The organism is Neorhizobium sp. USDA 3394 (genome assembly GCF_056280385.1).
In genome coordinates this window covers 290,425-345,837 of record NZ_JBWCDU010000001.1, presented here as the reverse complement: position 1 = coordinate 345,837, position 55,413 = coordinate 290,425, and the positions used below count along the sequence as shown (strand labels likewise).

Below are 55,413 nucleotides of genomic sequence, written 5' to 3'. Positions count from 1 at the left end.
GCTCGAGATTGAAAGCCAAAAGGGGAAGGGCACGACTGTTTCGCTCTATCTCCCTGCGGCAGATGCAAACGATTGTCCGCAGTCTTCGGAGAAGATCATGCCTTCGCCAGTCGCAACTCCCCGAGGACGCCTCACCATACTCGCCGTCGACGACGACGCGCTGGTCCTGATGAACACGACCCTGATGCTGGAGGATCTCGGCCACACCGTGATCGAGGCCTATAGCGGTGCCGATGCCCTGAAGGAGCTGAGGAGTGGCAGCCATCACATCGATATCGTCATCACCGATCATTCCATGCCGCGCATGACCGGCTCGGAACTGGCGGCCGTCATACGCGAAGAGAGGCCGGGCCTCCCGGTGGTGCTGGCGACCGGTTATGCGGAATTGCCCACCGGCGGCGACAACCGCCTGCCGCGATTGCCGAAGCCCTTCTCGCAGAACCAGCTTGAGGAGATCATCGCCACGGTTCTGAGCGGCGGGCGCTGAACCAATCGCCCTCGCCGCGCGTTGTCGCGCCGTGTCACAACGGAGAACGACAATGGTCTTCAAGCATCAGCATTTTCACGAGACGCCCCCTGAGGTCGAGGCGGAGTTTCCCCCGAGCGCGACGCTCGAAGGGGCGGTCTCTGATGCACTGGCCTCCGCCGGCGGCGTCGATGCAAGCGACGTCACCGTGACTGCCAGCGGATCCGAGGTCACCCTGAGCGGGACCGTCCAGTTGGAGAGTGAAGTAGCACGGGCCGAAGAGGTGGCGCTGGGCGTCGCCGGAGTGGCAACCGTGCGCAACGAAATCCGTTTCACCCGCCCGCGGTAATCTGGACATACACATCGTAAGGGATAGGCTCGGGCGTCAGACGCCCGGGCCTTTTGTTCGGGGCATTGGCTATCGCGGCAGCGCGTAGGCGATCACGTAATCGCCGGGCTTGGTGCCGACCGAGCCGTGTCCGCCGGCCACCATCACCACGAACTGGCGGCCGTCGTCGACCGCATAGGTCATCGGCGTCGCCTGGCCGCCGGCCGGCAGCCGCGCCTTCCACAGTTCCCGGCCGTTGGTCAGGTTGTAGGCGCGCAGGTAGTTGTCGACAGCAGCGCCGAGGAAAGCCACGCCGCCCTTGGTGATCATCGGACCGCCGATCCCCGGCACCCCGACTTTGAAAGGCAGCGGCAGCGGCGTCATGTCATAAACCGTGCCGTTGCGGTGCTTGTAGGCGATCTGACCGGTCCTGAGGTCGACGCCCGAGACATAACCCCACGGCGGCGCCTGGCAGGGGATCTGCAGCGGTCCGAGGAACGGCCCCATAAAGACGCCGTAGGGCGCGCCCTCGTTGCGGTTGAGGCCCTGTTCGCTGGCTTTTTCGTCCTCGCCCTTCGGCGGAATGTCCGCGCGCGGCACCAGCCTCGAGGTGAAGGCGAGATAGGTCGGCATGCCGAACATCACCTGACGTTCCGGGTCGACCGCCACGCTGCCCCAGTTGAACGTGCCGAAATTCCCCGGATAAACGATCGAGCCTTTGAGCGACGGCGGGGTGTAACGGCCGAGATAGCTATACTGGTGGTACCAGATGCGGCAAACCATCTGGTCGAACATGGTAATGCCCCACATGTCCCGTTCTTCGAGCGGCCTCGGCTTGAAGGTCAGGGCCGAGGTCGGCTGCGTCGGGGCGGTACGATCTTCCGGAATGGCACCTCCTGGCGCCGGTTCCTCCGTCACAGGGATGATCGGTTCTCCGGTGCGCCGGTCGAGCACGTAGATGTCACCCTGCTTGGTCGGACCGACCAGCGCCGGCACTATAGTATTGTCGGGCTTCGTGATGTTGAGGAGGACCGGCTGGGCGGGGACGTCCATGTCCCAGAGATCGTGATGCACCGTCTGGCGCACCCAGCGGTCCGCACCGGTATTGAGATCGAGCGCGACAATCGAGGAGGAATATTTCTCGACATTCTCGCTGCGGCCCATGCCGAGCTGGTCCGGCACCTGGTTGCCGAGCGGGATATAGACAAGGCCCAGCTCCTCGTCGACGCTGAACACCGACCAGCTATTGGGAGAATTGGTCGTGTAGGTCTGGCCGGGCTGCAGCGGTTGGGTCTGAGACGGATTTCCCGAATCCCAGTTCCAGATCAGCTGGCCCGTATTGACGTCGAAGGCCCGGATGACGCCCGACTGCGACTGGGTGGAGTAGTTGTCGTTGACCGCCCCGCCGATGATAATCTTGTTGCCGGCAATCGCCGGTGGCGAGGTCGAGTAGTAATAACCGGCCGGATTGTATTGCATGCCGCTGGTGAGCTGCAGCGTTCCGTTATCGGCGAAGGAGGTGCAGACTTGGCCGTTTGCGGCATCGAGCGCGATCAGCCGCGCGTCCGAAGTCGGCAGATAGACCCGTTCCGCGCACGGACTGCCGGCTGCGGCGGCCGCGTCCTTGTAATAGCTGACGCCGCGGCAGGTCTGGTGCTGGCGATCCGGGTTCATGCCGGAATTCGGGTCGTATTTCCATTTCTCCTTGCCGGTCGTCGCATCGAGCGCGATCGCAAGATTGTGCGGTGTGCAGAGATAGAGCGAATTGCCCACTTTGAGCGGCGTCACCTGATAGGTCGTCTCGCCCACATCGTCAGGCCGTTTCACGTCGCCGGTCTGGTAACGCCATACTTCCGTGAGGTTGGCGACGTTGTCGACCTTGATCTGGTCGAGCGGCGAGTAACGCTGCCCAAAAGGCGTCCGTCCATATTGATGCCAATCGCCCGGCGGCACGTTGCCGCCCATTGGCGGAGCCGCTGCGACGGACTGTTCGGGAAGCTCGCCGCTCTGGTCCTGCGGATCGAGGAACATCGAGACGACGGCGACGACGATCGCGATCATCAGCGAAATTCCGAGCGGCAGGGCGCTGGCGCCGTAGCGCATGCCGGTCGGGCTTGAAAAGCCGAGCGGGGTGCGAACCCAGGGCGTCAGAAGCCAGAGGCCCAGCAAGATGATCAATCCGCCGCGCGGACCGAGCTGCCACCAGTCAAGCCCGACTTCCCATATCGCCCAGGCGAGCGAGGCCAGCACGATAACGGCATAGACCCTGAGTGCCACGGCGCTCCTCAGGAAAAGCAGTATCCCGGTCAGCACGAAACCGAGACTGCAGATGATGTAATAGGCGCTGCCGCCGAGCAGCAACAACTGCCCGCCGCCGACGGCCAGGGCCAAACCAATCAGAATAAAAACGACCGCGGTAATCCTGATAGCCATAATCAAAACCCTATCCGAACTGAAAAATCCCCGGGCGCGAAAACCTCGCGGCATCCCGAACCCTCAACACAAGCTCTGTGCAAAAGTTCCAGCTCGTGTTCCCGCGATGCAAATTTAAGGGAACTGTCCCGCGACCGAACGGGTTCTGGCATCGCCACAGGGAGTCGGAAGGATGCTGACATCGCCCAAAGGACCAGCCTTCGAGACGCCGGGCTCGGCGCGAGGCGCTCTATTCCTTGCCAGGAAAGCAGGCGAAAGTGACGGGCGACCGCGGTACGGTCTTGAGATCCCCGGAAGCGGAACTCAATCGGGCCCGCATCGTCGAAGATTTGAAAAGATCGCAGAACTTCTGGAGTAACGATGACCTACGAACTTTATTATTGGGACGGCCTTCAGGGCCGCGGCGAGTTTGTACGGCTGGCACTGGAAGAGGCCGGAGCCGACTATGTGGATGTCGCCCGTACCGATCGCGGCACGGGAAAGATGATGGACTATATCCACGGCAAGCATGGCTATGACATGCCCTTCGCACCACCCTTTCTCAAGGATGGCGACCTGATCGTCTCGCATGTCGCCAATATCTTGCATTATCTCGGGCCGAAGCTGGATCTGGTGCCGGAGGATGAGAGATCCCGCATCTTCGCCCATGGCCTGCAGCTGACGATCACCGATTTCATCATGGAGGTGCACGATACGCACCACCCGATCAGCACCGCCGATTATTACGAGGATCAGCGGCAGGAGGCCAAGGCTCGTTCCAAAGCCTTCCTGAAGCACCGCGTGCCGAAATTCATCGGCTATTTCGATCGCATCATCACCGCAAACCCGACAAAGAGAGGCCATTCCGTGGGCGACGCCCTGAGCTATGTAGACCTGTCGCTCTTCCAGCTCGCGGAAGGCCTCCGCTATGCCTTCCCGCGCGCCATGAAAAACTTCGACAGCGATTATCCAAAGGTCGCCAGGCTGCGCGACGCGGTCGCCGGACGCCCGAATATCGAAGCCTATCTCCAGTCGAAGCGCCGGCTCGCCTTCAACGAGTCGGGCATATTCCGGCATTACCCGGACCTCGACCAGGATCCGGCCTGATCGGCTAGATAAACGCGAAAACCGGGGCGATCGTCACCAGGACGACCGCCACCGCGATCAATGTGAACTTCATGACGACCTCCAAAGAAAAGCTGTCGCGATGCAGCAGCTCAGTTGGTTTCTTCTCCCAGTTCCTGCAGAATTTGATGCCGCGCTCGGTTTAGGCGGCTTTTCACCGTGCCCACCGCGCAATCGCAGATCTCCGCCGCCGCCTCGTAACTTTCCCCGAGAATCGCGACCAGCGTCAGCACTTCACGATAATGCGGCGGCAGTTTCTCAAGCGCGCGCTGGACCTCCCGGGCTCTCGCCGCCATCTCCTGGCTCGCCGCAACGGGCGTGTCCCCTGAGATGTTCTCCTCGATCCCCGGCGCCTCGCGGCCAAGCACCTTGGCACGCGTATAAAAGGTGTTGCGCATGATGGTGAAAAGCCAGCTTTTCAGCTTGGTGCCCGGCTCGAACTTGTCGAGATTGGCGAGCGCTTTCATCAGCGTCTCCTGCACCAGGTCGTCAGCATCGCTGGGATTGCGGCAGAAAGTACGGGCAAATGCGCGGAGAGCCGGAATAAGCCTTACTATGTCTGCACGTGCAGGATCACCATTCAACTGTGATTCAGACACCGTTGCCTACCTCTCCGAAGTCTTCATGGCTGCTGGAATGACGGGGGCAAACGCATGCCTTGCGTATTTGGTTCCCCTAAGATGAATGCCCCGTTCATCTTCGTGACGGGAACCGCGCGTCGCTTGAGGGAACAAACAGGTCGGCAGGCCTGTTGATAGGACTTTCACGGAGTTCTGATCGTGGCACCGCGTGCAAACTGGAAAGGGTACCTGAAGGTCGGAGAGCTGAGCTGCCCGGTGGCGCTTTATACCGCTGCATCGACATCCGACCGCGTCAGCTTTCACATCATCAATCGCGAGACGGGCAACCGCGTCCACCGCCAGATGGTCGACGCCGATACCGGCAAGCCAGTCGAAAGCGAGGACATCGTCAAAGGCTACGAAGTCTCAAGCGGCCAATACGTGTTCCTGGAGCCCGATGAGGTGAAGGCCGCGGTACCGGAGAGCGACAAGACGCTGGAGCTCGAAACCTTCATCCCGTGCGACGGCGTCGATACCATCTTTATCGACCGTCCCTATTATCTCGCGCCCGCCGACAAACCCTCCGCCGAGGTCTTCGAGCTGATCCGAAAGGGCCTCAAGGAGAAGAATGTCGCAGCACTCGCCCGCACCGTGCTGTTCCGGCGGCTGCGCACGCTGCTGATCCGACCAAGCGAGAAAGGGCTGATCGCCAGCACGCTGAACTACGACTACGAGGTCCGCTCGGCGACGGACGTCTTTTCCGACATCAAAAACTTCAAGATCGAAGGCGAGATGCTCGATCTCGCCGAACACATCATCGACACCAAACGCGGCGAATTCGACCCGGCCGAGTTCGACGACCGCTACGAGGCCGCACTTGCCGAACTGATCAAGGCGAAGATCGAAGGCCGCAAGCTCAGGAAGCAGCCGAAGCCGGAACCGAAGAAGGTCTCCAGCCTGCTCGACGCGTTGCGTCAGAGCGCCGGCGGCAGCAAGAAGACCGCGCCGAAGAAATCCGCCAAGAAAACCGTATCCCGTAAGACTGCCGCCCCGCAGAGAAAGGCGAGCTGACCATGGCGCTCGAAACCTATAACCAGAAGCGGGACTTCAAGGCATCTCCGGAGCCCCGCGGCCGCAAGGCCAAGGCGACCGGCAACAGTTTCGTTATCCAGAAACACGACGCCACCCGCCTGCACTACGATTTCCGGCTGGAAATGGATGGCGTGCTGAAAAGCTGGGCCGTCACCCGCGGCCCGAGCTTCGTGCCCGGCGAAAAGCGGCTTGCGGTGCATGTGGAAGACCACCCGCTCGACTATGGCGGTTTCGAAGGCATGATCCCGAAAGGCAATTACGGCGCCGGCGCCGTCCTGCTCTGGGATCGCGGCACCTGGGAACCGATCGGCGATCCTCACAAGGCCTACAAGAAAGGTCATATGGAATTCGAGCTGAAGGGCGAGAAGCTGGAAGGCCGCTGGCACCTGATCCGCATGGCCCCGAGGCCGGGAGAAAAGCGAGAGAACTGGCTCCTGGTCAAGGGCGAGGACGAATTCGCCCGCGCCGAGGGCGACAAGGACATTCTCGACGAAATGCCGCTTTCAGTGAAATCAGGCAAGACGCTGGATGAAATCTGGGGCCGCAAGGCACCGCCGGCAAAGAGTACGGCCAAACCGAAAGCGAAGACGACGGCGAAATCCGATCCAGAACCGGAAAAATCCGACATCGCAGCTTCGAAGATCAGGGGTGCCCGGAAAGCCGAACTCCCGGATTTCGTCGAGCCGCAGCTTGCGACGCTGGTAAAGAGCGCGCCCTCGGGCAAACGCTGGGTCCACGAGATCAAGCTCGACGGCTATCGCCTGCAGGCCCGTTTGGAAAATGGCAAGGTAAAGCTGTTGACGCGCACCGGGCTGGATTGGACACACAAGTTCGGAAAGGAGATCATCGCGGAATTCGCGAAGCTTGCCGCGACCGATGCGATCATCGATGGCGAAGTGGCGGTCGAAGCGGGTTCCGGCGCCACCGATTTTTCCCTGCTTCAGCAGGACCTCAGCGAAGGCCGGGACGATCGCTTCACGTTCTACGCTTTCGACATTCTTCACCTGGACGGTTACGACCTGAGCGGCGCGACGCTCCTAAAGCGCAAGGAGGCGCTGGAAACCCTGTTGGCCGGCAGCGGCCCTGCCCTGCGCTACAGCGAGCATTTCGGCGACGACGGTGGTCTGGTGTTGAAACATGCGTGCCGGCTGAGCCTCGAAGGCATCATCTCGAAGATATCGGATGCGCCCTACCGTCCGGGCCGTGGGCGCGACTGGGTGAAGTCGAAATGTTCGGCACGGCAGGAATTCGTGGTCGCCGGGTTTGTCCCCTCCTCCGTTTCGAAGACGGCGATCGGATCGCTGGTCATGGGATATTACGACAAGGGGAAGCTGCGGCACGCCGGCCGCGTCGGCACGGGTTATTCGAATGCCGTGGCGCAATCGCTCTTCAAGCGTCTCCAGGAGATCAACGCGGACGAAAGCCCGTTTGACGAAAAGCTTGCCGGGGTGGAAAAGAAGGATGTCGTTTTCGTGCGGCCCGAGCTGGTGGCGGAAGTGGAATTTCGCGGCTGGACGGCTGATGCGCATATCCGCCACGCCGCCTTCCGGGGCTTGCGTGAAGACAAGGACCCGAAGGATATCGTCCGGGAGGGCGGGCCTGTGAACGCAGCGCAACAACCAAAGCTGCCCAAACGGACGGTCAACCTCACCCATCCCGACCGGGTCTACTGGCCGGATGCCGGGGTGACCAAGGCCGGCCTTGCCGACTATTACACCGAAGTCTGGCGACTGATGGCGCCCTTTGTCGTCAACCGCCCGCTGGCGCTTCTGCGCGGCCCCGACGGCATCGGCAGCCAGCTCTTCTTCCAGAAACATGGCTGGAAGGGCATGACCAAGAATGCCGTACTGGTGAAGGATCCGGCCGATCCGGCGGAAGAGGACATTACCATCCGCGACCTCGACGGACTTCTCGGTCTGGTTCAGGGCGCGACCCTCGAGATTCACCCCTGGGGTTCCAACCTCGACGACTGGGAAAAGCCGGACATGGTCAATATCGACCTCGACCCCGGCGACGGCGTGTCCTGGACCGACATCATCGCCGCGGCACACGAGGTTAAGCGGCGGTTCGAGGACATGGGACTGGTGGCTTTCGTAAAAACCTCGGGCGGCAAGGGCCTCCATGTCGTCGCCCCCGTCAAGCAGAAGGCGGAATGGCCCGAGGTGAAGGCGGCAATGAAGGCGCTGGCCGACGGCATGGCCGGCGACGATCCCGACAAATATGTCTCGACGATCACCAAGTCGAAGCGAAGCGGCAAGATCCTCATCGACTACCTGCGCAACGGGCGGGGCAATACCGCCGTGGCGCCCTACTCGACCCGTGCCCGCGCCGGCGCGCCGGTTTCCATGCCGATCATCTGGGACGAGCTCGGGGGAGCGATCGGCCCCAACTACTTCACCGTCAACAACGCCCCGGCCCGTATCGCCCAGCAGACGAACGATCCGTGGGGAGATTTCCGCAAGGCGGAAGCGCCGATCGAGTTCAAGGGAAAGAAGAAACGGTAGGCACCCGGAAACTTACTTCCTGGGCGCCTTTCGCTCCGCCTCCAGGCTCTTCTTCAGCGCGGCAGTGATATCGATGACATTGCTGCTGCGCGCGGGCGCCTTTTCCTCGGCCTTCTTCCTTGTCTTCCGGCTCTTCTTGCGCTCGGCAATGATTTCGAGCAGCCGGTCCTGGACCGGGTCGTCCGCCATGGACGGCTTCCAGGCTTCGGTGCGCTCGTCGATGATCTTCTTCATCATCGACAGATGCTCGGCATCGATCTTTTCCTTCGGTTTTTCGACGGCGTATTCGTCGGCGTCGCGTACTTCGTCGCCGTAACGTAAGGTCCAGACCAAGATCCCCTTGTCCTTGGGCAGGAGCAGAACCGCACGCTCTCGACGATACATGACGAGCCGCGCAATGCCGCCGGTACCGGTCCTTGCCATGGCCTCCCGGATCACTGCAAACGCCTCGGCGCTCACCTCGTCGTCCGGCGCCAGGTAGTGCGGCCGGTCGTACCAGATCCAGCCGATCGAGTCCGCCGGCACGAAAGTCTCGATATCGATCGTGCGGGTACTTTCGAGCCCCACGTCCTCGATCTCTTCGTCTTCGAGGAGAACGTAATCGTCCTCGCCCTTCGGATAACCTTTGACCTGATCTTCGTCCTCGACCGCCTCCCCGGTCTCGGCATCGACATACTGGCTGAGGACGCGGTTGTTGGTCTTGCGGTTGATATTGTGGAACCGCACCTTGTCTCCTTCGGAGACGGCCGGTGTCATCGTCACCCGGCAGGTGACCAGCGAGAGCTTCAGATAACCTTTCCAGAATACGCGCGGCGCCACGGAAAACTCCTTCTTTAGCCCGATAACCCGCGCCGCCTCGGCTTGGTTCCGGAACAAAGGGGCGATCCAAACCGTTTTTGGGTTGAAACAGGCCAGGAGAAATCAGATGAGCACCAATAGCACCCCCAACTCCGTGCAGAAGGACTCGCACAAAAAAGCCGAGCAGTCGGCTCGCCAGCGTGGCGAAAAGCAGGAGCTGGACGAGCAGCTCAACGAGGGGCTGGAAGATACCTTTCCGGCAAGCGATCCCGTATCGAGCACGGTGACATCCATTCCGTCGGGCACGCCGAAACCGCCAAGGCACTGAGTTTCCCAAAAACCTCTGGAACAAATCGAGCGGCTCCCGGATAGGGAGTCGCTTTATTTCATTTGTCCTCTGTGACTTTTTCGGGATATCCGAAGTTGGCCGTAATGATGTATGGAAAGCTAATGTAGGTTATGGCGGGCGGACACTGTCCGGCAACGGATGTGCCGGCGGTGATTGCGTCAGAGGTCGGGATGACGAAACAAGACACTCCGGTTGCGGAACACGACGCCAGGATGGGACGGCGGGTTAACCGCAAGGTCTCGGTCCTTCTGACCGAAATCGAGAAGGAAGACGTTCCTGATCGACTGCTCGACCTGGCGCGTGAGCTGCAGAGGGCGCTCGCCGAAAAGATCGACGGCCGCACCGACTGATGCCGCCCGTCCTGGATAGGACCGCGTCACGCCATCAAAGCTGGGTCGAAATCAGGTTGTCGACGCGTACACGCCCGCCGATCACGCCCCGCGGCCCGTTCGGCGCGAACCGTCCGCTGCTGTCCTCGATCACCGTATAAAGCTTGTCGCTCCGGAAAGCGCTCGCCATCTCGGTCGAATTGCCCTCGCAAGGCGAAGCATCGATTTCCATGAAATCCAGTTCCGCCTGACTTGCCACGAGCCGCGCATCGCCGGCTGTCCTTGCCCGTACCACCACTTCGCCATGCGGCGGCAAGTTCTGCCAGTTCGGGTCCTTTGGCGCAGCTGTCGGCACCAGCCGATAGATCTTCAGCCTGTCCTGCATGTCTCTCTCCCGTCTTAAGCGTTTTTGTGGTTGACGATAAAAACGCGGTTCGCTGGTTCCGGTTCCATCAAGTCTTGTGGAACTTTTCCGGCAACCATGGGTTTTCCGCTGCGGGCGATCATGCCCCTGAGAAGGAGAAAGCCGATGAAGAATGAGCAGCCGAAAGCTGGCCGTCCCGGCGAGACCTCGCAATGGCCTCGATGGGAGGGCCCCGCGGAAAGCCGCCCAAGCGGTTATCTTCAGGGCGAAGCCAACATCTTTGCCGAGGGACCGGAACAGGAAAAACAGATCGGCAAGGGGCCGGACGGTTACGCACGCCCCGACGATCTGATCGCGCAGGACGTGAATGAGCAATTGACGCAGGACGCCTTTCTCGACCCGACCAACCTGACGGTATCGGTAGAGAACGGCGAAGTGAGGCTGGAGGGTTACGTTGCACACCTTGCGGACAAGGCACGCGCCGAGGACGTCGTCCTCGACATTCAGGGTGTCACTGCATGCCGCAACAATCTTCGAATTGCCCCAGAAAGGCACTGAACCGCGTGGAACCTGTAGGCAGTCCACTCGTTAGATGCCTCGCAATCCCTGCCGCAAGAATACTCAACATCAAGGAGAGAGACCCATGGCCAACAAGACCCTCGACGACCTTTTCCACGAAACCCTGAAAGACATCTATTACGCCGAGCGCCAGATCGTGAAGGCGTTGCCGAAGATGGCGCGGGGCGCCCAGGATCCGAAGCTGAAGGCGGCATTCGAAAAGCACAAGGAAGAAACCGAAGGCCAGATCGATCGCCTGAAGCAGGTCTTCGAGATCATCGGCAAACGGGCCCAGGGCAAGACCTGCCCGGCCATCGATGGCATCATCGAAGAAGGCGAGGAAATCCTTGACGAGTTCAAGGGCACCCCGGCTCTCGACGCCGGCCTGCTCGCCGCGGCGCAGGCGGTCGAACACTACGAGATCAGCCGCTATGGCACGCTGCGCGCCTGGGCACCAGCAACTCGGTCACCGGGATGCCGTAACGCTTCTCGAACAGACGCTCGCCGAGGAAACCAAGACCGACGAGTCTCTGACCACCCTTGCCAAGACCGCCGTCAACACGGCAGCCCAGAAGGCTGCGTGACATTCGAGTGATCGGAAGAAGGGCGCGGCCTCGGCCGCGTCTTTTTCGTGACCCGAACATACAAAAAAACCCGGCAGCCGCCGGGTTTTTCCCTCCTTTCCGGCCTCCTCAAGCCGGGAAAGATCGCCTCAAGATCGAAGCATCGGATTGTCCGTGCATGGTCGGAATCGGCAACATCTCGCCGTTCGGCGCCTGTCGGCGGAAAATCTCCACCCGACCGCTTCGGTCGCGCGCCACATGGGCTTTGGCGGCCTCCATGGCAAGTTCATAGGTGTGGTAATAAGACGCAGACTGCACGCCGTCTATGACATAGACCCAGCCGGTTGCGTGTGGAACGATATCGCAGTACTTTCCCATTGGATGTGTCTCCTTCCCGGCGGCCATAAGTACATTCGACAGTCAAAAGTTCCGCCTCCGGGGAAGTTTTTTTCGAGTGTTGGCCATGTCTCGGCCAGGTTGCGATTTTTCGTTTTTACCAGGGAACTTTTCTGAGCCGCGCACGTTGGGGCGCTTGGGCGAATGGAGACAAGAATGGCGGAATCCGAAGAAGTCTGGATCAGAAAGCGGGCCTACACGTTGTGGGAAGAAGAAGGCTATCCCTCGGGCAAGGATAGGGAGCATTGGGAGCGAGCCAAGCTGGAATATGCGACGCTCGGGCCGACCGCTTCAAAAAAGCCTGCGGCAGGATCGCGCGGCAAGTCCGCCACCGCCGTGAAGTCGCCGAAAGCGGCGTCGAAGGCTGCAACTTCCAAACCGGCAGCAAAAACCGCTGCAGCCAAGGCTTCTCCGGCGAAGACAACTTCCAAGGCACCGGCCGCTGCCATGCCGGAAGCCGTCCAGCCGGCCAAGAAGCGTTCCAAGAAGGTTCCGGCTGGCGCCTGACGCCGCCTGCCACCCAGCTTCATCAAGATCATTATTGGTCGCGGCGACTGTCATCGTCGCGGCTTCGGGTTCGTTTATCCTGGAAAATCGAAATGGCTTTTGCGTCTGAACGTACTCCCGGTTCCGCTCTGACGGAGGAACGCTGGCCGGGACAAAAACGTTCTGGAGGTGAGACTGGCAGATGGCAGAGGCACTCATGATGAACGCTTACCTCCCGATCGAAGAACACCGTCGAGATGAGCGCAATGCAGCGGGACAGGGGATCGATACTGGTTATGGAAAGCGGGGGCTTCCCGGCATGAGAATTCTTTCGGTCACATCCGAAATCTTCCCCCTTGTGAAGACGGGTGGCCTTGCGGACGTGACCGGGTCTCTGCCCAAGGCGCTCAGCCCTCTCGGCATCGAGACCACCTCTCTGATCCCCGGTTATCCCCAGGTCATGCAGCAGCTGAAGAGCGCCATGCCGCTGGTCACCTTCGACAACCTGCTGGGCGAAAAAGCAGCGCTCCTCCATACCCGCGTCGAAGGCCTCAGCCTTTTCATCCTGGACGCGCCGGCTCTCTACGACCGGCCCGGCGGCCCTTATGTCGATGAAGAGGGCATAGATCATCCCGACAACTGGAAACGGTTCGCCGCACTTTCCCTCGCGGCGGCAGAAATCGCCGATGGCGTACTGCCGGGCTGGGTTCCGGACCTGGTTCACACCCACGATTGGCAGTCGGCGCTGACCTCGGTCTACATGCGCGAACGCGGATGCATGACGCCCGTCGTGCTGACCATCCACAACCTTGCCTTCCAAGGTCAATATCCGGCCGGCGTACTGATGAGCGTCGGTCTGCCGCCGGAGGCCTACTCCATGAACCGCATGGAATATTTCGGCGATATCAGTTTTCTGAAGGGCGGGCTGCAGACAGCCGATGCGATCACCACTGTCAGCCCGACCTATGCCCGCGAAATCCTCACCCCGCGCTTCGGCATGGGCATGGACGGGGTTCTGAATGCCCGAGTGTCCGTCCTGCGCGGCATCGTAAACGGCATCGATCTCGATATCTGGGACCCGGCGACGGATCCGCACCTGCCACGCAACTACGATGTCGGCACGCTGCGCCGCAAGCGCGAGAACCGCACCGTGCTGCTTCAAAAATTCGGATTGAACCCGGCAAATGAAGGCCCGCTGTTTTCGGCCGTCAGCCGGCTGACCTGGCAGAAGGGTTTCGACATGTTCGCCGATACGGCGGACGAGATCATCCGCAACGGCGGCCAGGTCATTGTCTTCGGGCAGGGCGACCGGGAGATCGAACGCGCGCTCGCCGATACCGCCGCGCGTTTTCCGGGCCGGATGGCGGTGCATTTCGGGTACGACGAACCGACGGCCCATCTGGTCCATGGCGGGTCTGACGCCATCGTGCAGCCCTCCCGTTTCGAACCCTGCGGGCTGACCCAGCTTTACGCGCTGCGTTACGGCTGTGTCCCCGTCGTCTCCCGCACCGGCGGACTTTCAGAAACGATCATCGATGCCAATGATGCAGCCATGTCGGCGCGCGTCGCAACCGGCTTCCAGTTCCATCCGGTGACCACGGACGGATTGCGGCTGGCTCTTCGCCGCGCACTACATGCCTATGCCGACCCCAAAATGTGGGCACGCCTGCAGAACCAGGGCATGAAGGCGAAATTTTCCTGGGAGCGCAGTGCCCAGCAATATGCCGCCGTCTATGCCAATCTTGTGCTGAAGTCCGGCCATGTTGCCTCGACAAGCTCGGATATCCGTCGGGCAACACTCTGAGTAAACCCCAGAGTGAAGCGGGACCCGCTACCGAAGAAACGGAAGCCCTCTGAGAAGCAGGACCAGCTGGGCCTGCGTCCGCACACCGGTCTTCATCATGATGCGCTTAAGGTAGGTCCTCACGGTTTCCCGGGAAATCGCCTGGTTTTCGGCCGCTCGGTCCACGGTGCCGCCTGAGCCGATCTCCCATGCGATGCGTGCTTCACCGGGTGTGAGGTCAAAAAGACCCTGTAGGACATGGGGATCGAGCGTCTCACTCAAACCGACCTTCGTAACGAGCAGGACCGCCAGCGATCTGTTGAAAATGTCGCGCGACCGTTTCTTGATCGGAACGACGTTGATGATCAACGGCGTCTCCTCTTCGGTTCTGGCCGGGAGGGGGATGCTTTGGACGGTCGGCACTTCTGCGTTGCGCACGGCCGTGATGCATGTCCCGAGAAGCAATTCGGCGGACGCACTGGAAAGCCTGATCCGGTTGCCGGCGCCGATGAGGACTTGCGGGCCAAGGCCTTGGAATTGCGGATTTGCCTCCATGACGCCGCCATTGTCGCCGATGACGGCGGCCGGCATCCCGATCAGTTCGAGGGTTTCGACGGTATTGCGGGCCTGTTTGAAAGCCAGGCGGGATGCGAGCCAGGCGGCCCGCGTTATATCCGGCTTCAGCCGATTCATGGTGGCCATATCGTCCGGCTGGAACGGGCCGGCAGAAGTCTCGCGAAGAAGGTCCACGATCAGGAGGTGTCCTGAAGGCTCCCGCAGCACGTCACCGGCTGTCCAACCGAACCCGAGCGGCCTAAGCCGTTCCCTGTAGATCGGGTCTTCCTCGATTTCCTTTTCCGTCATCAGATCGATATCGCGCAGGAAGGCGAACTTCCTCGACTGGATATGTCTTTCCGGCCGGATATTCTCGTAGCGGATCTCGCTCGTGCTGAAATCGACCAGGGCCTTATGAATGCGAGGACTGCAGACCCATCGATACTGATGATCATTGTCGAGCGTCGCGATGGCCGCGGAATGGGCCCCGGCCAGGCGAGCCATGGTTTCGCATACGGAAGGCCAGAGCTCCGGTATGAACGCCGCCTCATAGAGTTGTTCGGGAAAATCTACTGACACCAACGAATATTTCCGCCCCACAAAAGTCGCGCCAGTTCAGTGGGATCGCTCCGTAATTGTCAATACGCATCTGGACTTGGACGAAAGCCGCAGCATGGGAGGCCGCGGCTCGAAGATAATCTTGCCGAAGGAAAAATCAGCCGTTCTACGGCCTGCGGAAGAGCGCGAGGCTACGACCTTCGAGTTCGAAATCCTTTTCCTTTGTGATCACCAGACCGCGTTTGGAAAGGTCGGAGGTGGTGAGTTCCAGCACCCAGCCGCCCTCGCCAAACTGCGGGATGCGGAACGGTACATTGCCTTCGAACGGGTTGAAAAGCAGCAGCACGTCGTGCCAGACGCCCTCCTCTTCCCGAAGATCGGTTCGGCCGATATGGAGGCCGAGCGTGGAACCCTCGTCCCACTGCTCCGGCGTCTGAAAACCGCCGCCGGCGTTGAACCATTTGATCTCCAGGCCGTCGCGCCAGTTCTCGCGACGCAGCAAGGGCTGTTCGCGTCGCAGCTTGATGATCTGGCGGGTGAACTCGCGCAGCTCCTCGCAGGTATCGGGCAGGTTCTCCCAATGAACCCAGGAAATGTCGCTGTCCTGGCAATAGCCGTTGTTGTTGCCCATCTGGCTTCGGCCGAACTCGTCGCCGGCAAGCAGCATTGGCGTGCCGTGCGAGAAGAACAGGGTGGCGAGGAAATTGCGCTTCTGGCGGTCGCGCACCGCGTTGATGCCCTCGTCCTCGGTCGGCCCCTCCGCACCGTAATTGTAGCTGCGGTTGTCGTTGTGGCCGTCGTTATTGTCCTCGCCGTTCGCCTCGTTGTGCTTCTCGTTGTAGGAGACGAGATCGTTCAGCGTGAAGCCGTCATGTGCGGCGATGAAGTTGACGCTCGCCCAGGGGCGGCGGCCGCGCTGGTCGTAGAGATCGCCGGAGCCGAGCAGGCGGGCGGCAAAATCCGTCGAGACATTGGTGCCCTTCCAGTATTCGCGCACCGTGTCGCGATATTTGTCGTTCCATTCTGCCCAGCCGGGCGGGAAACCGCCGACCTGATAACCGCCGGGGCCAATGTCCCACGGCTCGCCGATCAGCTTCACCTTGGAAAGCACCGGATCCTGGGTGATCGCGTCGAAGAAACCGCCGCGCTCGTCGAAACCCTGCGGCTCGCGGCCGAGGATCGTGCCAAGGTCGAAACGGAATCCGTCGACATGCATACTCTCGGTCCAATAGCGCAGCGAATCCATGATCAGCTGCAGCACGCGCGGATGCGAGGTATTGACGGTGTTCCCGGTGCCTGTGTCGTTGATGTAGTAGCGATGCTGGTCGGGCATGGTCCGGTAATAGGAGTAGTTATCGATACCCTTGAAGGACAGCGTCGGCCCGAGCTCGTTGCCCTCGGCGGTGTGGTTGTAGACCACGTCGAGGATGACCTCGATGCCGGCATCGTGGAACGACCGCACCATGTCGCGAAAGCCCTGGATGCCCTTCGGGCCGTAATAGCGGGAAGCAGGCGCGAAAAAGCCGAGCGTGTTGTAGCCCCAGAAATTGTGCAGTCCCTTGTCGAGCAGGTGCTGATCGTCTGGGAAATAATGGACCGGCATAAGCTCGACCGAGGTGATGCCGAGGCTCTTGATGTACTCTACCGACGCCTTGTGGCCCATGCCCTCGAATGTGCCGCGCAGGTCGTTCGGAATGCCCGGATTGAGCCGGGTGAAGCCCTTCACATGGGTTTCGTAGACGATCGTTGCCGGCCAGGGGATGTTTGGCCTGTTCTGGTCCTGCCAGTCGAATTCGTTCGGATCGATGACCCGGCATTTCGGCATGAACGGCGCGCTGTCGCGCTCGTCGAAAGTCAGATCCTTGTCCTCGTGCAGAAGGTCATAGGCGAAATGCGCCTCGTTCCAGTTGACGTCGCCGACGAATTCGCGCGCATAGGGGTCGATCAGCAGCTTGTTCGGGTTGAACCGGTGGCCGTTTTCCGGGTCGTAAGGGCCGTGGACTCGAAAGCCGTAGAGGCAGCCCGGCTTCAATCCGGGCACGTAGCCATGCCAGATTTCATGGGTGTATTCCGGGAGATCAAACCTTGCGATCTCTATCTTGCCGCTCGGGTCGTAGAGGCAAAGCTCCACCCGTTCCGCATGGGCCGAGAAAATCGCGAAGTTGACACCCTCGCCGTCAAAATTGGCTCCGAGCTGAAGCCAGGAGCCTCGCTCGATGACAAAGTGGTTTGATTTCGTATCCATGCCGCACCCAATTAAAACACTGGCGTCATAATGGTGCGGCACAGCATTTCGTTCCCTGCTCCTTGAGGAAAACTATGGATTGCCCGATCCGGACGCCGGCGGCGGATTACCCGGTGTCGTATTGGTGGTTCCGGATGGCGATGTCGCGGGGCTCTGGCCGCCCGTTCCCGTCTGCGGCGACGGGCTCCGGTCCGCAGGTGCCGTATTGTTGGATTGTTGCGGCGGCGTGTTGTTGATCGGATCGCTCTGTTTATCGCCGCTGTCGCTACAGGCGCTCAAAAGCACGACGGTCGACAGCGCAACAACGAAACTCTTCATCTCTGGCCTTCTCCATCTGACTTGCGAAACGCGGCCTGCCGGCGACGCGCGTCGAGCGCGATCACCTTCTCGACCGCAGCGACATCCTCCGCGGTTGCAGCCGGGATGGGGTCCCCTGCAATGGCTTCCAGCACTTCGGGCGCCAGCGCGCCGTTGCGAATGACGTATTCCAGCGCCTCACGGGTTTGTCGTTCGGCCTTCAACTGGGCGTAAAGGGCGAGGATCAGCCGGTCGCGCGCATCGCGCTGGCCCTGACTGCCTTTCGGTCTGACGAATTCTGCCATGGTCTTCCTCCATGTACTGCTGAAGTTGAACTTTCGGCTGGGTCGATTGTTCCCTCCGCCCGAACCTCCGCTATCTCCTTGAAGAAGCGAAGCACGGGAGAAGGAGGAAACGATGTCGACACTGACCCCGCTTGACCTGGAGGGGCGCTTGAACGCGCACCGAGAACTGCTGATCGAACTCTTGTCCGCAATGATCGGGGGCGAAGTGACCATTACGTCACTCCTCAAGCGGCTGCGCGACGACGCTACGTTCAAGGACAACGAGGAGGACCCCGGCCTTCTGCCTGAGGGCGCATTTGCGATCGAGAATTCCGCTGCGCGCGAGGTTCGGTCGATCCTGGACGCCGCGCGCGCCAGGGCTGCGGCCGACGAGAATTGATACCCCGTTAACCGTGCCAGGTCACATTTAAGGCAATCCCGCCACGTTTATGGCCATTTCGTGGAACTACAATGCGACTTTCTCGTTCATTCAAGACCGAAGCGATGGAGGCGACGATGGTCAGAGAATGGGTAGAAGCAGCAGGCTTTGTTCTGGTGATCGCCGCCTGTTACATGATGGTCATCCCCGTCTGATTTTTAAGCTCCTGGGGAGGAGAGAGGCCCTGATCTAGGGCCCATTGCTCTCGCGGCCGGCAAAGAAGGCCGCGAGAGCGGCAAAATCTTCTTCATTCAAGTTTTTTGCCACCTCGGTCATGAGGTGGCTGAAGGAAGACCCGCCTCGCACACCTGCATGGAACAGGCGGAGTTGGCGCTCAAGATAAGGGGCGTTTTGACCCGAGATGCGCGGATAGGCAGGATTGCCGCCGGGCTTTTCGTGGCAACTGAGGCAGGCGGGAATTTTGTCTGCCGCTCTTCCCCTTTCCGCGATCTCGCGGCCCCTTTCCACGAGCTGCAAGTCAACCGGCACCGAAGGCCTTTGCGGTCTCGCCTGTTTGGCATAATAAGCCGCAAGCTCCGGCAGGCCTTCCTCCGCCAAGGTACCGACCGCGACCTTCATGATACCGCTCGCCCGCTCACCATGCGCATAGGCGCGCAAGCTGTTGAGCAGGTAGGCTTCCGACTGCCCGGCGAGCCGCGGTATGACGCTGTTGCCGTTGAGCCGCTTTTCCGCATGGCAGCTTTCACAGGTGATCGGCAGCGGCGACACTTCGCCCGCGGTGCCGATACCATGCAGGCCGGATGCCTGCAGATAGGCATTGCCGTCCATGCCCGGCAGCTTGCGCAGAAACGCCACCATGTCCCAGACCTCGTCGTCGCGCACCTGCGACGGCCAGGCCGGCATGCCGGTGAAGCGCACGCCGTGCTTGACGATCTCGAAGAGCTGCGCGTCGCTCCAGCCGGGAACCACCGTCTTCAGATCCGGCGGCGGCGGCAGCATGGCGAGCACAGCGCCGGAGCGCCCCTGTGCCGGCGAGCCATGACAGATGGCGCAGCCGGTCTCGAAATGCCCGGCCGCCCCCGGCAGCAGCGCCGGGTTGTCGAGCGGCGGTACTTCGATGGAAAACGCCGCGGTACGGATGGAATTACGCATCACCCAGTGCAGGAACCAGTCGGTCACCGCCCAATGGCCGGTGCTCGCCTTGACACTCATCAGCCCGGACCAGGCGAACCCAAGCCCCAGAAGCGGCGCCACGATCACCAGGATCGCGAGATATTTCCAGCGGATCGTCATCCACTCCTCCTCCCAAAGCCGCGGCCCGGCGCTGTTCGGCAAGGCAGCTGTCTCGGCCTTTCACCGTAAAGCGGATGGAGAAAAAGGGAAAGCGGCACACCGAAGGCCTGAAAGTCGGGCTTCGGCAAGAGAGCCGGAAAAATTCGAGACCGAACGTACTATCGGAAATTTTGTTCCAGTCGGCGCATAACTTTATGTAACCGACTGTGAAAAAGTTGGAACCAATCCTCCGACGGTGGGTTTGCTCCCCTGTGAACGGGCAATCGCCCAGCATTCGCGACGGGAGAAGATTATGAGACACTTTCTAAAAATGCTCAGAGACAGGCTCACCGGCACTCACCAGAAGAAAACTTTCGCCGTGGCCCATCCGGAGGAACTGCAGGTCGTCGTGCCTGATGCCGTGGTCCTTCCGTTACCCAAATCGCCCCGTGAGGAAATCAGCGTCCCCGCCTCCATCAACGGCCGGGACCTCTCCACCGGCCGGCTCTGAGGCCGGTCGAGACCCTGCGAACAACGGAACTTACAACACAAGGAGACCAGCATGACCACCATCGAGTCCGCCAACATCCTGATCCTCGCGGCCGACGGCTATGAGCGATCGGAACTGCGCGTCCCGCTGGAGGAACTGAAAAAACGCGGAGCCGGCGTCAAGATCGCGTCCATCAAGGCGGGCGAGATCAAAAGCTGGGACAAGAAGAACTGGGGCGATAGCGTCCCGGTCGATCTGGAGGCCAGGAACGTCAAGGCGGAGGACTTCGATGCCCTCGTCTTGCCGGGCGGCCAGATCAACCCCGACATCCTGCGTGACAACGAAGATGCGATGAAGGTCGTGCGGGACTTCGTGAAAAGCGGCAAGCCGGTCGCGGCGATCTGCCATGGACCATGGCTGCTGGTGGAGGCCGATGCCCTTCGCGGCCGCAAGGCGACCTCCTACCATTCGATCCGAACAGACATCCGCAATGCCGGCGCATCCTGGAAGGATGAGGCCGTGGTGGTCGACAACGGCATCATCACCTCGCGCTCGCCTGAAGATCTGCCGCAATTCGTGGCGAAGATCGTCGAGGAAGTCCAGGAAGGGCGCCTCAATCGCCGGGCCGCGTAACTTGACGTAGCCCGGCTCCGGCCGTCCGCACCCTCCTCGCGGGCGGCCGACACGGAAGTCTAGGCCTGCTTCAGAAAGGCGAGAAGCCGCCGTTCGTTGGCGCGCAATTCCTTCGGCCGCGTCAGCGCCACCTTGTCCTGCATCACCTTTTCCAGCGGCGAGATATCCTCCGAGAGTGCCAGAATGCTCGGGTGGATGTAGCTTGAGCGGCAGACCGCCGGCGTGTTGTGCAAGGCTTCCGCCGCCGCCTTGCACATCGCCTTGATCTTCGGGCGCCGGCCCTCCGCCTCCACCACTTCCCACGCCGCCATCAGTGCTGCGAGACTGCCGCCCCAGGTGCGAAACGTCTTGGCCGAAACGGCGAACCCTGCGGCATTGGCAAGATAGGCGTTGAGCCGGCCCGAGTCGACCGAACGCAGCACACCTTGCTCATCCGGCCAGGAAAATAGCTGCCGGCCCGGCAGGTCGGCGATTTCTTCCAGGATGCGCTGCAGGCGCGGATGTTTCAGCGTGTGCTGCACGCGCCGGCCGCCCTTGGCGACGAAACGCAGCATGATCGCCTCGCCGGACAGCCTCATGTGGCGCTTCAGGAGCGTGGTGGCGCCGTAGGTCTTGTTCTCCTTGGCATAAAGACGGTTGCCGACCCGCAGATGGGTCGCGTCCATCAGGGCCACCAATGCGGCGATCACCGCATCGGATTTGTCGAGGCCAAGCTCGAGGTCGCGTTTCGCCTTGCGGCGGATGCGCGGCAGAGCCTCGCCGAACCGGGCGAGTTGATCGAACTTGCGTTCGCTGCGAAAGTTCTGCCAGTCGGAATGATAACGATACTGCTTGCGGCCACGCGAATCGTAGCCGGTGGCCTGAAGATGGCCGCGGGGATCGAGACAGATCCACACATTATCATAGGCGGGCGGCAGACCGAGCGACGCGATCCGCAAGCGATGCTCCGGGTCGGAGAGCAAAGTGCCGTCCGGCAGCCGGTAGGTGAAGCCTTTGCCGCGCCTGAGCCGACGGATACCAGGCTCCATATCGCTGACATAGGTAAGGCCGATGGTCTTGAGGGAGTCCTGATCGATGTCGATCGTGGTGAGCATGGCGTCCATGGCCGACCAAACGGTGAGGACCGCACCTTCGTTCCGGCGCCCACGGAGATAACCGCTAGATTGCTATGTCCTTGAGCGTTTCGGCGCCCTCGCCTCGTTCGAAGGCCAGACGCGGCGCATTCAAGGACCAGCGAAGCCCTTCGGTGCGGAAATCGACCTCCACCTGGCCGGCGAATGCCGCCGCCGCATGACGCCTGATGATCGTCGTGCCGAATCCCGTGCGGGAAGGCTCGTGGACCGCCGGTCCGTCCCTCTCTTCCCAGACGAGTTCAAGCCGGCTTTCGCCGCTTTCTTCGTCGACCGTATCCTTCCAGGTTATGCGCACTCTGCCCTGCGGGACGGAGAGTGCTCCGTATTTCACCGAGTTGGTCGCGAGCTCATGGAGGATGAGGCCAAGGTTCTGGACGGCTTCGGCCTTGAGGATGAAATCTGTGCCCTGCAACTCGACCCGGTCGGCCGCGTCCGCGAACGTGCTCATGTGGATTTCGATGACTCGGCGGATCGAGACCCCGGCCCATTGCTCCTTCGCCAGCGCCTCGATCGATTTGCCAAGGCCCTGCAGGCGGGTGGAGATCGCCTTCTGGAACTCCTCCATCGTGGTGTCCTGGCGTGCCAGCTGGCGCATCATCGCCTGGATCAGCGTCAGGATGTTCTTGGTCCGGTGAACCAGTTCATGCAGGATGAGGTGAATGCGATCTTCCGCCTCGCTGCGGTCGAAGGAGGCATTCGAAAGGGCGACCGCCACCTGATTGGCCTCGCGTATCTTCGTCTCCACGGGAGAGACGATCTCGCCCTTGCCGATCCGCTCGGCCATTTCGGCGATCTGCCGGATCGGGATGCGAAGCTGGCGACCGACGAACCAGGCGATCAGCATGCCGAGAGCGAGGAAGATCGCGCCGCCGGCGATCAGCTGCCGCCACGTGGTAAGGATGCTCGCCTGCGCCGCATCGATCGGCCCCCAGACGACGGTCTTCCACGTCCAGCCGGTGATCTGCGCATAGCCGTACATCTGCCGGCGGTTGCCGTCGACGTCCTCGATCGTACCCTTGAAGCCGGTCATCAGCTTGAGCATGTCGGCGGGGAAAGCCGTGCCTGAACCGAGCGCATGGGCACCGAGGGAGGTCACCACGTTTCCGGCCCCGTCCACGACCGCGACCGACCAGCCGGCGGGAAGCCCCTCCGTCGAGATCAGCTTCTGCAGGTCCTCGGCATTCTGCGTCATGATCATCGCGGCGCCGGAATGGGAAATCTCCTTCGGCAGCGGCATCGTGACGTTGAAGACATGCTTGCCGCTAGTGGCGCCGAAAAACACGTTGGAGACTTCGGTCACGCCGTTGTTCAGCGCCGATTGAAGCGCGAGCATGTTCGACACCTTGCCAAGCGGCGCGTCAAACGGCACGCGGGTATTAAGCCGCTGTTGCCCATCGGCATTGACGACGAGAATGTAAAGCGAATTGGACCGGAGGCTGCTCTGGGTTCGGTTATGGAAGGCGCGCAGGTCGCCTGCCTCAAGCTCCGGAGACGTGACAAGCAGCCGCAGCGTCGTCGCCATGTCCTGCAGCTCGCGGTCGATCGAGCGAGCGATAAGCTGAGCGTCTTCGGCGGTCTCGGCCGCGAGGATCTCCCTCTCGTTCGCCTCCAGCTCCGTCATCAGATAACCGACGAAAATCAGCAATGGCAACGCCACGCCAGCCGCCAGAGCGACCAGGTACGCACCAATCGGCGCCGTTGGAAAAAACCGCGAAACTCTAAACATTCCGCGTCTTTATCCCAAGGATAAAAAGCTGCAGGTGCCTGTGCCACCTGCCGGCATTATTCATTTCCGTGTCCCGCCATCCGCTAATATTCTAGCGGGACTTATCTAACCGCTTTTAGAGGCCGGGCCAAGGATTGATTGCCGGCGATATGCTTTTCTGGAAAGCGGCGGCTCAGGCATGCCGCGGCCGCTCCGCCACGTCGAAGTTCACATCCCAGTCCTTTTCCGGCCCCTTTTTGCCCGGCGGATTGCGGTGTTCCGTCGCGTCGTCTGAGCCGGTGATCACGGTCGGTTTGGCGCTTGCGACACCGTTTGCCTTACCGTCCGCCTGGGATTTGGCGTACTGCCCCTCGGCGTCCTTGTGGATTTTGGCGCTATCGGTGTTTTCGGTCATGATATCTCCTTCCGGATGAAGTCAGGCCGCGGGCTGCGGCCCGACGCGTGGGACACGGGCGGTTCAGACCGTGGTCGAACCCGCCAGCGTATCGGTCGAACTATTGTTGACCCGCAGGTTGTTCTGGACGTGCCGGACACCGGACACGTCGTCCACCAAGTCCTCGGCGCGGCGCTTGTCCCAGCGGCTCGACACGAAACCGTCGAGCGTCACTTCGGCTCCCTGAACCGTCACGGTGATGTTCGATGCGTCGAGCACCGGATCGTCGCTGAGGCGATCATTGACGTCTTCTTCGATGCGGGCGTCGGAGCGCTGATAGCCCTTTGGACCCTTGCCGCGATGCTCATCCATCTTGCGGCGACGCTCGGCATCTTCGTCACCGAACCAGGAGGCGACTTCATCACCGGCGCGCTCCATGAAGCCGCGCCTATGGCCATAATCCTCCGAACCGCGGAAGCGGCTGTCCGAACCCGAACGGCCTTCACCGCCGAAACGGTAGTCGGAGCCGTAACGGTCGCCATAGGCCTGGTTGACGCGGTTGCGGCCCGGCTCGTAGCTGAATGAGGAGGGTCGGCCGCGATAGGACTCTCGGGCCCACGCCTGCGACTGCTCCGAATCACCATAACCGGCCTCGAACCCGCCGTCGTCGGACGCCCATTGTTCGCTGCGGCCGTAACGGGGAAACCGTGAACGATCGCCGTCCTCCCGATTTGCATCACTTTCGCGGGAGCCGCGCACATAACCCGTGTCGCCCGGGCGGTAATCGCTGGAGGTCTCGCGCGCAAAATCACGCTCGTCGCGCATCCGGTCGTTTCGATACCCGCCCGATTGGGAATGATTTCCACTAGCCATTGTCTGTCTCCTCCGTCTGGTTTGGTCCCGTTTCGCATGGGACGCAGACTCAACCCGGCCTCCTCGAGATTGTTCCCCTTTTTGGGAGGAATCCCGGTGGTCAACCGGGAGAAACGGCCGCGACCATGGAGAGACCCGGAAGAATTTCGCCGGCAGCAATTTCCGCCGATTCGGCATGGATGACCGTGCCGGAAACGGGCGGTGCGGCCGTCTGCTGGGCCGTCAGATTGGCACGAAGCTGCAGCAGGCGGTCCGCCAGCCGCCAATCGACGGCAATCACGCCATCTTCGGTGTCGAGTACACGGCCCGAGTGAGGAGGGACGGCGAGAAGTCCGGGAACGATGTGCTCGCGCCGCTTGGCGATCAGGGTGCGCATGCGGTCGCGATGCACCTGCCCTTCCGGCGTGCGAGCGCGGTTCCAATGCAGCTTCGAGCGATCGAACGCCTCCACCGCGTTCGGGTCGAAATTCGCCCCTTCGTCGATGCGGCTGTCCGGGAAGGTGTCGGCAAGTTCGCCTTCGTAATCGCTGAAGAAGCGGAACCCCTGGGTTTCGCAGTAGTCGTCGCCCATGAACAGCAGCGGTATCTGCGGCGACAGGATCAGGATCGCTGTCAGCACACGCAACATCCGCGGATCGGCACGCGACGCCAACCGCTCGCCGGAAGCGCGATAGCCGATCTGGCCATGGTCCTGGAGGAAGTTGATGAAGGCGACCGGCGACAGGTGACCGCTGGGCTCGCCGCGCGCCTCGCCATCCGGTCCGGTTTCGCCCTGACAGATGAACCCCTCCGCGAGGCCCCGGGCGAGCCTGCGCACCGGCTCCTCCATGGATATGCCGGCCTGGCCGCCCGTCTCGCCGGTAGCGACAACATGGGCGGCGTGGCAAACATCGTGGTTCCAGACGGCGTCATAGAGCAAAGCCCTGCCGGCTTGGCCGCGCTCCAGGTAGTGAGTGATATTGCGATGATCATCCATCACCAGATGCCGGCGCCTGCCCGTCACCTCGCGCTGAACCCGCTTTGCCAGTTCCCACAGGACGTGCATCTGCGACGCATCGTCATTGATCTGATCGACCGCATCCAGCCGCAAACCGTCGAGGTTGTATTCCTCCAGCCAATAAAGCGCATTCTCGATGAAGAACTGCCGCACCGGGCGCTGGCCGAAATTGATCGCCGGGCCGGATGGTGTCGCGCGATCCGGATCGAAAAAGGACGGCACATAGGCCTGGAACAGGCTGCCACGCGGGCCGAAACGATTGTGGACGACATCGAGGACGACAGAGAGGCCGTGCCGATGCGCCGCGTCGACGAAGGCCTTCATATCGTCCGGTTCACCATAGGCGTGATGCGGCGCATAGGGCAGCACGCCGTCGTACCCCCAGCCGCGGTTCCCGGGAAACTGGTTGACCGGCATGACCTGCAGCATCGTCACGCCGAGCGAGGCGATCTCACGCAGCCGCTCGATCGCGGCGCGAAATGTCCCCTCCGGGGTGAACGTGCCGATATGGACCTCGTAGAGGACCGCCTCCTCCCAGGCATGCCCGCTCCAGTCGGGCATATGCCAGTGGTAGGTGGTCGGATCGACGAGCATCGAAGGGCCATCGATGCCGCCAGCCTGGGCACGCGACGCAGGGTCGGCCATCACGGCGCCGTCGGGCATCACGAACCGATACGGTGTGCCCTGCGCGATGCCGTCCGTCGTCAGCGTGAACCAGCCCTCGCCTGCCGGCAGCATCTCGCGATTGCGGCCGGCGATCTGCACCCGAAGGCGCTCCAGGTCCGGCGCCCAGATCCGGAATAGCACTTCGCCATCACCCAGATATTCGGCTCCCCAGGACTTGGGAAAAGTGCGCCGGGACGGCTGGGCAAAACCTTCGTTTCGCGAATCGAACGGTGTAAAATCTCGCGTCAGCGACATGACATCTCCTTGGCTGCAATTGTTCCAAGGAAATACGAGTCTGCGGGGAAAAGTTCCCTTCTTCCTGATAACCTATTGTTTTACACATGTTAAAATAAGGCAAGGCGCCTGAGGTCGATGCGTTTGCCCCGCTTATTCGATACGGCTGGTTGTCTGCGGATCGAAGACCACGGCCTTGTCGAGATTGAAGGCGAACGGGAACTTCTGGCCGAGCTCGACATGCACGTCGGACCGGGTGCGGGCGGTGAAGGTCGCACCGTCCAGCTTGCCGGTGACGAAGGTGTCGGAGCCGGTCGGTTCGATCATCGTCACTTCCGCCTCGATCTGGGCGGTGGCGCGGGCCTGCGGATCCACAAGACCGGCATCGGTAATCGTCTCCGGGCGCAGGCCGAGAATGACGTCCTTGCCATCCGGAAGGCTGGTGGTCACGGAAGGCGGCATGGCGACCCTGACGCCGTCATTTCCGAACAGCGCGATGCTCTGCTGGCCATTGGCGCCGGATACCTTGCCCTTCAGCATGTTCATCGCCGGCGAGCCCATGAAATCGGCGACGAAGAGATTGGCCGGACGGCCATAGATTTCCGCCGGCGTGCCGACCTGCTGAACCATGCCCTCCTTGAGGACGACGATCTTGGTGGCAAGCGTCATCGCCTCGATCTGGTCGTGGGTGACATAGACGATCGTGGCGTGGGTATTCTGGTGCAGCGCCTTGATCTCGGCGCGCACTTCGACGCGCAGCTTGGCGTCGAGGTTGGAGAGCGGCTCGTCGAACAGGAAGACGCGCGGCTGGCGCACCAGTGCCCGACCCATGGCGACGCGCTGCCGCTGGCCACCGGAGAGCTGGCTTGGACGGCGCTTCAGGAGATGCTCGATCTGCAGGGTCTTGGCGACCTGCTTGACCGCCGCCTCGCGCTGCGCCTTCTCGACGCCGCGCATTTCAAGCGCGAACGCGATGTTCTGTTCGACCGTCATGTTCGGATAGAGCGCGTAGGACTGGAAGACCATGGCGATATCGCGCTGCGACGGATGCAGGTCGTTGATCACCTGGCCGTCGATGACGATGTCGCCCGACGACGGCGGCAGGAGGCCGGCGATCGCGTTCAGCAGGGTAGACTTGCCGCAGCCCGACGGGCCGACGAGAACCAGGAAGCCGCCCTTTTCGAGCTCGATATTGATGCCCTTCAGAATCTCGTTATTGCCGATCTTCTTGCGAATATCCTTGATTTCAAGAAAGCTCATGTGCGGTTATCCCTTGACTGCGCCGGCCATCAGGCCGCGCACGAAATAGCGTCCGGCGACGACATAGACGAACAGCGTCGGAAGTGCTGCGAACACCGCAGCCGCCATATCGACATTGTATTCCTTGACGCCGGTGGAGGAGGCAACGAGGTTGTTGAGCGCGACCGTCATCGGCGAGGACGTGCCGGACGAGAAGGAAACGCCGAACAGGAAGTCGTTCCAGATGTTGGTGAACTGGTAGATGATCGTCACGACGATGATCGGCCCGGAACTCGGCAGCAGGATGCGCCAGAAGATCCGGAAGAACCCGGCGCCGTCGATCATCGCGGCCTTTACCAACTCGTCCGGAAAGGCTTCGTAATAGTTGCGGAAGAACAGCGTGGTGAAGCCGAGGCCGTAGATCACGTGGACGATGACGAGGCCGGTGGTGGAGTTCGACAGCCCGAACGTGCCAAGCACCCGCGCCATCGGGATCAGGACCGCCTGGAACGGAATGAAGCAGGCAAACAGCATCATGCCGAAAACCAGCTTGTGGCCCGGGAAGCGCCACTTGGTCAGCACGTAGCCGTTGAGCGCGCCGAGCAGGGTCGAGATCAGAACGGCAGGAACCACCATCTTGATGGAATTCCAGAAATAGCCCTTGATGCCGACGCAGCTGACCCCGATGCAGGCCTCGCCCCAGGCGCGAACCCAGGCGGCGACCGAGGGATCGCGCGGCAGCGCCAGCATGTCGCCGCCGCGGATTTCGTCGAGCGACTTCAGGGACGTCGACAGCATGACATAGAGCGGCAGAAGATAGACGAGTGCCAGGATGACCAGCGCCCCATAGATGAAATAACGGGCGGTACGGGCTCCGCCGGCGCTGACGGTTTCGTTAGCGGCGCTCATTGCTTTCTCTCCCGCAGTTCCGAATAGAGATAGGGCACGATGATCGCGGTAATGCCCATCAGCATCATCACGGCGCTCGCCGATCCGACATTCATCTGGTTACGGGTGAACGTGTAGGAATACATGAAGGTGGATGGCAGCTCGGTCGCATTGCCCGGTCCGCCGCCGGTCAGCGCGATGACCAGGTCGTAGGACTTGATCGCCATATGCGCGAGCACGATGAAGGCGGAGAGAAAGACCGGTCGCAGCAGCGGAATGATGATGCGTCGATAGATGGATACCGTCGAGGCGCCATCGATCTGGGCCGCCTTGATGATCTCGCCGTCTATGCCGCGCAGCCCGGCCAGGAACATCGCCATGACAAAGCCTGATGCCTGCCAGACCCCGGCGATGACGACGGTATAGATCGCCATCTTGGGGTTGACCAGCCAGTCGAACTTGAAGCTCGTCCAGCCGAGATTGTGCATGGTGTTCTCGAGCCCGAGGCCAGGGTTGAGGAACCATTTCCACGCCGTACCAGTGACGACGAAGGATAGCGCCATCGGATAGAGGAAGATCGGCCTGAGCAGGCCTTCGGCGCGGATCCGCTGGTCCATGAGGATCGCGATCCCCAGGCCGAGGATGATGCAGATGCCGATATAGAGAACCCCGAAGATCGCGAGATTCTGCATCGCCACATACCAGTTCGGCTGTGACCAGAGGCGGAAATAGGCGTCGAAACCGCCCCATTTGTAGACCGGCAGGATGCGTGAGGTCGTGAAGGAAAGATAGACCGTCCAGAGGATGAAACCGTAGACGAAGACGAGGATCACCGCGAACGACGGCGCCAGCACGATCTTCGGCAGCGCGTTGCGCAATCCGTCCGCAAACGAGCGGCGCTGTCTCTGCGGCTCAAGCACGGGAACCGGTTCGATTGTCGTCATCATGACCTCCGGCAGACACCAGAACTAAGAGATACCGGCAAGCCGGAATTTGAAAAGTGGCCGGGAGATTATCCCGGCCACTCGGATGTCAGAACTTTCGCGCAAACGCGATCACTTGGCAGCCTTCACCGCTTCCGGCAGGCGCTTCAGCGCTGCTTCGGTGGTGAGCTGGCCGTTCAGGTGCTGGGTGATGACGTCCAGCATGGCTTCCTTGATGGCAGCCGGCTGAGCGTAACCGTGGGCGAGCGAGCCCATCAGCGTGCCCTTGGAAGAGGCTTCCGTGAGATCCGCCATGCCCTTCTTGCCGCAATCGTCGAACTTTTCGTTCGAGACGTCTGTACGGGCAGGAACGGAACCCTTGACCGTGTTGAAGGCGATCTGGAAGGCCGGATCTTCGACAGCGGACGCCATCTTGAGCTGAGCCTTTTCGGCGTCGCCGCCAACGTTGAACATCATGAACTGGTCGGCGTTGAAGAGGACCGAGCCCTGCGTGCCGGGGAAGCGGATGCAGACGAAGTCCGTGCCCGGCTTCTTGTTGGCGCGCAGCCATTCGCCCTTGGACCAGTCGCCCATTTCCTGAGCGCCCGCCTTGCCTTCGATGACGAGGGCGGTCGAGAGGTTCCATTCGCGGCCCGAGAAGTTCGGGTCGAAATAGGTGCGCAGCTTCGACATCGTGTCGAAGACCTTCTTCATCGTGTCGCCGGACAAAGCGGCCGGGTCGAGGTCGAGGACGGCCTTCTTGTAGAAGTCCGGACCACCGGTCGAAAGCACGACGGCTTCCCAGAGCGTGCCGTCCTGCCACGGAACGCCGCCGTGAGCGAGAGCGGTGAGGCCCTGGGCCTTGAAGGCGTCGAGCAGCGTGATGAACTCGGCAATATTGGTCGGAACCTTGCCGCCGGCCTTGTCGAGTGCCGCCTTGTTGATCCACAGCCAGTTGGTGGAGTGGATGTTCACCGGAGCAGCGATCCAGTGGCCGTCATATTTCGAGAAGTTCTGGAGAGCGACCGGGATAACCTTGTCCCAGCCTTCCTTCTTGGCGAGGTCGTCAAGGTTTGCGGCGACGCCCATTTCGGCCCAGTCCTTCAGGTCGAAGCCGAGAAGCTGGACGGCAGTCGGCGGGTCGCCGGCCGTGACGCGGGCGCGCAGCGCGGTCATGGCGGCAGAGCCTGCACCACCGGCAACCGGCATGTCCTTCCAGGCGACGCCCTGCTTCTGGAGGTTTTCCTTGAGCACGTTGAGCGCTGCGGCTTCACCACCCGAAGTCCACCAATGCAGGACTTCGACCTGTTCTGCGGCCTTGGCGGCACCGGCGGTCATGGCGATAAGGGCCGCACCGGCGGCGAGTTTGGCAATCATTCGAATATTCATTGAGAATCTCCCTTTGTATCCGGGCTCCTCTCCGGATATGGCGATTTATAACGATATAATTACAGTCGGTGTCAACCCGCCCGGAGGATTTTTTACGTCAGGAAGCGACCGGCTTAACATGAGGAAAAAACTGGCAAAATTGGTACGCGACGAATTTTTACTCAGGAATCGAGAAAAATTCCTGGCGACTTTCGAAAAATTTGCAACGATATAGATGAGGCTCGCTCCGGTTTCGGGGCGGGAGCGGAGGAGAAGAGGATATGTCGCTGGAAGACCTGGGGGAGAAGGGTCGGCGGGCGAAGTCGGAGCGGGCAGCCGCAAAATCCGGCGTCGGCGCGAAGCCCACCCTTAAGACGATCGCCGAACTGACAGGACTAGCGGTCACGACCGTATCGCACGCGCTTGCCGATGCGCCGCAGATCGCGCTCGAAACACGTCAGCGCGTCCGCAAGGTCGCAGCCGATATCGGCTACCTGCCGGACCGGGCAGCGCAGCGCCTGCGTACTGGCCGCACCAATGTCATCAGCCTGGTCCTCGATCCGCACGAGGAAATCCTCGGTTATGCCACCTCGATGATCAACGGCCTCACCGAAGCCTTGCGGGGCACGGCCTATCATCTGGTCATAACGCCGCATTTTTCCGATACGCCGCAGATCGAACCGGTGCGCCATATCATGCGCAACCGCATGGCCGACGGCATTGTCTTCACCCGCACCGAGCCGGCGGACGAGCGCGTCAAGCTGTTGATGGAGAACAATTTTCCGTTCATCTGTCACGGCCGGACCGAGCTTGCCACCGCTCACCCATACGTCGACTACGACAATTACAGCTTCGCCTATCAGGCCGCGAAAAAGCTGATCGCCACGGGTGCGAGAAAGCTCTCGATCATCCTACCGCCGGAGCGCTTCACCTTCGCCCATCACCTCAAACACGGCTTCATGACGGCGGTGCGCGAGGAAGGTGTCGGCTTCGAGATCGCCAAGGGTGTTACCCTCGACAGCAAGTCGGACGACATCCGCGACTATCTGTTCCGCCGCATGGGCGAACCGGATCGTCCCGACGGCTATATCTGCGGCGGCGAGGTGTCGGCGCTCGCCGTCATGGCATCCGCCTACGACCACAGGCTGGAACTGGGGAAGGATATCAGGCTGGTGGCCAAGCAGACGTCGGGCCTGTTCGACCAGATTCGCCCCCGCGTCGAGACGATCTACGAAGACCTGGCTGAAGCCGGTTTGCTGATGGGAAAACTGCTCCTGAAGCGGATCGCCGGCCCTGCCCCTATCCAGGAATTGCAGGCGCTCCAGACGGTTTGACCGCCCGGAGCGCCGTTCGCGGCTTCTCAGTCCTCTTCGACGAAGACCTGTTCGCGCTTCTTCTTGACACTAGGCAAGAAGACGACGACGAGCACGAGGGCCGCGAGGAAGAGAAGGGCCGCGCTGATGGGACGTTGGACGAATGTCATCGGATCGCCGCGCGATAGGATCATCGCCCGCCTGAGATTCTCTTCCAGCAGCGGGCCGAGCACGAAGCCGAGCAGCAGTGGCGCGGGTTCGCAGCGCAGCTTCAACAGCGCGTAGCCGATGAGGCCGAAGAAGGCGACGGCATAGAGGTCGTAGACGTTCGAGTTGACGCTGTAGACCCCGATCGAGCAGAAGGCCATGATGATCGGGAACAGCACGTAGTAGGGGATGGTGAGCAGCTTCACCCACAGCCCGATGAGCGGCAGGTTGAGGATGACGAGCATCAGGTTGCCGATCCACATCGAGGCGATGATGCCCCAGAACAGTGCCGGCTGCTCGGTTGCCACGTTCGGGCCTGGAACGATGCCCTGGATGATCATCGCGCCGATCATCAGCGCCATGACCGGGTTGGCCGGGATGCCGAGTGTGAGCAGCGGGATGAACGAGGTCTGCGCACCGGCATTGTTGGCCGATTCCGGACCGGCAACGCCGGCGACCGCCCCGTGGCCGAATTCTTCCGGATGTTTCGAAACCTTCTTTTCGACCGTGTAGGACGCAAACGCCGCAAGGATGGCGCCGCCGCCCGGCAGGATGCCGAGGATCGAGCCGATGGCCGTGCCGCGCAGGACCGGCCCGACCATTGCCTTGAAATCCTCCCGCGACGGCATCAGCTCACTGACCTTCGCCATCAGCACGGAGCGGGTTTTTTCGTTCTCAAGATTGCGCAGGATTTCCGCGATGCCGAAGACGCCGACCGCGACTGCCACGAAGTTCAGCCCGTCCGCATATTCGCGGATCCCGAGCGTGAAGCGCGGCGTGCCGGTGTAGATGTCGGTTCCGACAAGACCGAGCAGCAGGCCGAGCGCCACCATCGCGAGCGCCTTGACGATCGAGCCGTGAGCGAGCGCGATCGAGGAGACGAGGCCCACCACCATCAGCGAGAAATATTCGGCCGCGCCGAACTGCAGCGCGATCTGGGTGAGCGGCGGCGCAAAGATCGCGACGAGGAAGGTCGATACGGTGCCGGCAAAGAACGAGCCGATTGCGGCGATCGCCAGAGCCGCTCCCGCCCGGCCCTTGCGCGCCATCTGGTAGCCGTCGATGGCGGTGACGGCAGACGAGGACTCGCCCGGCATGTTGATCAGGATCGCCGTGGTCGAACCGCCGTATTGCGCACCGTAATAGATGCCGGCGAGCATGATCAGCGACGAGACCGGTTCGAGCTGGAAGGTGATCGGCAGAAGCATGGCGATCGTCGCCGTGGCCCCGATGCCGGGCAGCACCCCGATCAGCGTGCCGAGCAGCACCCCGATCAGGCAGAAGAACAGGTTCTCGAGCGACGTCGCCGTCGCAAAACCAAGCGCGAGATTATTGAAAAGATCCATCACTCAAACCTCAATAACCGAGCCAGGGCCCGAAACGGCGGAACGGAAGGCCGAGGCCATAGCTGAAGACGGCAACGGAGAAGACCGTCAGAGCCGCCGACAGGACGAGCGCGGTAAGCGGTTTCATGCGGCCCGAGGCGAAGGAGGCGATCAGTGCGGTGACGAAGATCGATGGCACGAAGCCCAGCCCGCGAACGGTAAGGCCGAAAAAGATCGGCGCCGGCAGGATGAAGATCATCCCGCGCAATGCGAGCGCTCCGATCGGCCCGCCGTCCACCCGCATCGACTGGATGAGGATGATCGCGCCGAACAGGATGAGCGCGCAGGCGAGGATGAACGGAAAATAGCCAGGCCCCATGCGCAATGCCGTACCGAGTTCCAGTTCGAACGACTGGTAGGCGAAGAACAGGCCTGTCGCGATCAGCAGCAGCCCGCAGATCAGATTGGCAGTGTCGAATTTCAGCGAATTCATGGTGTCTCCGTGAAGGGTGGAGATGCTTGGGCGGCAACTCCCTCTCCCCCTTGCGGGGGAGATGTCACCGGAGGTGACAGAGGGGGTGGCGCGACTAAATTCAACGGGGAGGGTGGTGAAACACCCCCTCTGCCCTGCCGGGCATCTCCCCCGCAAGGGGGGAGACCCGCAAGGCGCACGACCTTAGTCCGCGTACTGCCCGGCGGCCTGGATGACCGGCTTCCAGCGGGCGATTTCGCCTTCGAGCTTGGCCTTCAGGGCTGCCGGAGTGGCGTCGTTGTCCGGCGACGGCTCAGTGCCGAGTTCAGCGAAGCGGGCGGCAACGTTCGGGTTCTTCAAGGCAGACTTGAGGGCCTTGTTGAGCTTGTCGAGAGCGTCCTTCGGCGTGCCTTTCGGCGCATAGAGACCATGCCAGATGCCGACCTGCATGTCCGGCAGACCGGCTTCCTTGACGGTCGGGACGTCCTTCAGGACGTTAAGCCGGGCCGGTGACGTGACCGCGTAGGCCTTTACCGTGCCGCCCTGGATCTGCTTGGTGGTGTTGGTGGTCTGGTCGCACATGATGTCGACCTGGCCGCCGAGAAGATCGGTCATCGCGGGGCCGGTGCCCTTGTAGGGAACGGTGACGAGCGACGTCTTGATCGAGCTCATGAACAGCATGCCGCACAGGTGCGACGCGGCGCCGATGCCGGCGTTTGCAACCGTCACCTTGTCGCTGTTGGCCTTGGCGTATTCGATGAGTCCCTTGAGGTCGGTCGCCGGCATGTCTTTGCGGGCGAGAAGCGTCATCGGAACGTCGGTGACAAGACCGACATATTCGAAAGCGTTCAGGGTGTCATAGGGCAGCTTGCGATAGAGCGAAGCGCTGGTCGCCATGCCGATGTGGTGCAGGAGGACGGTGTAGCCGTCCGCTTCGGCATTCGCGACGCGGGCAGCGCCGAGCGTACCGCCGGCGCCGCCGACGTTTTCAACGACGATCTGCTTGCCGAGATCTTTTGACATGGATTCGGCGACGAGGCGGGCGACGGTGTCGGTCGGGCCGCCGGCCGCGAACGGCACGATCATGGTGATCTGGCGCTCAGGATACCCCTGCGCATTCGCCGACGCGGAAAAAAGGGAAAGCGCCGCAAGAGCGGTCGCGCCGATAACGGCGTTCAGAATTTTCATCGGGGCTCCTCCAGGATGAAATGTGGCACAGCTGGCGCGCAAATTTCCTCCGGCGCCAACCTGGGAGCCATTAGCGGCAAGACGCGCCGCACCCGCAATTGTTGCGGAGGCCTTAAAACAGCATTTCCGTAAATACCGCGGCGCAACATGGGTGGATTCGGGAACAATCGGCAAAAAGCATGGGTGGAAATCCACACATGCCGCCCTTGTCAACCGTCCCTGTCGTCCTGCAGCAGGTGTTCCGGACCGAGCAGCTTCTTGTCGAGGCCGTATTTCTGCATCTTTTCGTACAGTGTCTTACGGGAGATGCCGAGGGATTCGTAGACCGGTCTCAGCGCGCCGCCATGCGCTGCGATCTCGCCGGCGATCAGGTTGCGTTCGAAGGCTGCAACCTTGTCTGCAAGCCGCCCTGCCCCATCCTTGGCGCCGCCGGTTTCGCCCGGCTTCGGATCGAGACCGAGCACCAGCCGATCGGCGGCGTTGCGCAGTTCCCGGACATTGCCCGGCCAGTCTCGCTGGGCAATCGCCGAAATCACGTCGGCCGGCACTTCCATGTCATCGCGGCCATAACGCGCCGCCGCTTCGCGCACCAGCTGGAGAAAGAGAAGCGGAATATCCGATCGCCTCTGCGCCAACGACGGCACATGGATGGTGGCAACGTTGAGCCGGTAAAGGAGGTCGGCGCGGAACCGGCCCGCCGCCACTTCCGCTTCGAGATCCACCTTGCTGGTGGCGATGAAGCGCACGTCGAGCGGCACTGTCTCGTTGGAGCCGAGCCGGGTGATGACCCGCTCCTGTAGCACGCGCAGGAACTTCGCCTGCAGATCGACCGGCATGGAGCCGATCTCGTCAAGCAGGATCGTGCCGCCGCGGCCGTGTTCGAACTTGCCGTAGCGGGGCCTGAGCGCGCCTGGAAAGGCACCGGCCTCGTGGCCGAAAAGCTCGCTCTCGATCAGGTTGTCGGGAAGGGCTGCGCAATTGATGGCGATGAAGGGCCGGTTGGCGCGTGAACTGATATCATGGAGGCCCCGCGCCACCACTTCCTTGCCGGCGCCGGTTTCGCCGATGATCAGCGTATCGGCATCCGTGGCACCGATGGCCCGGATCCGGTAGCGCAGATCGACCATGACCTGGGTACGGCCGGGAAGCCGGGCTTCGACATCGTCGCGCTTGCCGGCAACGGCCCTTAGGCGGCGATTTTCCAGCACCAGGCTGCGCCGGTCGAGCGCACGCCGGATGATGCCGGCGAGATGCTGCGGCGTGAACGGCTTTTCCAGAAAATCGTAGGCGCCTTCCCGCATGGCCTTGACCGCAAGCTGCACGTCGCCATGACCGGTGACCAGGATGACCGGGATTTCCGCGTCGAGCTCGCGGATCTTCTGGAGCAGCGTCATGCCGTCGGTCCCCGGCATGCGGATATCGCTGACGACGACGCCGTCGAAACCGAAACCGGTCAGTTCCAGCACATGATCGGCATTGGAAAATGTCAGGACCGCCAGGCCGAACAGCTCCAGCGCCTGGGCCGTCGAGCGGCGCAGTTCCTCCTCGTCGTCGACCAGCAGAACCCGTTGCTCGCTCACTCGGCTGCCTCCAGAAGGTTGCCGTCGGCAACTTCGAGTTCGATCAGGAAGACCGCGCCGCCTTCCGGATGATCGGCAACGCTCAGGCTGCCGCCGAAATCCTTGATGATATTGTAGGAGATCGACAGCCCCAGCCCCAGGCCCCTGCCGACGCCCTTGGTCGTGAAAAACGGATCGAATATGCGTTCGTGGATAGCAGCGGCGACGCCCGGCCCGCGATCGCGCACCGAAACCATGACCTTGTTGCCCGCCTGCTCGGCGGAAACCGTGATCCGCCGGTCGTCAAGGCCTTCGACGGCATCGGCGGCATTGGTGATAATGTTGACCAGCACCTGTTGAAGCCGCACAGCGCCTGCCTTCACCGCGGGAATAGCGGGATCGATCTCGATGTCCAGCTCCGCATCCGCCGCCTTCAGGCGTGCTGCGACGATCTCCAGCGTGTCGCGCATCACATCGTCGAGCACGACCGACCCGAGCTTTTCGTTCGGCTTGCGGGCGAAATTGCGCAGATGCCTGCTGATCGAGGCCATGCGGTCGATGAGCGCCGAAATGCGCCGGACATTGTCCCGCGCATCGTCGGTGCGTCCGAGATCGATCAGCACGCCGGCCGTTTCCGCATAGGTCTTGGCGGCAGCGAGAGGCTGGTTGAGTTCGTGCGACAGGGCCGCCGACATCTGGCCAAGGCCCGCGAGCTTGCCCGCCTGGATGAGGTCCGCCTGGGTCTGGCGCAGCCGCTGTTCGGTGAGCCGCCGCTCGGCGATCTCCTCCTCGATGCGGCTGTTGACGCGGGCGAGATCGGCGGTGCGCTCGGCGACGCGGTGCTCGAGTTCGTTGCGCGCCTCGGCCTGCAGCATCAGGCGTTCGTTGAGCCGCGCACGGCGCTGCAGGACGATGGCGAGCCCGAGGCCGGCAAGGCAGAGCGTCAAAAGTGCTGCAACCGTCGCCGTCTTCGCCTGGGTATGCACCGAACCGGTATCCATCAGCACGTTGACGGTCCAACCCGCGTCCGGCATCGGTTGCGAGACGACGAGATATTCCTTCTCGACCCCGCCATCCCGGATGGTCATGACATCGCGCCCTGCGAGGCTGCCGCGCCTGACCGGCAATTCGCGGAGCCTGGCATCCGCATACCGCCGCGACGCTTCGGTACGGGCGATCCGGTCGGGCGTCAGCGGCAGGATGCTCGCGTAGAGCCACTCCGGGCTGCCGGTCATGAAGATGATGCCTTCGGGATCCGACACGAAAATCCGGTCGTCGCCGCCGCCCCAGGAGGCTTCGAGGATGTCGATATCCACCTTGAAGACGATCACGCCGCGGATGACGCCGCCGATCTCGATCGGGGAGCCGAAATAGTAGCCGCGCTTCAAAGACGTCGTGCCCAGCGCGTAGAAGCGCGACTGCCGGCCCTCGGCCGCATCCTGGAAATAGGGCCGATAGGTGAAGTTCTCGCCGACAAAGCTGACCGGGCTGTCATAATTGCTGGCAGCGATGGTCTCGCCATCCATGGTCATCACATAAATGTCGGAGGATTTCAGAAGCCCGTTGATTTCCTTGAGATAGGCGTTCGTTGTCGCCCGCAGCGTCTCGTTCTTCGGATCGAGGATCACTGCCTCGATATTCTGCTGATCGGCGATCAGGGCGGGCAGCGCCTCGTAACGCTTCAGATGGCCGTCGAGCGCCGATACCGCCAGGCGCAGCGTCGTGCCTGCCTGGACCTCGGCCTCATCGATATAGCCGCGCGCGAGGATATCGCTGCCCTTGAAGACCAGCGCAAAACCGACCGCCGCAAGCAGGACCAAAGGCAGAAGAATGCGATATCTCAACAGGTCCGGGTTCCTCCGCTCGTTTCCCGCCCGGCTGACGGGAAAACGGTATTCTAACCGCTGCACTGCTGATTTCCATAGAATCCTTCCGGCCTTGGGCAGGCATCTGCGACGATGGTCGCTGCGGGTGTTTGGAGGGGCCGGCGGGCGTGATCGGATGGTGCAAGCATTCGTCGTGTTCTCGTAATAATTTCCACCTACCGCTTGACTTCGCGACTGATCGTGCTTCGATCACAGGCGCAAATGGGGAAAGCCGCAAGGGCGGCGCAAGGGGTTTTTTAATGGTCTATATACTCGCACTTTTGATCGGTGTCGTCGCCGGCCTGCGCGCCATGACCGCACCTGCAGCTATTGCCTGGGCTGCCTATCTCGGCTGGCTCAATCTCTCCGGTTCCTGGCTCTCCTTCATGGGCACGATCTGGGCCGTCGGCATATTCACCATCCTTGCCGTCGTCGAACTGGTCACCGACCAGCTCCCCTCGACGCCGAGCCGCAAGGTGCCGCAGCAGTTCGGCGCCCGCCTGATCATGGGCGCGCTCACGGGTGCCGCAATCGGTACGCCTTATGGCGGCTGGATCGTCGGTCTGATCGCCGGCATCATCGGCGCCGCAATCGGCACCTATGGTGGCGCCGCCGTCCGCGGCAAGCTGGCCGCCAGCTTCGGCAAGGACCCGCCGGCCGCCTTCATCGAGGATGCAGTCGCCATCGTCGCGGCCTATCTCATCATCGCGTCCCTGCCTGCAGCGGCTGCGGTATGAAAACCTTCGACGCCATCATCATAGGGGCCGGCCAGGCCGGCCCCTCGCTCGCCGGGCGATTCAACGACGCCGGCAAGACCGTTGCGATCGTCGAGCGCAAACATGTCGGCGGCACATGCGTCAATACCGGCTGCAAGCCAACCAAGACGCTCGTCGCCAGCGCCTATGCCGCCCATGTCGCCCGCCGCGGCAGCGATTACGGCGTGGTTCTCGACAGCCCGGTGAAGATCGACATGCCGGCCGTCATGCGGCGTTCGCACAAGGTGACGCTCGACTCGCGCCAGGGCAACGAAAGCTGGCTCGAGGGCATGCCGAACTGCACGCTGATCCGCGGCCATGCCCGGTTCGAGGATAAAAATACGATCCGCGTCGGCGACGAGCTTCTGACCGCGCCGCAGATCTTCCTGAACGTCGGCGGCCGTGCGGCGATCCCGGACTTCCCGGGTGTTGGCGACGTGCCCTACATGACCAACAGCGATATCGTGATGCTCGACCGGGTGCCCAAACATCTGGTCATCGTCGGCGGCAGCTATATCGGGCTGGAATTCGCGCAGATCTATCGCCGCTTCGGCGCAGAAGTCACCGTCGTCGAAAAAGGCCCGCGCCTTGTCGGCCGCGAGGACGAAGAGATCTCGCAGGCGATCCGCGAAATCCTAGAAGCCGAAGGCATCCATATCCGCACCGGCGCCGAGTGCATCCGGTTCCGCAAGCATGAAGACGGCGTCGCCGTCGGCGTCGACTGCACCGACGGCGCGCCGGAAGTGATCGGCTCCGACGTGCTGCTCGCCGTCGGCCGCCGTCCGAACACCGACGATCTCGGCCTCGACAAGGCCGGCGTCGAGTTGGATACCCGTGGCTATATCAAGGTCGGCGACGACCTCTCGACCAATGTCGCCGGCATCTGGGCGATGGGCGACTGCAACGGTCGCGGTGCCTTTACTCACACCGCTTATAACGACTTCGAGATCATCGCTGCGAACCTCTTCGACGGCGAGAACCGCAAGGTCTCCGATAGGCTGGTCGGTTACGCGCTTTATATCGACCCGCCGCTCGGCCGCGTCGGCATGAGCGAGGCGGAGGCCCGCAAGTCCGGCCGCAAGGTCCTGGTCGGCCGTCAGTCGATGGCAAGGGTTGGCCGCGCAGTCGAAAAGGGTGAAACGCAGGGCCTGATGAAGTTCATAGCCGATGCGAACACCCACGAGATCCTGGGTGCCGCTATCCTCGGCACCGGCGGGGACGAGTCGATCCACGGCGTGCTCGACCTGATGAATGCCCGCGCCACCTACGATACGCTACGCTGGGCGGTGCCGATCCATCCGACGGTCTCGGAATTCTGGCCGACGGTGGTGCTTGGCATGAAGCCGATCTGAAACCCTATTTGAGACACGACTAAAATTTTATCGATCGCCTGAAGCGGCCGGCAAGCATTTCCGTCTATGACCGGGGGCATCAGTGTCCCTGTTCATGATGGAAACAGATGTGCGGTTTTGCGGGCTTCGTCGGTGAGGCATACGGCTCCGGAAATCCGGAGGCCCTGCTGTCTTCCATGGCACAGGCGATCGCCCATCGCGGACCGGACGGACAAGGCATTTTCGCCGCTCCCGGCCTGGGCCTGGCGCATGTGCGGCTGTCGATCGTCGGGCTTTCCGACGGCCAGCAGCCGATGACGGATGCCGAGAGCCGCTTCACCATCGTCTTCAACGGTGAGATCTTCAACTATGTCGAACTGCGCGACGAACTGAAGGCACGCGGCCTCGCATTCCGAACCGGCAGCGACACGGAAGTCCTGCTGCAGCTCTACGCGACCTATGGCGAGGCGTGCCTGTCGCGCCTCAACGGCGACTATGCCTTCGCGATCTGGGATCACCGCGAGCGCCGGCTGATGCTTGCCCGCGACCGGATGGGTGTGCGGCCGCTGTTTTATACCGAGCACAAGGGCTCGCTCTATTTCGCCTCGGAGATCAAGGCGCTGCTGGAAGTGCCGGGCATCGAGGCCGAACTCGATCCGCTGGCGCTCGACCAGATTTTCACCCTCTGGGCGCCGATCCCGCCGCGCACCGCGTTCAAGGGCATTTTCGAGCTCGAACCCGGCCACCTGATGATCGCCAGGAACGGCCGAACCGAAACCCGGCCCTATTGGGTGCTCGATTTTCCGGATGCGGGCGATCATGCCGAGGTCGACCAGTCCGCCAGGGAAGAGGAATTGCTGGCGCTGCTGACCGACGCGACGCGGCTGCGCATGCGCGCCGACGTGCCGGTCGGCGCCTATCTCTCCGGCGGGCTCGACTCCTCGCTGATCACCGCACTCGCCGCACCGATGGCTCCGAACGGCCTCAACACCTTCTCGGTCACCTTCGACGATGCCGAACACGATGAAAGCGCCTTCCAGCGACAGGTCGCAGAAGCGCTCGGCACCCGCCACCGCGCCGTCGCCAGCGGTTCGGCCGATATCGCCGCAAGTTTCCCGGATGTGATCCGCTTCACCGAACGGCCGGTTTTGCGCACCGCTCCTGCGCCGCTCTACCGCCTCTCGGGCCTTGTCCGCGACGCCGGAATGAAGGTCGTGCTGACCGGCGAAGGTGCCGACGAGGTATTCGCCGGCTACGACATTTTTCGCGAGGCCCGCGTGCGCCGCTTCTGCGCCCGCCAGCCCGGATCAAAGATGCGGCCGCATCTTTTCCGCAAGCTCTATCCCTATCTGCCGGGTCTGAAACAGCAGTCGGCGGAGTATCTTGCCGCTTTCTTCAGCGCCGGCAACGATGTGGCGAACGACCCGCTCTTCTCCCACCGCCCGCGCTTCCGCTCGACGGCGGCCGCCAAGATCTTCTATTCCGACGATCTCCGCGCCACGCTCGGCAGTTACGATGCCGCCGAAGAACTCGCCTCCCGCCTGCCGGCAAACTTCGGCCGCTGGCACCCGCTGCACCAGGCGCAATATCTCGAAAGCCGGTTCCTGCTGCCCGGTTACATCCTGTCGAGCCAAGGCGACCGCATGGCGATGGCGCATGGTATCGAAGGCCGTTTCCCCTTCCTCGACCACCGGCTGGTCGAATTCGCCAGCCGCCTGGCTCCCGGCATGAAACTCAAGGGCCTGGACGAAAAACACATCCTGCGACGTGTCGCCAAGGACCTGCTGCCGGATGTCATCAGCAAGCGCCCGAAGCAGCCCTATCGGGCGCCGGACAGCCGTTCCTTCGCCGGCAATAACGAACAGGCCTATGTCGGCGACATGCTGGGCGAACAGGCCATCGCCTCCTCCGGTCTCTTCAATCCGAAGGCCGTCGCCAAACTCCATCAGAAATGCCGTTTGGCCCCGGTCTCCGGGTTCCGCGACAACGCCGCTTTCGTTGGCATATTGTCCACCCAGCTCTGGCTGAAGGGTTTTGCCCGATCTGCCGTAGATGAGACGCATGCCATTCGCAAAGCCTCTTATTAGCCATTGAAAATCTTCAATTAACCTAAAATTCACGACAATTCGTCATGATCGCCAGAGTGTGTCCAATTGTAGGTTCTTTCGCTGTGGCGGAAGGGCGGAGGTAGTCCATGTACGAGCCGAAGGAGCCACATACTCGGCGGTCGGCATCGGCCCGGGCGTTGCGTCATCGCAGCGAATACCAGAACTCCCTCCTGGACCATCCAATCGTCGAAGAAGAACCGGAAGAACGCCCCTCGTCACGCAACCGGCCTCGTCCTTCTTCCGTACCTGACTATCGAACCCGTTCGGACTATCATCGTGACGCGCCCGCCAACGAACGGGAAGATGACGACCGGATGCGATACGAGGACATTCCGTTTGAAAAACGGATCGAGGCACAGCTTCACAGCCTGACGGATATCCATTTCACGGATATCATCCGCTGGCTGCGCAAGGGCTTTCTGCGGATCATCGCCGCCGCGATCCTCGGCGCCGTGCTCGCGCTGCTTTACGCCGCCATTGCCTCGCCGCGCTATACCGTCAATACCGAGATCATCATCGATCCCTCCAATCTGAACGTCGTTTCAGACGACGTCTTCTCCGCCAACCCGCAGCGGGACTCCCAGCTTCTGGAAGTCGAGAGCAAGTTGCGGGTGCTGACGTCGCGCAACGTGCTGACCAAGGTCATCAACGATCTCAACCTGACCCAGGACCCGGAATTCAACCGTCCGGGACGGCTTGACGCCCTGCGTAGCCTGATCTCGACGCCGTCCGCACCCGAGAACAGGCAGTTGAGCGTGCTGCGGCAGCTCGAAAAACAGATTACCGCGACCCGCGACGACGGCTCGTTCGTCGTCGTCCTGTCCGTCTGGACGGGAGACGCCGAGAAGTCGATCAAGCTGTCGAACGCCGTCGTCTCCGCCTTCGAAGGCGAATTGTTCAAATCCTCGTCGGATAGCGCCGGCCAGCTCGCGATCGGCCTCAACAGCCGGCTCGACGAACTGCGCCGTTCGGTGACGGAAGCAGAGGAAAAGGTCGAACAGTTCAAGCGTCAGAACGGTCTGCAATCGACCGCCGGCGAGCTCACCAGTACCCGCATTTCCGGCGCGCTCGACACCCAGGTCCTCGACGCCCAGCAGCGACTGATCCAGGCAGACACCCGCTACAAGCAGCTGCAGTCGGCCTATGCCGACAGGCGGGTTGCGAATTCGGCGGTGTTCGATTCTGCCAGCATGGTGACCCTGCGCGCCAGCTACAGCGCGCTGCAGCAGCAAATCAGTTCGATGACGCTGGTCTACGGCAACCGGCACCCGCGCCTCGTCGCTCTGCAGTCGGAGCTCGCTTCCGTCGACCGCGCGATCTCCGAGGAAGCCGCCCGCCTTCTCCAGTCCGCCAAGACCGACGTCGATCAGGCAAACAGCGCCCTTCAGGAACTGCGCCGCAAGTCGGACGCCTCCCGCTCGACCGTGTTTACCGAAAACGATGCGCAGGTGCGTCTTCGCGAACTGGAGCGGGATGCCCGCTCCAAGGCAGCGGTTTACGAAACCTACCTGTCGCGGACGCACCAGATCAGCGAGCGCCAGCAGATCGACACCAGCAATGTCCGGGTCATCTCGCCGCCGATGCCGCCGCAGTCGAAGAGCTGGCCGCCAAGCTCGGTGTTGCTGATGATCGGCGGAGCTTTCGCCGGCGCCATTTTCGGCGTGCTGATGGCACTCACGCTCGGCCTGTTCGGCCATATGCGCGAAGCCGGCCGCGAGTTCGCCTGAACTCGTCTACTTCTTCGGAACCAGCGCCTCGTGCAGTTCCGGCAGCCATGACTTGGTGGTTGGGTCCCAGGGGCCGAATTCGTGCGACGCGAAATCCCAATAGGCCCAGCTCATGCCGCGTCTCTCGATCTCCTCCCGCATGATCCGCGTGTAGGTCACCCGGTCGGGATAATAGGCGAGAGAATTGGAGCCGAATTCCCCGACGAAGATCGGCCGGTCGTTCTTTTTCCCCCATTCGACCGCCATGTCGAGCGGCGTCCTGATCTCCTCGATCTGCACGTTCTCGCAGCAGGATGTTCCGAGCCAGGGCCGGGATCCTTCGATCCAGGAGGCGCCCTGCATCGTGAATTTGAACGGCGCATAATTGTGTATGGTGACGATCAGGCGGCGGTCGTCGGCGGGGATTGCCAGCTTCTTGAGCCCCCAGGCCGTGCTCCATTCCGCCGGATCGACAATCAGGAAGCGGTGAGGATTCGTCTTGCGGATCACCGCAAGCGCCTTGCCCAGCAGCTCGTTCCAGACCTCCTCCGTCTTGCCGTGCGGTTCGTTGTAGATCTCGAATAGCACCTTGTCGTTGGGCAGGCTCTGATATCGCCGTGCAAGCTGCTCCCAGATTGCCAGGAAACGCTCGCGGCTCTTCTCCACGCCGATCGCGACCTCCTCCGCCTCCAGCGCGTCGCCATCCATCTCGTGATAGTGATGGAAGTCGATGATGATGTTGAGACCTCGCGACAGCGCGTTGTTGATCGCAAAATCGACGCGCCTCATGAAAGCCTCGTCGAGCTTGTAGGGCTCCGAGATGGCCGCATGGCTGCTGAAACGGACCGGCAGCCGGATGGTCTGGAACCCGCCTTGCCTGACTGCCGTAAACAGCTCCGTGGAAAGCCGCCCTCCCCAGGCACCTTCGCTCGGCGCCTCCAGCGTTCCCCCGAAATTCACCCCTCGCCCCAGCGCCTTGCTCTGCGCAGCCGCAGTCAATCCGGCAAGTTCAGGCGCGCGGGCCTCCGAAAACGGCTTCAGCACGAAGTTCTGCGCCTGCGCACCGGCAATCCCGAGTGCCATCAGCACCAGAGATCCGGCAAGCCGACAAAATAGTCCCAGCATTCGAAATCTCCACGGGCGCCTGCAAGCCTCCCAAGGAGTGCAGGATGAGCGCAAGTTCTGGTTCGACACCGTCAAGGTCAAGCAAACCGGCTAAATTTATGCAGTTATGATGAACGGCCGGAAATCTCTCGCGGCCGCGCTATCGCGATAACGGCCCTCGCAGCCAAGCTTTGGGCCCTCGACGAAGTTCGCGGCGGTGGCCGCCGGATATGGATGCTGGCGAGATTTGGCGGTTTCTGTTACGATTCGCGCGCGAAGAGAACGCGGCGGCAGGTGGATGGCGAGAGACACGGGCGAAGTTGCGTCTTCTGGAAATTTCGGCGCAAAGCTGCTGTTCTGCTGTGTCGGGTGCTTCTACTGGATCACCCTGACGCCTTTCGTCGACACCAGCCTCAATCCTGCCCTGGCGAAGCCTGCTCTCTGGAGCCAGCTGCTTGCCTATATGCTGTTCCTGATCGTGCTTGTCTATGCGATGACGCCGCGGGTGCGGAGCGTTATTTTCCAGCCCCGCCTGCTGCTTGCGATCGTATTCGGGTGGCTGTTTCTGACGGCGGCGCTTTCCGTCGATCCCCTCGGTGCCGTCAGGCGCGTCCTGATTGCCCTGACCGTCTGCATCAGCGCCAGCGCATTTCTGATGCTGCCGAAGGGCGAGAGCCAGTTTGCAAGGCTTGCCGGCGGCGGCGTGATGCTGATCGTCGGCCTTTGCTATTTCGGTGTGCTCTTTGTCCCGAGACTTGCCGTCCATCAGCTGACCGATTTTCTCGAACCGCAGCATGCGGGGCTCTGGAAGGGAATTTACGTCCAGAAGAACGAGACGGGCGTCGTCATGGCGCTCTCCTGCTTTGTCGGCATCTACCTGATGTCGGCATGGTCCCGGATCATCGGACTGCTGGTCATTGCCGCGAGCTGCCTGTTCCTGCTGAAAACCGGCGCCAAGACATCGACCGCCATGCTGCCCGGCATCTTCCTCCTCAGCATTTTCTTCGAGCGCTGGCGCTGGATCCGCGTTCCCGTCGTCTTCGGCGGGGTCGGCCTGCTCAACCTGGCGACCGTCGGCGTGTCGACGATTGAGCCGCTGAGGGAGATTGTCGCGGCAACCGGGATCGATACCACCTATACGGCCCGCGCCGACATCTGGCGTCTGGCACTCGATGCTATTGCACGCAGTCCGATCACCGGTTATGGCTTCGGCTCTTTCTGGGGTGCGGAGAGCCTCGTCAACAGCGACATGCGCACCTTGAACTGGGCCGTGCGCGCGGTGGATGCCCACAATGCCTATGTCGATGCAGCCATGAACGCCGGCATACCGGGATTGATATTGATGGTGATATGGGTCTTGGCTACTCCCCTTAGAAATCTGGCGGCAATCGACGCCGCGAAAAACTTCACGCCGCTCACGCGGCTATTCTTGAGGATCTGGCTTTTCTCGATCTTCCTCGCCTGCCTCGAAAGCATCTTCCTCGCGCGCTCGGGGCCGATCTGGTTCACGATGATGGTCGCCATGTTCGGCCTTGGTTACCAGGCCCGCTACCGCATCATAGCCTCGAGGAAGGCGGAGCCTGCCTATGGACCAGCGTACGCCTGAAATGTCCGAGCAAGCACCCGTAAAACAACGACGAACCTCCGTCTTCGGCATCGAGTTCTCCACCTGGGACGCCGGCAGGATCGTCGATGCCATCGTCACCGAACCGGTTCCTCCGGGAGAAGGCCTGCGGCTGCTGGTGACCGCCAATCTCGATCACATCGTGCAACTGAACAGGAATCCCGCCTTCAAGGCCGCCTATGACAAGGCGTGGCTAACCACGGTCGACGGAGCCCCCGTCCTCCTCTATGCGCGGCTGCGCGGGCTTGCCGTTCCCGGCCGCATCACCGGCGCCGACCTGTTTCCGGAGATCGTCGAGCGCCTCAAGCCGGGCACACACCGGCCTTTGCTCCTATGCTCGAGCGAAACCACAGCGGCGATCCTCGATGAAAAACTGCGCGCACTCGGCTTTTCCGAGCACATCATCGTCACGGCGCCGCCGGCTTTCGAGCGCAACGAGGAATTTGGCCGGGAACTGGTGTCGAGGCTTCGGGAAAACCGTGTGACCCATGTCTTCTTCGGCATCGGCGCCCCGAAGTCCGAGATCTGGATGGACAAGCACCGCGCCGACCTCCCCGATTGTTACGGCTTCGGTTTCGGGGCCGGGCTGGACTTCTATGCCGGCGTCAAATCGCGCGCTCCGGTCTTCCTGCGGAAAGCCGGGCTGGAGTTCCTCTGGCGCGTGGCGACCGAACCACGCCGCCTGGCACGGCGATATTTCGTCACGTCCTGGGCATTCTGCTGGGCCGTCTACAAGGATCTGAAGTCCGACCGCCCGGACACGGACAAGACCCGTTAGGCGACGCCGATCCGCTTCAGCGTATCGATCACCGTCTCCACCTTGATGCCGCGCCGGCGCACCTTGTCGACCACTTGCGAGAAGAAGGCCGGCGAACAGCCGATATTCGTCGGGTCCTCGCGCACGTCGTGGGTATAGAAGATCAGCCAGCCGCAGCGCCGCTCGACATCGTCCAGCATCCTGTCGATCGATGCTGAATCGTTGCTGCAATCATAGAGTTCCTGCGCCTTCAGATGGGCAAGGTCGATGAGGCCGGAATTGGTGCCGACCTTGATGCCGCGCAGGCCCGGATAGTGGTGCATCAGCGCGAGCTTGGACGGAACCGAGATCATCCCGAAAGGATAGGCGAAGGAAACCGGCTTTGCGGAGCCGACGATCCGGGCGATTTCCTCGTCGTTTCGCCTGACATCCGCCATGAGGTCGCGACGGGGCGTTTTCTGGACGTTGATATGGCCATGCGTGTGGCCGCCGATCTCGTGCCCCTTTTCCGAAAGGGCGGCAACCATCTCCTCATCGACGATCAACTGGCCGTTTTCGACGCGCTGCATCAGACCGCTCGCGAGATAGAAAGTGCCGAGCATACCGGCGTCCTCAAGAGCGGGCGCCGCATTTTCGAAAACCGAAACAGGAAAATCGTCGAAGGTGAAAGCAACGACGGGCGCGTCCAGCTTCAACAGATGTGGGCGAAAATATACGTGCCGCCCGATCTTGCGGGATACTCCCGCCAGTATCTCAGAACCTGACATTTCCCAGAGCTTCGGCTTTTTCATCTACCCCTATCCATTGTAGTTGGATCTCCCAGAGCTTGAGAACATAATGTCAAATACTTACAGTTGTCTCAACCCTTGGCTCCGACTGATCCGCGCTTCCCGCTATTCCTGCTGCCTGAAGGAGCTGGATGAACCGCTCCGCAGATTTCTCGACGCTGAACTCCGCCGCGCGCGCCTGAAGGATGGCGCTCTCCACTGGCTGGTCAAGCGTTGCGGCCATGGCCTGAGCCAACGCGGTCGCGTTGCCGACCGGCACCAGCCGTCCAAGCCTGCCGCCTTGCAGGATCTCGCGCGGACCGTAAGGCGCATCCGTCGCGACGACGGGCACGCCGCAGGCCATGGCCTCGATCAGCGCATTCCCCAACCCCTCGTGCGAGGAGGACGATACGAAAAGCGACGCCTGCGAGACGACCGACAGCGGATCCGGATTATGTCCCGGCAGGCTGACGTCCTGCGATAGATTCAGGGCCTCGACCAAAGCCTCCAGATTGCCGCGCTCATCGCCTTCTCCGACGATCGTCAGCCGCGCTTCGCGCATCCGCCTGAGCTGCGCGAAAGCCTCGATCAGCGTCGCATATCCTTTCTCCGGGGATAGCCTCCCGACCGAAACGATGTGGCCCGGTTCCGGCGCGCGGCCCAGTTGTTCGATCCGCTGCCGCATCTGCGGTGTCAGCACGGCATTGGTACCCAGATTGGCGACTTTCGCGGCCGGTACGCCAAAATGGTCGATGAGGTCGTTTCGCGCACCCGCCGTCAGCGTCAGGACGAGATCGGCGCGCGGATAGGCGAACCGGATCAGCCTGTAGGCCAGCCGGTTCTGCCAGTAGGGGTCGCCGGTTTGCGCTTGCAGCGGGCTTGCTACCTCCCGCAGGACGATCGACGGCCGCGTTTCCCTCGAAATCCCCCGGGAGGCTAGGACCACTAGGACATTCGCCGCCGCCTCGGAAGACACCAGCGCCCTCGGACGCCCCGTGACCAGCAACCGTCTCAATGCGGCGGGCGCGAGGGCGAGGCGCAGCTTGCGGCCGTTGCCGAGATCGATAACGGGCACGTCGGCGCGGATCAGGCCCCGCAACGGACCCGAACTCTCAAGCGTGACGATTGCGCTCGGAAAGCCCTGACCCTGCAGTTCGTTTGCCAGCAGGATGGCGTCGCGTTGGGCACCGCCGCCATCGAAACCACGCACGAGAAAACAGATTCGGGCTGCGACCGGATCAACAATCCGAGAGCTATTCATAATCATCACATGCCCTATGATTATTGCGTTTGTTCCTGCTAAGGAAAGATCTGCGTCACTCCCGGCGATCGGGCCTACCCTAGAGAGTTAGCGGTTAATTCTGACCAAATGCATATTATTGGGCGACGAAATTGAGCGATAGACATGCCTCGGTGTATTTAGCCTCGCGGGCGACCTCGGCCATCATCAATCTCGTGTCGGTTTCCATCTTCACGCGCATGACCAGCGCCGAAGTGTACGGCCAATATATTGTCGGGTTTTCGATATGCATGATGGTCTACAGCCTGGGCGTCCAGTGGATCGTATTCGCCCATTTCGGACGATACGACCCTAAGGAAGCCGATCGGCTCGCGGGCGCCCTGCTGCTGGTTTCAGGGGCGGTGATGTTGCCGGCAATCGGCTTCATATACCTGTTCTACCTGTTTGGAACATTGCATGCCGATGTTGCGGTCAGCAGCAGCCTGCTGGTCGTGTGCTTCACCTTGTATTTCGTCGCCATCGAAATCAGCCGCGCCCACCTTCTTGTCCGGCTTGTTGCCATCGCGACCATCGCCCGCGCCGTCTTCTCGCTGTTGTTCGGTTACATCGCCGTCCTCGAATTCGATACGCCCGGCGCATTGCTGGCAGGCGTAGGGCTCGGCTATGCGCTCGGCTCCGTGCCGGTTTTCCGGCATTTCAGCCGCACCATATGGGCGTCCGGCTTCGTCTGGCCCCGCAGCAGCGACGTGCGGCGGATGTGGCGTTACGGCTGGCCGCTTGCCATCGCCTTCGGCGCCTCCGCCGCTGCCATGAATGTCGATCGGCTGCTGCTGGCGGGCCTCTACAACACCAGTACCGTCGCCCCTTACGGGACCGTACTCGACCTCATGAAGCAGACGTTCCTGGTCTTGGCCGAGGCGATCAGCGCAGGATATATTTCGAGCGCCAAGAACCTCCATACGGAGGGGAAAGGGGCTGAAGCCCGGCATACTCTCAAGCGCGCCTTCATCACGCATTGCTTTATCGTGATTTTTGGCACCGCGTCCTTCATCCTGCTCGGCGACGTCATCTTTGGGATCCTCCTCGCCCCGAGCTACCTGCCGGTCGTCACGCAGATCATGCCGATCCTGCTCGTCGCGAATGCCATTCTCGTCATGCGCGCCCACTATTTCGGTCAGATCATCTATTTCAGCGGGACAACAAATCTGGAACTGGTCGCGTCTGTCGCCATGCTGGCGGTCACCGGAACGCTGAGCTACCTGCTGATCCCGTCATACGCCGCAATGGGTGCCGCCATCGCCTTCACGCTCGGGCAGGCGGCGGCGCTGTTGATCTGCCTGATCTATGCGTCGGGGAACCTGCGCATGCCTCTCGACCTGCCGAGGGGCGGCTTGCTGCTGGCTCTCGGCATAGCTCTGGTCGCCGTCGGCAAAGGTGTCCAGCTCCTGACGGAAGAGCCGGCTGCAAGCGCCATCAACTTCGTCCTGATCGGCATCGCCAGCGCTTGTGTCGCACTGCGCTGGAACCTGTTCGATGCCCGTTCGCTGCTTCAGCGTTTTTATCCGCGACGCGGTTAGGCGCCGCTCTCGGAGCGCAGGAAATTCGTGTAGCGCTCCAGCATGAGCTCCCGGCTGTGATGCTCTTGATGCAATCGCGCAAAATCATTCCGAAGCTGCGCGTCCGGATAATTCGCGGCGAGGTTTTTGACCGCATCGGCAAGGCTGGCCGGATCGCAGGGCGGATGGAAGCGTGTCATGGCTGTGTTCTCATGGCCGTCGCCGATGCACAGCACCTCCCGCAGAACCGGGAGATCGGACGCAACGACCGGCAGCCCGGCCATCGAAGCCTCTACCCCGGCAAGGCCGAAAGTCTCCCAGATCGACGGGAACACATAGATATTGCCCGCCGTCAGGATGTCGCCGAGCGCATCCCGCTCGATCGGGCCGACCAGATGGAAGCGCTCTGCCACGCCAAGAGCGCGCGCCTTGTCCTCCAGCGCCTCCCGGTTCGGGCCGTCGCCGGCAATGATCAGGTGCATGCCCGGCAGCATCCCGAGCGCATCCACCAGCACCGCGTGATCCTTCTGATCGACCAGCCTCCCTGTCGCGACCAGCACGAATGCATCTGACGGAATGGAAAGGCGCTGCCGCCAGTCGACCGCCACGCGAGCCGGCGGAATGGGATCGACGCCATGCGGGATCAGAATGAACCGCCGCCGGTAGGCAGCAGGCCACTTGCCGAACGACGCACTGGTGGAAACGGAATTCGATACGAAATGGGTGAATATCCCGATCGAACCGAAAAGCCAGTCGAGTGCCTTCCAATGCCGGCGAATACCCTCCGGCGCTGCGGTGTGATGGGCGGCGCGCACCGGCACGCGGCCTAGAAAACCGAAAAAGCCACCGAAGACGGAGGCTGCGGCCTGGTAGGTGAAGATGGCGTCGTATTTTCGGGAAACGATGGCCCATCCGAGACGCGCAAGATTGCGAAGCGTGGGTACCATTCCATGGCCGGTGTCGAGAGGCAGGGTCTGCACGTCGAAACCGCGGGCGTGCAGACCGGTTTCGACCATCTGCACGAGCGTGCGCACCCCACCCATCTTGTCATGGGTGACGAGCTGGAGAACCCGCATCCCCGAGGGATTGATCGTATCGGCAGCCTTTGGAAAAGCTGAGCTGAATTCGTGCCTCATGATCGGAAACCCTAGTGCTGAAATCTTAAAATCTGCGCAGAGAGATCATTCAGATTTCTCATATCCGCTTTTTCGCGAATCCAAAACTCTTCTGGGCGGTTCTTCCTTCGAGGAGAAGAAAACCCGGAGACAGACCTCATGGCCAAAGCCAGTTCGAAACACATGGACGCAGCTTCACGATCACGGGGCGAACCGTCTTAACGACTGAAAAAGCACGTACATTCACGACTGGTTGAGAAAGGACCCAAAGCCACCTCTGCGGGCGCCAACCAGCTTTCTTCCCTTGCAAAGGGGAGGAGAAGTTGTAGTCTTTGGCCATCGCCGGCTTAAGAGAAAACAGGGCGCCGGCGACTGGAAGACAGGAAGCGCTTTCGCCGCCACTTGGGAGGCTGAAAAGATGAATGCAGCAGTCCTGACCAACACTTTCGAACCGACGGAACTGGCATTTCTCCAACGCTTGTTCGACGAGATCTGCGCAGAGCGTGGACTTGCCGGCGGCAGCCTCGCCGCAAACAATCTCGCAGCACAGATCATCCAGCTTTATCAACAGGGCGTACGCGATCCACGGGATATGCAGATCCATCTGGATCCGGATGCGCCTTTAAGAAGCTGACGTCCCGCGCCAGCCGCCATCGCAGCGGCTGGCCACCCTCCACTTATCTCTTGGCCATCAGGTCACGTTCGTCGCGCATCAGGAATACGCGGGTGATGGCGTCGAGATTTGCTTCCAGCCAGTTGGCCATAGCGATCTCCTCGCCAAGAATGCGTTCGAAAACCGTCTTCGCCTCCATTTCATCCAGTTCGTCGGCCGCTGCAATCAGGACGCGGTAGCTGGCGATTTCCATGTGCTCGAAGGCATAGCTTGCTATCGCTCCCTTGACGACCTCGTCACTGGTCAACATGCCTCCGACGCCCTGGGCCTTGGCCGTCAGTTTGGCTGCCATGTCCTTGATCGCCGACACGCCGCCGGTTGCCGAAAAATGATCAAGGAGCGTCTCCAGCGCCCGGGCCTGTTCCTCCGTCTCGTCCAGGTGCTGCATGATGCGGGTCTTGAGGTCGGGATAACTCTCGATCCGCCGGGATTGGGCGGAAAGCGTGGTGATCGCCTGTTCCTCCATGGCATGGGCAGCACGCAACCACGCGAGGAAATTGTCTCGGGCATGGGTCATTCGTTTCTCCTCGCAACCTGGTTCCCCAGATCGATTGCTTTGGGAACGCAAGATAACCGGATTCAACCCCTGAAAGCCTGCGAAGTTCCTCTTCGCCTCGATGCCTGGAACATTGCCGCCATTTGCGAATTGTCCAGTAGGAAATTCACAAGCCACAGAGGCTAAGATCATGTCACGCGAGATGAGGGCAAATTCCATCGTTGGAGGGATTACCATAGTGCTCCTCCTGATGGCCGTGGGTTATTATTTCACCGGCAGGTCGGACGATACCGCACAGGCTCCGGCACCTGCTGCCACAACGGACAGGGCGCAGACGCCGGCTTCGGGAACAGACCCCACCAGCACCGGCGCCACGAACCCTTAGGGCCGATTTGCGAGGAACAATCGCCATGCCGGGCGGTTGTGAGACGAGTAACAGGGAGTTTTCCATGATACCCGATCCTCGCGAACCCAGTGAACGCCCGCCCATGCCGGCGCCCATCTGGAAGCCGGACCCACCGATCAACGAACCGGAACCCGATCGGTTGCCGGATGAGACGCCGTTGCCCAATCCCGACGAGAATCCCAATCCGCCGGTCTATATGCCGCCCGGCAATCTGGCATCCAGTTGAAGAGGTGCCGACGCGAAAGCGCCGGTAGATCGATCATGAACATCCATGGCCATACACGTGCGGAGCACAGGCAAGCGCAGGACGAGAGCCCGCAGAAACCCGTGACCGGTGAGCTTTGGAAGCTGCTGGGTGCCGCGGCTCTGATCCTTTTCGGGCTCATCGTCGCGATGGAAGCCTTTAGAGACGGCAACAACAATTTCATTGCGCCCACCCCGCCCCGGCAAACGGTTATCGAATAACCCCGTCACCTTCCGCTCCAATGGGCTACGTTCGGGAATACCGCCTTGGAACAAAGGGCAAAACCCGCGCGTTCATCCGCCATTCCATGACGAGGTGGCGCAGGTGGACGTAAG

The 55,413-nt window shown here is 61.7% G+C and carries 55 protein-coding genes and 1 pseudogene (2 of these 56 cut by a window edge); 27 read left to right on the top strand and 29 right to left on the bottom strand.

The features are described 5' to 3' along the window. Both ACZ9EJ_RS01410 and ACZ9EJ_RS01405 read left to right on the top strand, forming a co-directional pair. Positions 1–487, top strand: the 3' end of a protein-coding gene (locus ACZ9EJ_RS01410) for a hybrid sensor histidine kinase/response regulator (RefSeq protein ID WP_046639450.1). The gene continues 1,457 nt to the left of window position 1, outside the view; only the last 487 of its 1,944 coding nucleotides appear in the window; the start codon falls outside the window, past its left edge; the stop codon is at positions 485–487. 52 nt (positions 488–539) lie between these two features. Next, positions 540–815, top strand: coding sequence for a BON domain-containing protein (locus ACZ9EJ_RS01405; RefSeq protein WP_046639449.1), 276 nt, complete (start codon positions 540–542; stop codon positions 813–815). A 69-nt stretch (positions 816–884) separates the two neighbouring features. Here ACZ9EJ_RS01405 and ACZ9EJ_RS01400 read toward each other — a convergent pair whose 3' ends face one another. Further along, positions 885–3,227, bottom strand: a complete 2,343-nt coding sequence (locus tag ACZ9EJ_RS01400) for a glucose/quinate/shikimate family membrane-bound PQQ-dependent dehydrogenase (protein WP_046639448.1) — start codon at positions 3,225–3,227, stop codon at positions 885–887. A gap of 360 nt (positions 3,228–3,587) precedes the next feature. Here ACZ9EJ_RS01400 and ACZ9EJ_RS01395 point away from each other — a divergent pair, with 360 nt between their 5' ends. Beyond that, positions 3,588–4,313: a glutathione S-transferase gene (locus ACZ9EJ_RS01395; protein ID WP_046639447.1), complete on the top strand. Its 726-nt coding sequence runs from the start codon at positions 3,588–3,590 to the stop codon at positions 4,311–4,313. A gap of 110 nt (positions 4,314–4,423) precedes the next feature. Here the strand turns inward: ACZ9EJ_RS01395 and ACZ9EJ_RS01390 are convergent, their stop codons facing one another. Beyond that, positions 4,424–4,915: a sigma-70 family RNA polymerase sigma factor gene (locus ACZ9EJ_RS01390; RefSeq protein WP_152564225.1), complete on the bottom strand. Its 492-nt coding sequence runs from the start codon at positions 4,913–4,915 to the stop codon at positions 4,424–4,426. Between the two features lie 195 nt (positions 4,916–5,110). On the opposite strand from ACZ9EJ_RS01390, the gene ku (ACZ9EJ_RS01385) reads away from it, so the two are divergent. Further along, positions 5,111–5,962, top strand: a complete 852-nt coding sequence (gene ku / locus ACZ9EJ_RS01385) for a non-homologous end joining protein Ku (RefSeq protein WP_080955682.1) — start codon at positions 5,111–5,113, stop codon at positions 5,960–5,962. Between the two features lie 2 nt (positions 5,963–5,964). Further along, positions 5,965–8,487: a DNA ligase D gene (ligD, locus tag ACZ9EJ_RS01380; protein ID WP_046639445.1), complete on the top strand. Its 2,523-nt coding sequence runs from the start codon at positions 5,965–5,967 to the stop codon at positions 8,485–8,487. Between the two features lie 12 nt (positions 8,488–8,499). Here ligD and ku (ACZ9EJ_RS01375) read toward each other — a convergent pair whose 3' ends face one another. Next, positions 8,500–9,306: a non-homologous end joining protein Ku gene (gene ku, locus ACZ9EJ_RS01375; RefSeq protein WP_046639586.1), complete on the bottom strand. Its 807-nt coding sequence runs from the start codon at positions 9,304–9,306 to the stop codon at positions 8,500–8,502. A gap of 106 nt (positions 9,307–9,412) precedes the next feature. On the opposite strand from ku (ACZ9EJ_RS01375), the gene ACZ9EJ_RS01370 reads away from it, so the two are divergent. Then, the gene (locus ACZ9EJ_RS01370; protein WP_046628874.1) at positions 9,413–9,613 is read left to right on the top strand and encodes a hypothetical protein; all 201 of its coding nucleotides are present in this window, start codon (positions 9,413–9,415) and stop codon (positions 9,611–9,613) included. 191 nt (positions 9,614–9,804) lie between these two features. Continuing rightward, positions 9,805–9,984: a hypothetical protein gene (locus ACZ9EJ_RS01365; RefSeq protein ID WP_251089656.1), complete on the top strand. Its 180-nt coding sequence runs from the start codon at positions 9,805–9,807 to the stop codon at positions 9,982–9,984. A gap of 34 nt (positions 9,985–10,018) precedes the next feature. Here ACZ9EJ_RS01365 and ACZ9EJ_RS01360 read toward each other — a convergent pair whose 3' ends face one another. Continuing rightward, the gene (locus ACZ9EJ_RS01360) at positions 10,019–10,348 is read right to left on the bottom strand and encodes a hypothetical protein (RefSeq protein WP_046639444.1); all 330 of its coding nucleotides are present in this window, start codon (positions 10,346–10,348) and stop codon (positions 10,019–10,021) included. A gap of 96 nt (positions 10,349–10,444) precedes the next feature. Here ACZ9EJ_RS01360 and ACZ9EJ_RS01355 point away from each other — a divergent pair, with 96 nt between their 5' ends. Further along, a complete protein-coding gene (locus ACZ9EJ_RS01355) occupies positions 10,445–10,885 on the top strand; it encodes a BON domain-containing protein (protein ID WP_080954043.1) in 441 nt (146 codons plus the stop codon). Between the two features lie 85 nt (positions 10,886–10,970). Then, positions 10,971–11,469, top strand: a pseudogene (locus ACZ9EJ_RS01350) (YciE/YciF ferroxidase family protein). Positions 11,470–11,577: 108 nt separating this feature from the next. Here ACZ9EJ_RS01350 and ACZ9EJ_RS01345 read toward each other — a convergent pair. Next, positions 11,578–11,826 carry a hypothetical protein gene (locus ACZ9EJ_RS01345; RefSeq protein WP_046628869.1) on the bottom strand — a complete coding sequence of 83 codons (249 nt, stop codon included), beginning with the start codon at positions 11,824–11,826 and terminating at the stop codon, positions 11,578–11,580. Positions 11,827–12,000: 174 nt separating this feature from the next. Between ACZ9EJ_RS01345 and ACZ9EJ_RS01340 the strand changes: the two genes are divergently transcribed. Both ACZ9EJ_RS01340 and glgA read left to right on the top strand, forming a co-directional pair. After that, positions 12,001–12,351, top strand: coding sequence for a DUF2934 domain-containing protein (locus tag ACZ9EJ_RS01340; protein WP_046628867.1), 351 nt, complete (start codon positions 12,001–12,003; stop codon positions 12,349–12,351). A gap of 298 nt (positions 12,352–12,649) precedes the next feature. Beyond that, entirely contained in the window at positions 12,650–14,134 is a 1,485-nt protein-coding gene (glgA, locus tag ACZ9EJ_RS01335; protein ID WP_046639585.1) for a glycogen synthase GlgA, read from the top strand. A 27-nt stretch (positions 14,135–14,161) separates the two neighbouring features. On the opposite strand, the gene ACZ9EJ_RS01330 is transcribed toward glgA, so the two are convergent. The 4 genes from ACZ9EJ_RS01330 to ACZ9EJ_RS01315 form a co-directional block, all read right to left on the bottom strand. Further along, on the bottom strand, positions 14,162–15,247 hold the full coding sequence (locus tag ACZ9EJ_RS01330; RefSeq protein WP_251089655.1) for a helix-turn-helix transcriptional regulator: 1,086 nt from the start codon (positions 15,245–15,247) through the stop codon (positions 14,162–14,164). A gap of 145 nt (positions 15,248–15,392) precedes the next feature. Next, positions 15,393–17,471: a glycogen debranching protein GlgX gene (gene glgX, locus ACZ9EJ_RS01325; protein WP_046639441.1), complete on the bottom strand. Its 2,079-nt coding sequence runs from the start codon at positions 17,469–17,471 to the stop codon at positions 15,393–15,395. Positions 17,472–17,543: 72 nt separating this feature from the next. Next, positions 17,544–17,789 (bottom strand): hypothetical protein, encoded by a 246-nt coding sequence (locus ACZ9EJ_RS01320; RefSeq protein WP_046639440.1) that lies wholly within the window; start codon positions 17,787–17,789, stop codon positions 17,544–17,546. Continuing rightward, on the bottom strand, positions 17,786–18,073 hold the full coding sequence (locus ACZ9EJ_RS01315) for a hypothetical protein (protein ID WP_046639439.1): 288 nt from the start codon (positions 18,071–18,073) through the stop codon (positions 17,786–17,788). Before ACZ9EJ_RS01315 ends, ACZ9EJ_RS01320 begins: the two co-directional genes overlap by 4 nt. Before the next feature lie 112 nt (positions 18,074–18,185). Between ACZ9EJ_RS01315 and ACZ9EJ_RS01310 the strand changes: the two genes are divergently transcribed. Then, positions 18,186–18,452, top strand: a complete 267-nt coding sequence (locus tag ACZ9EJ_RS01310) for a hypothetical protein (protein WP_046628853.1) — start codon at positions 18,186–18,188, stop codon at positions 18,450–18,452. A 71-nt stretch (positions 18,453–18,523) separates the two neighbouring features. Then, positions 18,524–18,646, top strand: a complete 123-nt coding sequence (locus ACZ9EJ_RS01305; protein WP_255736249.1) for a hypothetical protein — start codon at positions 18,524–18,526, stop codon at positions 18,644–18,646. Between the two features lie 34 nt (positions 18,647–18,680). Here ACZ9EJ_RS01305 and ACZ9EJ_RS01300 read toward each other — a convergent pair whose 3' ends face one another. Then, positions 18,681–19,745 (bottom strand): c-type cytochrome, encoded by a 1,065-nt coding sequence (locus tag ACZ9EJ_RS01300; protein WP_046639438.1) that lies wholly within the window; start codon positions 19,743–19,745, stop codon positions 18,681–18,683. 292 nt (positions 19,746–20,037) lie between these two features. On the opposite strand from ACZ9EJ_RS01300, the gene ACZ9EJ_RS01295 reads away from it, so the two are divergent. Next, entirely contained in the window at positions 20,038–20,235 is a 198-nt protein-coding gene (locus ACZ9EJ_RS01295; RefSeq protein WP_046628849.1) for a hypothetical protein, read from the top strand. 51 nt (positions 20,236–20,286) lie between these two features. After that, positions 20,287–20,847, top strand: a complete 561-nt coding sequence (locus ACZ9EJ_RS01290) for a type 1 glutamine amidotransferase domain-containing protein (protein WP_046628847.1) — start codon at positions 20,287–20,289, stop codon at positions 20,845–20,847. Between the two features lie 59 nt (positions 20,848–20,906). Here ACZ9EJ_RS01290 and ACZ9EJ_RS01285 read toward each other — a convergent pair whose 3' ends face one another. From ACZ9EJ_RS01285 to ACZ9EJ_RS01245, 9 genes are all read right to left on the bottom strand, one after another. After that, complete coding sequence (locus ACZ9EJ_RS01285) at positions 20,907–21,923, bottom strand: DNA topoisomerase IB (RefSeq protein WP_046639584.1); 1,017 nt, start codon at positions 21,921–21,923, stop codon at positions 20,907–20,909. Positions 21,924–22,005: 82 nt separating this feature from the next. Continuing rightward, positions 22,006–23,706, bottom strand: coding sequence for a sensor histidine kinase (locus tag ACZ9EJ_RS01280; RefSeq protein ID WP_046639437.1), 1,701 nt, complete (start codon positions 23,704–23,706; stop codon positions 22,006–22,008). A 172-nt stretch (positions 23,707–23,878) separates the two neighbouring features. Further along, complete coding sequence (locus ACZ9EJ_RS01275) at positions 23,879–24,100, bottom strand: hypothetical protein (protein ID WP_046639436.1); 222 nt, start codon at positions 24,098–24,100, stop codon at positions 23,879–23,881. A gap of 63 nt (positions 24,101–24,163) precedes the next feature. Next, complete coding sequence (locus tag ACZ9EJ_RS01270; protein ID WP_285229830.1) at positions 24,164–24,952, bottom strand: BON domain-containing protein; 789 nt, start codon at positions 24,950–24,952, stop codon at positions 24,164–24,166. Between the two features lie 100 nt (positions 24,953–25,052). Next, positions 25,053–26,870, bottom strand: coding sequence for a malto-oligosyltrehalose trehalohydrolase (gene treZ / locus ACZ9EJ_RS01265; protein WP_046639435.1), 1,818 nt, complete (start codon positions 26,868–26,870; stop codon positions 25,053–25,055). Between the two features lie 132 nt (positions 26,871–27,002). Then, positions 27,003–28,109 (bottom strand): ABC transporter ATP-binding protein, encoded by a 1,107-nt coding sequence (locus tag ACZ9EJ_RS01260; RefSeq protein WP_046628838.1) that lies wholly within the window; start codon positions 28,107–28,109, stop codon positions 27,003–27,005. A 6-nt stretch (positions 28,110–28,115) separates the two neighbouring features. Continuing rightward, positions 28,116–28,997, bottom strand: coding sequence for a carbohydrate ABC transporter permease (locus ACZ9EJ_RS01255; RefSeq protein ID WP_046628836.1), 882 nt, complete (start codon positions 28,995–28,997; stop codon positions 28,116–28,118). Continuing rightward, positions 28,994–29,923: a carbohydrate ABC transporter permease gene (locus ACZ9EJ_RS01250; RefSeq protein WP_370649702.1), complete on the bottom strand. Its 930-nt coding sequence runs from the start codon at positions 29,921–29,923 to the stop codon at positions 28,994–28,996. The genes ACZ9EJ_RS01255 and ACZ9EJ_RS01250 overlap by 4 nt, the downstream gene beginning before the upstream one ends. A gap of 108 nt (positions 29,924–30,031) precedes the next feature. Further along, entirely contained in the window at positions 30,032–31,282 is a 1,251-nt protein-coding gene (locus ACZ9EJ_RS01245) for an ABC transporter substrate-binding protein (protein WP_251089670.1), read from the bottom strand. Between the two features lie 266 nt (positions 31,283–31,548). On the opposite strand from ACZ9EJ_RS01245, the gene ACZ9EJ_RS01240 reads away from it, so the two are divergent. After that, positions 31,549–32,601 carry a LacI family transcriptional regulator gene (locus ACZ9EJ_RS01240; RefSeq protein ID WP_046639433.1) on the top strand — a complete coding sequence of 351 codons (1,053 nt, stop codon included), beginning with the start codon at positions 31,549–31,551 and terminating at the stop codon, positions 32,599–32,601. A 26-nt stretch (positions 32,602–32,627) separates the two neighbouring features. On the opposite strand, the gene ACZ9EJ_RS01235 is transcribed toward ACZ9EJ_RS01240, so the two are convergent. From ACZ9EJ_RS01235 to ACZ9EJ_RS01215, 5 genes are all read right to left on the bottom strand, one after another. Beyond that, positions 32,628–34,133 carry a tripartite tricarboxylate transporter permease gene (locus tag ACZ9EJ_RS01235; protein ID WP_046628830.1) on the bottom strand — a complete coding sequence of 502 codons (1,506 nt, stop codon included), beginning with the start codon at positions 34,131–34,133 and terminating at the stop codon, positions 32,628–32,630. A 10-nt stretch (positions 34,134–34,143) separates the two neighbouring features. After that, entirely contained in the window at positions 34,144–34,605 is a 462-nt protein-coding gene (locus ACZ9EJ_RS01230) for a tripartite tricarboxylate transporter TctB family protein (protein WP_046628828.1), read from the bottom strand. A 183-nt stretch (positions 34,606–34,788) separates the two neighbouring features. Then, positions 34,789–35,772, bottom strand: coding sequence for a tripartite tricarboxylate transporter substrate-binding protein (locus ACZ9EJ_RS01225; RefSeq protein WP_046628826.1), 984 nt, complete (start codon positions 35,770–35,772; stop codon positions 34,789–34,791). Between the two features lie 209 nt (positions 35,773–35,981). Then, positions 35,982–37,352 (bottom strand): sigma-54-dependent transcriptional regulator, encoded by a 1,371-nt coding sequence (locus ACZ9EJ_RS01220; protein ID WP_046639432.1) that lies wholly within the window; start codon positions 37,350–37,352, stop codon positions 35,982–35,984. Continuing rightward, positions 37,349–39,175, bottom strand: coding sequence for a sensor histidine kinase (locus ACZ9EJ_RS01215; RefSeq protein WP_046639431.1), 1,827 nt, complete (start codon positions 39,173–39,175; stop codon positions 37,349–37,351). Before ACZ9EJ_RS01215 ends, ACZ9EJ_RS01220 begins: the two co-directional genes overlap by 4 nt. A gap of 281 nt (positions 39,176–39,456) precedes the next feature. On the opposite strand from ACZ9EJ_RS01215, the gene ACZ9EJ_RS01210 reads away from it, so the two are divergent. From ACZ9EJ_RS01210 to ACZ9EJ_RS01195, 4 genes are all read left to right on the top strand, one after another. Further along, the gene (locus tag ACZ9EJ_RS01210; protein WP_046639430.1) at positions 39,457–39,933 is read left to right on the top strand and encodes a DUF4126 family protein; all 477 of its coding nucleotides are present in this window, start codon (positions 39,457–39,459) and stop codon (positions 39,931–39,933) included. Then, positions 39,930–41,303 carry an FAD-containing oxidoreductase gene (locus ACZ9EJ_RS01205; RefSeq protein WP_046639429.1) on the top strand — a complete coding sequence of 458 codons (1,374 nt, stop codon included), beginning with the start codon at positions 39,930–39,932 and terminating at the stop codon, positions 41,301–41,303. Before ACZ9EJ_RS01210 ends, ACZ9EJ_RS01205 begins: the two co-directional genes overlap by 4 nt. Positions 41,304–41,410: 107 nt before the next feature. Continuing rightward, on the top strand, positions 41,411–43,369 hold the full coding sequence (asnB, locus tag ACZ9EJ_RS01200; protein ID WP_046639428.1) for an asparagine synthase (glutamine-hydrolyzing): 1,959 nt from the start codon (positions 41,411–41,413) through the stop codon (positions 43,367–43,369). Between the two features lie 107 nt (positions 43,370–43,476). After that, entirely contained in the window at positions 43,477–45,117 is a 1,641-nt protein-coding gene (locus tag ACZ9EJ_RS01195) for a GumC family protein (protein ID WP_251089652.1), read from the top strand. 6 nt (positions 45,118–45,123) lie between these two features. Here the strand turns inward: ACZ9EJ_RS01195 and ACZ9EJ_RS01190 are convergent, their stop codons facing one another. Beyond that, positions 45,124–46,221, bottom strand: a complete 1,098-nt coding sequence (locus ACZ9EJ_RS01190) for a glycoside hydrolase family 5 protein (RefSeq protein WP_080955679.1) — start codon at positions 46,219–46,221, stop codon at positions 45,124–45,126. 277 nt (positions 46,222–46,498) lie between these two features. On the opposite strand from ACZ9EJ_RS01190, the gene ACZ9EJ_RS01185 reads away from it, so the two are divergent. Next, positions 46,499–47,806, top strand: coding sequence for an O-antigen ligase family protein (locus ACZ9EJ_RS01185; protein WP_046639427.1), 1,308 nt, complete (start codon positions 46,499–46,501; stop codon positions 47,804–47,806). Next, a complete protein-coding gene (locus tag ACZ9EJ_RS01180) occupies positions 47,787–48,602 on the top strand; it encodes a WecB/TagA/CpsF family glycosyltransferase (protein WP_080955678.1) in 816 nt (271 codons plus the stop codon). The genes ACZ9EJ_RS01185 and ACZ9EJ_RS01180 overlap by 20 nt, the downstream gene beginning before the upstream one ends. Here the strand turns inward: ACZ9EJ_RS01180 and ACZ9EJ_RS01175 are convergent. Then, positions 48,599–49,372, bottom strand: a complete 774-nt coding sequence (locus ACZ9EJ_RS01175; protein WP_080955677.1) for a polysaccharide deacetylase family protein — start codon at positions 49,370–49,372, stop codon at positions 48,599–48,601. The genes ACZ9EJ_RS01180 and ACZ9EJ_RS01175 overlap by 4 nt on opposite strands. Before the next feature lie 49 nt (positions 49,373–49,421). After that, positions 49,422–50,609: a glycosyltransferase gene (locus tag ACZ9EJ_RS01170; RefSeq protein ID WP_304655551.1), complete on the bottom strand. Its 1,188-nt coding sequence runs from the start codon at positions 50,607–50,609 to the stop codon at positions 49,422–49,424. Positions 50,610–50,740: 131 nt separating this feature from the next. On the opposite strand from ACZ9EJ_RS01170, the gene ACZ9EJ_RS01165 reads away from it, so the two are divergent. Beyond that, positions 50,741–52,165 carry a lipopolysaccharide biosynthesis protein gene (locus ACZ9EJ_RS01165; protein WP_251089651.1) on the top strand — a complete coding sequence of 475 codons (1,425 nt, stop codon included), beginning with the start codon at positions 50,741–50,743 and terminating at the stop codon, positions 52,163–52,165. On the opposite strand, the gene ACZ9EJ_RS01160 is transcribed toward ACZ9EJ_RS01165, so the two are convergent. Further along, positions 52,162–53,280, bottom strand: coding sequence for a glycosyltransferase family 4 protein (locus tag ACZ9EJ_RS01160; RefSeq protein ID WP_052764541.1), 1,119 nt, complete (start codon positions 53,278–53,280; stop codon positions 52,162–52,164). The genes ACZ9EJ_RS01165 and ACZ9EJ_RS01160 overlap by 4 nt on opposite strands. 397 nt (positions 53,281–53,677) lie before the next feature. On the opposite strand from ACZ9EJ_RS01160, the gene ACZ9EJ_RS01155 reads away from it, so the two are divergent. After that, on the top strand, positions 53,678–53,893 hold the full coding sequence (locus ACZ9EJ_RS01155) for a hypothetical protein (protein WP_046639424.1): 216 nt from the start codon (positions 53,678–53,680) through the stop codon (positions 53,891–53,893). Positions 53,894–53,936: 43 nt separating this feature from the next. Here ACZ9EJ_RS01155 and ACZ9EJ_RS01150 read toward each other — a convergent pair whose 3' ends face one another. Beyond that, positions 53,937–54,449 carry a ferritin-like domain-containing protein gene (locus ACZ9EJ_RS01150; RefSeq protein WP_046639423.1) on the bottom strand — a complete coding sequence of 171 codons (513 nt, stop codon included), beginning with the start codon at positions 54,447–54,449 and terminating at the stop codon, positions 53,937–53,939. A gap of 428 nt (positions 54,450–54,877) precedes the next feature. Here ACZ9EJ_RS01150 and ACZ9EJ_RS01145 point away from each other — a divergent pair, with 428 nt between their 5' ends. The 3 genes from ACZ9EJ_RS01145 to ACZ9EJ_RS01135 form a co-directional block, all read left to right on the top strand. Further along, positions 54,878–55,060, top strand: a complete 183-nt coding sequence (locus ACZ9EJ_RS01145; protein ID WP_046604364.1) for a hypothetical protein — start codon at positions 54,878–54,880, stop codon at positions 55,058–55,060. A gap of 35 nt (positions 55,061–55,095) precedes the next feature. Then, positions 55,096–55,299, top strand: a complete 204-nt coding sequence (locus ACZ9EJ_RS01140) for a hypothetical protein (protein WP_046639422.1) — start codon at positions 55,096–55,098, stop codon at positions 55,297–55,299. Between the two features lie 103 nt (positions 55,300–55,402). Further along, positions 55,403–55,413 carry the 5' end (the start) of a phospholipase D-like domain-containing protein gene (locus ACZ9EJ_RS01135; RefSeq protein ID WP_046639577.1) on the top strand. The gene runs 1,495 nt beyond the window's last position, so 11 of the gene's 1,506 nt are visible here — the first part of the coding sequence; it begins with the start codon at positions 55,403–55,405; its stop codon lies off the right edge, out of view.

Bases quoted from the DNA above. Each gene is read 5' to 3' on its own strand.
- ACZ9EJ_RS01185 (WP_046639427.1), top strand. From the start codon at position 46,499: ATGGCGAGAGACACGGGCGAAGTTGCGTCTTCTGGAAATTTCGGCGCA.
- ACZ9EJ_RS01305 (WP_255736249.1), top strand. From the start codon at position 18,524: ATGCGACTTTCTCGTTCATTCAAGACCGAAGCGATGGAGGCGACGATG.
- ACZ9EJ_RS01370 (WP_046628874.1), top strand. From the start codon at position 9,413: ATGAGCACCAATAGCACCCCCAACTCCGTGCAGAAGGACTCGCACAAA.
- ACZ9EJ_RS01205 (WP_046639429.1), top strand. From the start codon at position 39,930: ATGAAAACCTTCGACGCCATCATCATAGGGGCCGGCCAGGCCGGCCCC.
- asnB (WP_046639428.1), top strand. From the start codon at position 41,411: ATGTGCGGTTTTGCGGGCTTCGTCGGTGAGGCATACGGCTCCGGAAAT.
- ACZ9EJ_RS01240 (WP_046639433.1), top strand. From the start codon at position 31,549: ATGTCGCTGGAAGACCTGGGGGAGAAGGGTCGGCGGGCGAAGTCGGAG.
- ACZ9EJ_RS01175 (WP_080955677.1), bottom strand. From the start codon at position 49,372: ATGAAAAAGCCGAAGCTCTGGGAAATGTCAGGTTCTGAGATACTGGCG.
- ACZ9EJ_RS01195 (WP_251089652.1), top strand. From the start codon at position 43,477: ATGTACGAGCCGAAGGAGCCACATACTCGGCGGTCGGCATCGGCCCGG.
- ACZ9EJ_RS01275 (WP_046639436.1), bottom strand. From the start codon at position 24,100: ATGACCGAAAACACCGATAGCGCCAAAATCCACAAGGACGCCGAGGGG.
- ACZ9EJ_RS01230 (WP_046628828.1), bottom strand. From the start codon at position 34,605: ATGAATTCGCTGAAATTCGACACTGCCAATCTGATCTGCGGGCTGCTG.
- ACZ9EJ_RS01145 (WP_046604364.1), top strand. From the start codon at position 54,878: ATGATACCCGATCCTCGCGAACCCAGTGAACGCCCGCCCATGCCGGCG.
- ACZ9EJ_RS01235 (WP_046628830.1), bottom strand. From the start codon at position 34,133: ATGGATCTTTTCAATAATCTCGCGCTTGGTTTTGCGACGGCGACGTCG.
- ACZ9EJ_RS01315 (WP_046639439.1), bottom strand. From the start codon at position 18,073: ATGGCAGAATTCGTCAGACCGAAAGGCAGTCAGGGCCAGCGCGATGCG.
- ACZ9EJ_RS01160 (WP_052764541.1), bottom strand. From the start codon at position 53,280: ATGAGGCACGAATTCAGCTCAGCTTTTCCAAAGGCTGCCGATACGATC.
- ACZ9EJ_RS01150 (WP_046639423.1), bottom strand. From the start codon at position 54,449: ATGACCCATGCCCGAGACAATTTCCTCGCGTGGTTGCGTGCTGCCCAT.
- ACZ9EJ_RS01355 (WP_080954043.1), top strand. From the start codon at position 10,445: ATGGGTTTTCCGCTGCGGGCGATCATGCCCCTGAGAAGGAGAAAGCCG.
- ACZ9EJ_RS01320 (WP_046639440.1), bottom strand. From the start codon at position 17,789: ATGAAGAGTTTCGTTGTTGCGCTGTCGACCGTCGTGCTTTTGAGCGCC.
- ACZ9EJ_RS01400 (WP_046639448.1), bottom strand. From the start codon at position 3,227: ATGGCTATCAGGATTACCGCGGTCGTTTTTATTCTGATTGGTTTGGCC.
- ACZ9EJ_RS01280 (WP_046639437.1), bottom strand. From the start codon at position 23,706: ATGTTTAGAGTTTCGCGGTTTTTTCCAACGGCGCCGATTGGTGCGTAC.
- ACZ9EJ_RS01300 (WP_046639438.1), bottom strand. From the start codon at position 19,745: ATGACGATCCGCTGGAAATATCTCGCGATCCTGGTGATCGTGGCGCCG.
- ligD (WP_046639445.1), top strand. From the start codon at position 5,965: ATGGCGCTCGAAACCTATAACCAGAAGCGGGACTTCAAGGCATCTCCG.
- ACZ9EJ_RS01405 (WP_046639449.1), top strand. From the start codon at position 540: ATGGTCTTCAAGCATCAGCATTTTCACGAGACGCCCCCTGAGGTCGAG.
- ACZ9EJ_RS01260 (WP_046628838.1), bottom strand. From the start codon at position 28,109: ATGAGCTTTCTTGAAATCAAGGATATTCGCAAGAAGATCGGCAATAAC.
- ACZ9EJ_RS01345 (WP_046628869.1), bottom strand. From the start codon at position 11,826: ATGGGAAAGTACTGCGATATCGTTCCACACGCAACCGGCTGGGTCTAT.
- treZ (WP_046639435.1), bottom strand. From the start codon at position 26,870: ATGTCGCTGACGCGAGATTTTACACCGTTCGATTCGCGAAACGAAGGT.
- ACZ9EJ_RS01360 (WP_046639444.1), bottom strand. From the start codon at position 10,348: ATGCAGGACAGGCTGAAGATCTATCGGCTGGTGCCGACAGCTGCGCCA.
- ACZ9EJ_RS01365 (WP_251089656.1), top strand. From the start codon at position 9,805: ATGACGAAACAAGACACTCCGGTTGCGGAACACGACGCCAGGATGGGA.
- ACZ9EJ_RS01225 (WP_046628826.1), bottom strand. From the start codon at position 35,772: ATGAAAATTCTGAACGCCGTTATCGGCGCGACCGCTCTTGCGGCGCTT.
- ACZ9EJ_RS01170 (WP_304655551.1), bottom strand. From the start codon at position 50,609: ATGAATAGCTCTCGGATTGTTGATCCGGTCGCAGCCCGAATCTGTTTT.
- ACZ9EJ_RS01270 (WP_285229830.1), bottom strand. From the start codon at position 24,952: ATGGCTAGTGGAAATCATTCCCAATCGGGCGGGTATCGAAACGACCGG.
- glgX (WP_046639441.1), bottom strand. From the start codon at position 17,471: ATGGATACGAAATCAAACCACTTTGTCATCGAGCGAGGCTCCTGGCTT.
- ACZ9EJ_RS01295 (WP_046628849.1), top strand. From the start codon at position 20,038: ATGAGACACTTTCTAAAAATGCTCAGAGACAGGCTCACCGGCACTCAC.
- ACZ9EJ_RS01395 (WP_046639447.1), top strand. From the start codon at position 3,588: ATGACCTACGAACTTTATTATTGGGACGGCCTTCAGGGCCGCGGCGAG.
- ACZ9EJ_RS01155 (WP_046639424.1), top strand. From the start codon at position 53,678: ATGAATGCAGCAGTCCTGACCAACACTTTCGAACCGACGGAACTGGCA.
- ACZ9EJ_RS01250 (WP_370649702.1), bottom strand. From the start codon at position 29,923: ATGATGACGACAATCGAACCGGTTCCCGTGCTTGAGCCGCAGAGACAG.
- ACZ9EJ_RS01255 (WP_046628836.1), bottom strand. From the start codon at position 28,997: ATGAGCGCCGCTAACGAAACCGTCAGCGCCGGCGGAGCCCGTACCGCC.
- ACZ9EJ_RS01340 (WP_046628867.1), top strand. From the start codon at position 12,001: ATGGCGGAATCCGAAGAAGTCTGGATCAGAAAGCGGGCCTACACGTTG.
- glgA (WP_046639585.1), top strand. From the start codon at position 12,650: ATGAGAATTCTTTCGGTCACATCCGAAATCTTCCCCCTTGTGAAGACG.
- ACZ9EJ_RS01310 (WP_046628853.1), top strand. From the start codon at position 18,186: ATGTCGACACTGACCCCGCTTGACCTGGAGGGGCGCTTGAACGCGCAC.
- ACZ9EJ_RS01290 (WP_046628847.1), top strand. From the start codon at position 20,287: ATGACCACCATCGAGTCCGCCAACATCCTGATCCTCGCGGCCGACGGC.
- ACZ9EJ_RS01140 (WP_046639422.1), top strand. From the start codon at position 55,096: ATGAACATCCATGGCCATACACGTGCGGAGCACAGGCAAGCGCAGGAC.
- ACZ9EJ_RS01210 (WP_046639430.1), top strand. From the start codon at position 39,457: ATGGTCTATATACTCGCACTTTTGATCGGTGTCGTCGCCGGCCTGCGC.
- ACZ9EJ_RS01190 (WP_080955679.1), bottom strand. From the start codon at position 46,221: ATGCTGGGACTATTTTGTCGGCTTGCCGGATCTCTGGTGCTGATGGCA.
- ACZ9EJ_RS01180 (WP_080955678.1), top strand. From the start codon at position 47,787: ATGGACCAGCGTACGCCTGAAATGTCCGAGCAAGCACCCGTAAAACAA.